The organism is Streptomyces sp. NPDC030809, assembly GCF_055572195.1.
On record NZ_JBVIDV010000010.1, the window covers coordinates 166,317 to 223,987 of the forward strand.

Annotated in this window: 45 protein-coding genes and 1 pseudogene; 24 read left to right on the plus strand and 22 right to left on the minus strand. The window is 73.6% G+C overall.

Translation table 11 applies throughout. The features are described 5' to 3' along the window. Positions 1-822 precede the first annotated feature (822 nt). The 4 genes from ACZ407_RS15940 (at position 823) to ACZ407_RS15955 (ending at position 3,842) form a co-directional block, all read left to right on the plus strand. On the plus strand, positions 823-1,116 hold the full coding sequence (locus tag ACZ407_RS15940) for a hypothetical protein (protein WP_468128669.1): 294 nt from the start codon (positions 823-825) through the stop codon (positions 1,114-1,116). Positions 1,117-1,468: 352 nt separating this feature from the next. Then, positions 1,469-2,200 carry a nucleotide-binding protein gene (locus ACZ407_RS15945; protein ID WP_468128670.1) on the plus strand — a complete coding sequence of 244 codons (732 nt, stop codon included), beginning with the start codon at positions 1,469-1,471 and terminating at the stop codon, positions 2,198-2,200. Beyond that, positions 2,197-3,444 (plus strand): ParB/RepB/Spo0J family partition protein, encoded by a 1,248-nt coding sequence (locus tag ACZ407_RS15950; protein ID WP_468128671.1) that lies wholly within the window; start codon positions 2,197-2,199, stop codon positions 3,442-3,444. The genes ACZ407_RS15945 and ACZ407_RS15950 overlap by 4 nt, the downstream gene beginning before the upstream one ends. A 176-nt stretch (positions 3,445-3,620) precedes the next feature. Beyond that, the gene (locus ACZ407_RS15955; RefSeq protein WP_468128672.1) at positions 3,621-3,842 is read left to right on the plus strand and encodes a hypothetical protein; all 222 of its coding nucleotides are present in this window, start codon (positions 3,621-3,623) and stop codon (positions 3,840-3,842) included. 516 nt (positions 3,843-4,358) lie between these two features. Here ACZ407_RS15955 and ACZ407_RS15960 read toward each other — a convergent pair. After that, entirely contained in the window at positions 4,359-4,943 is a 585-nt protein-coding gene (locus ACZ407_RS15960) for a GNAT family N-acetyltransferase (protein ID WP_468128673.1), read from the minus strand. 148 nt (positions 4,944-5,091) lie between these two features. On the opposite strand from ACZ407_RS15960, the gene ACZ407_RS15965 reads away from it, so the two are divergent. The 4 genes from ACZ407_RS15965 to ACZ407_RS15980 all read left to right on the plus strand — a co-directional run bounded on the left by ACZ407_RS15965 (position 5,092) and on the right by ACZ407_RS15980 (position 8,038). Beyond that, entirely contained in the window at positions 5,092-5,466 is a 375-nt protein-coding gene (locus ACZ407_RS15965; protein ID WP_468128674.1) for a DUF4180 domain-containing protein, read from the plus strand. Positions 5,467-5,641: 175 nt separating this feature from the next. Next, positions 5,642-6,382 carry an AAA family ATPase gene (locus tag ACZ407_RS15970; protein WP_468128747.1) on the plus strand — a complete coding sequence of 247 codons (741 nt, stop codon included), beginning with the start codon at positions 5,642-5,644 and terminating at the stop codon, positions 6,380-6,382. A 122-nt stretch (positions 6,383-6,504) separates the two neighbouring features. Further along, positions 6,505-7,080, plus strand: coding sequence for a TetR/AcrR family transcriptional regulator (locus ACZ407_RS15975; RefSeq protein ID WP_468128675.1), 576 nt, complete (start codon positions 6,505-6,507; stop codon positions 7,078-7,080). Positions 7,081-7,249: 169 nt separating this feature from the next. Further along, positions 7,250-8,038, plus strand: coding sequence for an SDR family oxidoreductase (locus ACZ407_RS15980; protein WP_468128676.1), 789 nt, complete (start codon positions 7,250-7,252; stop codon positions 8,036-8,038). A 42-nt stretch (positions 8,039-8,080) separates the two neighbouring features. Here the strand turns inward: ACZ407_RS15980 and ACZ407_RS15985 are convergent, their stop codons facing one another. Together ACZ407_RS15985 and ACZ407_RS15990 are read right to left on the minus strand one after the other, a co-directional pair. Further along, a complete protein-coding gene (locus ACZ407_RS15985; protein WP_468128677.1) occupies positions 8,081-8,458 on the minus strand; it encodes a hypothetical protein in 378 nt (125 codons plus the stop codon). A 97-nt stretch (positions 8,459-8,555) separates the two neighbouring features. After that, positions 8,556-11,072, minus strand: coding sequence for a tetratricopeptide repeat protein (locus ACZ407_RS15990; RefSeq protein WP_468128678.1), 2,517 nt, complete (start codon positions 11,070-11,072; stop codon positions 8,556-8,558). Positions 11,073-11,368: 296 nt separating this feature from the next. Here ACZ407_RS15990 and ACZ407_RS15995 point away from each other — a divergent pair, with 296 nt between their 5' ends. Together ACZ407_RS15995 and ACZ407_RS16000 are read left to right on the plus strand one after the other, a co-directional pair. Beyond that, positions 11,369-11,581, plus strand: coding sequence for a ferredoxin (locus tag ACZ407_RS15995; RefSeq protein ID WP_468128679.1), 213 nt, complete (start codon positions 11,369-11,371; stop codon positions 11,579-11,581). Between the two features lie 214 nt (positions 11,582-11,795). Next, on the plus strand, positions 11,796-12,179 hold the full coding sequence (locus ACZ407_RS16000; RefSeq protein WP_468128680.1) for a VOC family protein: 384 nt from the start codon (positions 11,796-11,798) through the stop codon (positions 12,177-12,179). Between the two features lie 76 nt (positions 12,180-12,255). Here ACZ407_RS16000 and ACZ407_RS16005 read toward each other — a convergent pair whose 3' ends face one another. Further along, positions 12,256-12,798, minus strand: coding sequence for a GNAT family N-acetyltransferase (locus ACZ407_RS16005; RefSeq protein ID WP_468128681.1), 543 nt, complete (start codon positions 12,796-12,798; stop codon positions 12,256-12,258). 514 nt (positions 12,799-13,312) lie between these two features. On the opposite strand from ACZ407_RS16005, the gene ACZ407_RS16010 reads away from it, so the two are divergent. Next, a complete protein-coding gene (locus ACZ407_RS16010; RefSeq protein WP_468128748.1) occupies positions 13,313-13,984 on the plus strand; it encodes a polysaccharide deacetylase family protein in 672 nt (223 codons plus the stop codon). Positions 13,985-14,148: 164 nt separating this feature from the next. After that, positions 14,149-15,726, plus strand: a complete 1,578-nt coding sequence (locus ACZ407_RS16015) for a hypothetical protein (protein WP_468128682.1) — start codon at positions 14,149-14,151, stop codon at positions 15,724-15,726. Between the two features lie 261 nt (positions 15,727-15,987). Here the strand turns inward: ACZ407_RS16015 and ACZ407_RS16020 are convergent, their stop codons facing one another. From ACZ407_RS16020 to ACZ407_RS16040, 5 genes are all read right to left on the minus strand, one after another. Further along, a complete protein-coding gene (locus ACZ407_RS16020; protein WP_468128683.1) occupies positions 15,988-16,287 on the minus strand; it encodes a hypothetical protein in 300 nt (99 codons plus the stop codon). Positions 16,288-16,394: 107 nt separating this feature from the next. After that, positions 16,395-19,358: a tetratricopeptide repeat protein gene (locus ACZ407_RS16025; protein WP_468128684.1), complete on the minus strand. Its 2,964-nt coding sequence runs from the start codon at positions 19,356-19,358 to the stop codon at positions 16,395-16,397. A gap of 324 nt (positions 19,359-19,682) precedes the next feature. Continuing rightward, complete coding sequence (locus ACZ407_RS16030; protein ID WP_468128685.1) at positions 19,683-20,279, minus strand: GNAT family N-acetyltransferase; 597 nt, start codon at positions 20,277-20,279, stop codon at positions 19,683-19,685. A gap of 35 nt (positions 20,280-20,314) precedes the next feature. Then, entirely contained in the window at positions 20,315-21,763 is a 1,449-nt protein-coding gene (locus ACZ407_RS16035; RefSeq protein WP_468128686.1) for a condensation domain-containing protein, read from the minus strand. Next, positions 21,763-23,214, minus strand: coding sequence for a condensation domain-containing protein (locus tag ACZ407_RS16040; RefSeq protein ID WP_468128687.1), 1,452 nt, complete (start codon positions 23,212-23,214; stop codon positions 21,763-21,765). Before ACZ407_RS16040 ends, ACZ407_RS16035 begins: the two co-directional genes overlap by 1 nt. Before the next feature lie 369 nt (positions 23,215-23,583). Between ACZ407_RS16040 and ACZ407_RS16045 the strand changes: the two genes are divergently transcribed. Then, the gene (locus ACZ407_RS16045; RefSeq protein WP_468128688.1) at positions 23,584-29,775 is read left to right on the plus strand and encodes a DNRLRE domain-containing protein; all 6,192 of its coding nucleotides are present in this window, start codon (positions 23,584-23,586) and stop codon (positions 29,773-29,775) included. A 100-nt stretch (positions 29,776-29,875) separates the two neighbouring features. Further along, positions 29,876-30,493 carry a hypothetical protein gene (locus ACZ407_RS16050; RefSeq protein WP_468128689.1) on the plus strand — a complete coding sequence of 206 codons (618 nt, stop codon included), beginning with the start codon at positions 29,876-29,878 and terminating at the stop codon, positions 30,491-30,493. Here the strand turns inward: ACZ407_RS16050 and ACZ407_RS16055 are convergent. The 3 genes from ACZ407_RS16055 to ACZ407_RS16065 form a co-directional block, all read right to left on the minus strand. Continuing rightward, positions 30,486-30,860, minus strand: coding sequence for a hypothetical protein (locus ACZ407_RS16055; protein ID WP_468128690.1), 375 nt, complete (start codon positions 30,858-30,860; stop codon positions 30,486-30,488). The genes ACZ407_RS16050 and ACZ407_RS16055 overlap by 8 nt on opposite strands. Before the next feature lie 194 nt (positions 30,861-31,054). Further along, complete coding sequence (locus ACZ407_RS16060; protein WP_468128691.1) at positions 31,055-31,507, minus strand: DUF4383 domain-containing protein; 453 nt, start codon at positions 31,505-31,507, stop codon at positions 31,055-31,057. A 195-nt stretch (positions 31,508-31,702) separates the two neighbouring features. After that, the gene (locus ACZ407_RS16065) at positions 31,703-32,977 is read right to left on the minus strand and encodes a PucR family transcriptional regulator (protein WP_468128692.1); all 1,275 of its coding nucleotides are present in this window, start codon (positions 32,975-32,977) and stop codon (positions 31,703-31,705) included. Between the two features lie 277 nt (positions 32,978-33,254). On the opposite strand from ACZ407_RS16065, the gene ACZ407_RS16070 reads away from it, so the two are divergent. Beyond that, positions 33,255-34,619 (plus strand): lipase family protein, encoded by a 1,365-nt coding sequence (locus ACZ407_RS16070; RefSeq protein ID WP_468128693.1) that lies wholly within the window; start codon positions 33,255-33,257, stop codon positions 34,617-34,619. A 223-nt stretch (positions 34,620-34,842) separates the two neighbouring features. On the opposite strand, the gene ACZ407_RS16075 is transcribed toward ACZ407_RS16070, so the two are convergent. Genes ACZ407_RS16075 through ACZ407_RS16085 form a run of 3 tightly spaced genes read right to left on the minus strand, consistent with a single transcriptional unit; the run spans position 34,843 to position 37,827 of the window. Beyond that, on the minus strand, positions 34,843-35,688 hold the full coding sequence (locus ACZ407_RS16075) for an ABC transporter ATP-binding protein (RefSeq protein WP_468128694.1): 846 nt from the start codon (positions 35,686-35,688) through the stop codon (positions 34,843-34,845). A gap of 1 nt (position 35,689) precedes the next feature. Further along, positions 35,690-36,754 carry a FecCD family ABC transporter permease gene (locus tag ACZ407_RS16080; protein WP_468128695.1) on the minus strand — a complete coding sequence of 355 codons (1,065 nt, stop codon included), beginning with the start codon at positions 36,752-36,754 and terminating at the stop codon, positions 35,690-35,692. Then, on the minus strand, positions 36,751-37,827 hold the full coding sequence (locus ACZ407_RS16085; RefSeq protein WP_468128696.1) for a FecCD family ABC transporter permease: 1,077 nt from the start codon (positions 37,825-37,827) through the stop codon (positions 36,751-36,753). Before ACZ407_RS16085 ends, ACZ407_RS16080 begins: the two co-directional genes overlap by 4 nt. Before the next feature lie 189 nt (positions 37,828-38,016). On the opposite strand from ACZ407_RS16085, the gene ACZ407_RS16090 reads away from it, so the two are divergent. Next, positions 38,017-39,033, plus strand: a complete 1,017-nt coding sequence (locus ACZ407_RS16090; RefSeq protein WP_468128697.1) for an ABC transporter substrate-binding protein — start codon at positions 38,017-38,019, stop codon at positions 39,031-39,033. A 190-nt stretch (positions 39,034-39,223) separates the two neighbouring features. Here the strand turns inward: ACZ407_RS16090 and ACZ407_RS16095 are convergent, their stop codons facing one another. Next, a complete protein-coding gene (locus ACZ407_RS16095) occupies positions 39,224-40,219 on the minus strand; it encodes a (2Fe-2S)-binding protein (RefSeq protein ID WP_468128698.1) in 996 nt (331 codons plus the stop codon). A gap of 256 nt (positions 40,220-40,475) precedes the next feature. Between ACZ407_RS16095 and ACZ407_RS16100 the strand changes: the two genes are divergently transcribed. From ACZ407_RS16100 to ACZ407_RS16115, 4 genes and pseudogenes are all read left to right on the plus strand, one after another. After that, a complete protein-coding gene (locus ACZ407_RS16100; protein WP_468128699.1) occupies positions 40,476-41,711 on the plus strand; it encodes an ATP-grasp domain-containing protein in 1,236 nt (411 codons plus the stop codon). After that, positions 41,708-43,531, plus strand: a complete 1,824-nt coding sequence (locus ACZ407_RS16105; RefSeq protein WP_468128700.1) for an IucA/IucC family protein — start codon at positions 41,708-41,710, stop codon at positions 43,529-43,531. Before ACZ407_RS16100 ends, ACZ407_RS16105 begins: the two co-directional genes overlap by 4 nt. Before the next feature lie 13 nt (positions 43,532-43,544). Further along, positions 43,545-46,976 (plus strand): annotated as a pseudogene (locus ACZ407_RS16110) (MFS transporter); the annotation flags it as partial. A gap of 170 nt (positions 46,977-47,146) precedes the next feature. Further along, positions 47,147-48,430 (plus strand): type III PLP-dependent enzyme, encoded by a 1,284-nt coding sequence (locus ACZ407_RS16115; protein WP_468128701.1) that lies wholly within the window; start codon positions 47,147-47,149, stop codon positions 48,428-48,430. Between the two features lie 27 nt (positions 48,431-48,457). On the opposite strand, the gene ACZ407_RS16120 is transcribed toward ACZ407_RS16115, so the two are convergent. Further along, positions 48,458-48,910, minus strand: coding sequence for an SRPBCC family protein (locus ACZ407_RS16120; protein ID WP_468128702.1), 453 nt, complete (start codon positions 48,908-48,910; stop codon positions 48,458-48,460). Positions 48,911-49,178: 268 nt separating this feature from the next. Between ACZ407_RS16120 and ACZ407_RS16125 the strand changes: the two genes are divergently transcribed. The 3 genes from ACZ407_RS16125 (at position 49,179) to ACZ407_RS16135 (ending at position 51,565) form a co-directional block, all read left to right on the plus strand. Next, the gene (locus tag ACZ407_RS16125; protein ID WP_468128703.1) at positions 49,179-50,057 is read left to right on the plus strand and encodes a trypsin-like serine protease; all 879 of its coding nucleotides are present in this window, start codon (positions 49,179-49,181) and stop codon (positions 50,055-50,057) included. A gap of 265 nt (positions 50,058-50,322) precedes the next feature. Then, positions 50,323-50,580, plus strand: coding sequence for a hypothetical protein (locus ACZ407_RS16130; protein ID WP_468128704.1), 258 nt, complete (start codon positions 50,323-50,325; stop codon positions 50,578-50,580). A gap of 19 nt (positions 50,581-50,599) precedes the next feature. Beyond that, positions 50,600-51,565 carry an ATP-grasp domain-containing protein gene (locus ACZ407_RS16135; protein ID WP_468128705.1) on the plus strand — a complete coding sequence of 322 codons (966 nt, stop codon included), beginning with the start codon at positions 50,600-50,602 and terminating at the stop codon, positions 51,563-51,565. A gap of 139 nt (positions 51,566-51,704) precedes the next feature. On the opposite strand, the gene ACZ407_RS16140 is transcribed toward ACZ407_RS16135, so the two are convergent. From ACZ407_RS16140 to ACZ407_RS16155, 4 genes are all read right to left on the minus strand, one after another. Further along, positions 51,705-52,103, minus strand: coding sequence for a UBP-type zinc finger domain-containing protein (locus ACZ407_RS16140; protein WP_468128706.1), 399 nt, complete (start codon positions 52,101-52,103; stop codon positions 51,705-51,707). Further along, a complete protein-coding gene (locus ACZ407_RS16145; RefSeq protein WP_468128749.1) occupies positions 52,100-53,614 on the minus strand; it encodes an ATP-binding protein in 1,515 nt (504 codons plus the stop codon). The genes ACZ407_RS16140 and ACZ407_RS16145 overlap by 4 nt, the downstream gene beginning before the upstream one ends. Before the next feature lie 147 nt (positions 53,615-53,761). Beyond that, the gene (locus ACZ407_RS16150; protein WP_468128707.1) at positions 53,762-55,510 is read right to left on the minus strand and encodes an NAD(P)/FAD-dependent oxidoreductase; all 1,749 of its coding nucleotides are present in this window, start codon (positions 55,508-55,510) and stop codon (positions 53,762-53,764) included. Between the two features lie 198 nt (positions 55,511-55,708). Then, the gene (locus ACZ407_RS16155; protein ID WP_468128708.1) at positions 55,709-56,161 is read right to left on the minus strand and encodes a hypothetical protein; all 453 of its coding nucleotides are present in this window, start codon (positions 56,159-56,161) and stop codon (positions 55,709-55,711) included. An 84-nt stretch (positions 56,162-56,245) separates the two neighbouring features. Here ACZ407_RS16155 and ACZ407_RS16160 point away from each other — a divergent pair, with 84 nt between their 5' ends. After that, the gene (locus tag ACZ407_RS16160) at positions 56,246-57,088 is read left to right on the plus strand and encodes a hypothetical protein (RefSeq protein ID WP_468128709.1); all 843 of its coding nucleotides are present in this window, start codon (positions 56,246-56,248) and stop codon (positions 57,086-57,088) included. A gap of 219 nt (positions 57,089-57,307) precedes the next feature. On the opposite strand, the gene ACZ407_RS16165 is transcribed toward ACZ407_RS16160, so the two are convergent. Then, a complete protein-coding gene (locus tag ACZ407_RS16165; RefSeq protein ID WP_468128710.1) occupies positions 57,308-57,586 on the minus strand; it encodes a hypothetical protein in 279 nt (92 codons plus the stop codon). Positions 57,587-57,671: the final 85 nt, after the last annotated feature.

A 57,671-nucleotide genomic window follows, 5' to 3' on the forward strand; every position in this document is an offset into this window, starting at 1 on the left:
ACGGAACCACGGTGGGGCTTTTTCGGTGGGGGAGTGGCTGGCGTTCACTGGAGGCTCGGAGGGGGCTGCGCCGGGTTCGGAGCACGGAGGCGGGCTCGCTTTCAAAACCGGGTTTTGAAAGACCGTCTGTGACGCGGGGTCCGTGCTCGGGAGTTCCGGCGGGATCTTGTCAGCCGGTGGCCGGTGGCCGGTGGCCGGTGGCCGGGTGGCCGGGCGCCGGGTGGCGCGGTGCTCCGGTGGCTCGGCGACCCGGCGGCGGGGCGACCCGGTGGCGCGGTGGCCCGGTGGCTCGGAGTCCCGGTGGCTCGGAGTCCCGGCGACCTCAGCGATCCGGTGGCCTGGGGCCCGGCGATCCGGCGATCCGACGGCCTCAGCGATCCGGCGATCCGGCGGCTCGGCGGCTCGGCGGCTCGGCGGCTCGGAGTCCCGGTGGCCCGTGGCCCGGTGGCTCGTGGCCCGGTGGCTCGTGGCTCGGCGGCTCGAAGTCCCGGTGGCTCGAAGTCCCGGTGGCCCGGAGTCCCGGCGACCTCAGCGATCCGGTGGCCTGGGGGCCCGGCGATCTGGAGTTCCGGCGGCCTCAGCGATCCGGTGGCTCGAAGTCCCGGCGGGCCGGCGATCTGGCCGTCCCGGTGGCTCGGTTTCAAAACCCGGTTTTGAAATCGGGGGCCGGAGGGGCCTGGGCCGGGTGGCGACGCTCGATCGGCCGCGGCGTGGATGCCGGAGGCGGGCGGGCGTGGTCTGCTGGCTTTGGGCGGCCGGCACTGTGCTGTCCGCGCACGCCGAGTTCCGGTTCCGGTTCCGTCAGGTGAGGAGTCACCGTCCATGGCTGTCTTCGTCCACGCTGTGATCCCGGGTGGTACGACCGCCCAGTACGACGCTCTCAACGCCAAGCTCCAGCAGACGCCCGAGATCTTCGAGGGGTGTCTTTCGCACGTGTGCGTACCGACCGACGACGGCCTGGAGATCTTCGACCTCTGGGAGAACGAGGGGCAGATGCAGGCCTTCGGGCAGAAGCTCGTCCCGGTGGCGCTCGAGGTCGGCTGGCCGGTCGATGTGAACCAGATGCCCACGGCCCAGCCGGTCCACCGCTACTGGGTGCCGGTCTCCGGCAACTGACCCACCGGCCCCGCCCCCGCGCAACCCTCCGCCCCGTACCCCCGCGCAAACCGCCCCCGCAACCCACCGCCCCCGGCACCGGTCGGCGCACGGCATCCGTCCGCGCCGCGAACGGTGCCGGGGTTGTCCCTCCGGATCTCCCCGAAAACGGCGGCGGTTTCAAAACCCGGTTTTGAAAGTGGAGGGCCAGGCTCCCGAGTTGGCACCCGATGTGTCCCATTTCTCACGAACTGATCGCGAATTGCGGTGGTGTGAGATTCCGGCAGAAGGCGTTGACGTGCAATGCTGTCCGGGTCCGCAGTACCGGTCCCTCGTGACCGGGAAGCACACGGAACCCAATGGAGCACCATCCATGGCACGCATCACTGCCGTCATCAATCGCAAGGGTGGAGTCGGCAAGTCGACTCTCACCGTCAACGTCGCCGCCGTCGCGGCCGAGGTCCTCGGAGAGGCTCCCGCAGGGGAGCCCGATTACGTGGTCGCCGTTTCGAGCGACCCGCAGGGCTCGGCGACCTGGTGGTCGGAGCGGGTGGGGGACGACCTTCCCTTCTCCTTCATCCAGACCAAGTCGCGCAAGGACCTCACCTACTTCCCCGAGCTGAAGAAGACCCGCAAGGTCAAGCACGCCTTCATCGACACCCCCGGCTGGATGGACCTGCCGGAGGACGAGGTGCAGCAGGCCGGTGACCCGTTCGGCGACAGTGCGGCGGCCGACGCCATGCGCGCCGTGCTGGCCAACGCCGACGACCTGATCATCCCCGTCGAGCCCGAGCCGCTCGGCTTCATCCCGACCCAGACCACCATCGAGGAGGTCGTCAAGCCGCTGGGCCTCCCGTACTGGGTCGTCATCAACAACTGGGACCCGCGCGACGGTCTGGCCGACCTGGAGGACACGCGCGCCTTCATCGAGGGCAGCGGCTGGAACCTCGCCAACACCGTGATCCGGCACTACAAGGTCCACGCCCGTGCGGCCGTCGAGGGCACGGTCGTCACCCGGTACAAGAAGAACCGGGTGGCCATGGAAGCCCGTGAGGACTTCTACAAGCTGGCCCTGGAGATCGGAGCGGGGGCCAAGCGTCGATGAGCAAGCGCACCAACTTCGCCAGCCTGATCGGCGAGAAGGCGGCCGCCGCGGCGGCCGCCGGGGGAGAGCCCGAGAAGAAGCTGCCGCCGCATTCGGCGCTCATGCACACGCTCGTCGGCAATCCCGAGAACCCCCGCGGCAAGGCCGAATACAGCCCGGACGACCCGGAGTTCGAGGAGCTGATGAACACCCTGCGGGAGGTGGGTCAGCTCCAGCCGGTGGCGGTGGTCTCGCGCGAGGTGTTCCTGCGGCTCAAGCCGCAGCACGCCAAGGCCGTCGGCACGGCGGACTGGGTGGTCGTCAACGGCAACCGCCGCCACGCGGCCGCCCGCCAGCTCGGCTGGACCCGTATCGACATCAAGGTCCAGGACCACCTCGGTGACGGCAAGGGCCTCCTCGACGAGGCCGTCATCATCGAGAACATCCACCGCAAGGACATCGAGCCGTGCAAGGAAGCGGCCTTCCTGCAGGTGCTGGTGGAGAAGTACGGGTCCCAGGACAAGGTGGCCCAGCGCATCGGCAAGTCGCAGATGTACGTCTCGCACCGGCTCTCGCTGCTGCGGCTGGCGCCGGAACTCCAGCGCCGGGTGGACGCGGGTACGTTCAAGCTGAAGGCGGCGCGCGAGCTGGCGGCCCGTACGGCCGATCACGAGGAGCAGATGGCGCAGTTCGCGGAGCAGTTGCGGCAGGCGCAGCTCCCGAAGGCGTCCCCGGCCCAGGCCCAGGCCCCGGCCCCGGCCGCCCCGGCCGCCGTCGCCGCGCCGGTCGCTCCGGCGCCTGCTCCCGCCCCTGCGCCTGCCGCCGCTGCCACTCCTGCCCCCGCTCCCGCGCCGGAGGCTCCGGCCCCCGTCGTGGCCCCGGCCCCTCCGGTGCCGCCGGCCGCCGTGGCGTACGAGCCGGTGGCGGCCGTGGCGGCTCCGGTGGAGGCGGTCCCGGAGGATGCGGCCGTGCCTGCTTCCGTCGTCAGGCCGCGTTCCTCGGCCCCTGATGAGGGGCCGGTTCCGTCCGCTGCCGGTCCGGAGCCGGTCGGCGTTCCCGAGCCGGTGGCGGCCGAGACGGCGGCGGTGGCGGCGAGCGCAAGGGAGTCGGCCGGCCGTGGGGGAGCGGTGGCTGCCGCGCTGCCGCTGCTCAGCGCGCTGCTCGACACCGTGGATACGCCGGAGGATCTGGTCCTGGGTCTCCGGGAACTGACGGACGAAGCGTACCGTCAGCGGGTGGCCGAGCTGCTGCTGGAACAGATGTAGTCTGCACGGACTTCAAAACCCGGTTTTGAAAACGGCCCGCTCCCTTCCCTCCGGGGGAGGGGAGCGGGCCGCCGCGTTCCCCGGCTTCCGCCCCACGGGAACGTTCTCGTACGCCGGTTCGTCCTACGGCTTGAGCACGATCGCCATCGCTGTGTGTCACTCGGAAATGAGGAGCCATGGAGCCGAGGGAAGAGTCGAAGCTGGAAGCCACCCTGTCGGACGGGCGGCGCATGACCTTGTCGCTGCCGGCGCTGGACGCCCCGTGGGCCGCGGATGGTGTCGACGGTCTGCGGTCCGTCCCCGCCACGCACACCGGCCGCGGCAGCGAGCCGGCCCCCCTGCCCGACGTCGAACAGGCCCAGGCCCTGCGCGTCGCCCTCCTGGGCATAGTGGCCTGACCCCCGCCCCCGGCGCTGCGTTCCGCGCCCGCAGCGGCGGCGCTCGGGGGTCTCGACACCCTTGCCCCCGGCCGTATCGCGCGAGGGGGGATCGGTCGGCAAGGTGCGCTTCCTGCACCTCCACGGCGCTCGTGATCCAGCCCGTGGTGGACCCCGAGGCCGAAATGACCGCCCTCGGCCGCCTCCTGCTCCGACCCGGCACCAAAGGCGGCCGCTGGAGCCGAAATCCGGCCCGGGAGGGCGAGCTGAGGGGGTCGAAAACGCCTGAGCGGCCGCATGACGGCCTCTCAGGGTGCCGATGACCCAATCCCATTGACCCGTCCGCGTTCGGCGCTTCCAGGGCCCATTCTGGCGGTCGCTTTTCGACCGATTCTTACGAAAAATCCGAATCATGGCTTCATCGGACGGGTCGCGGGGTGCAGCCCGGGAAGCCGTCCTTCGACTCCGGTTCGGTGGCCGAGACGCCGGCGGAGGTGTCGGCGCGGGCCCGGGTCTGGGATGGGACGGCGCCGGGGCCTACACCTCGGGGAGGGACGGGTCCGGGGTCCAGGGGGACGGGGCGGTGAGGGCCCAGCGTTCGTGGTCGCGCCAGGCGCCGTCGATGTAGAGGTAGGCGGGGGAGAGGCCCTCGTAGCGGAAGCCCAGGCGTTGGACCACGGCCAGGGAGGCCTTGTTCCCCGGCTGGATGTTGGCCTCCAGCCGGTGGAGGCGCAAGTCCTCGAAGGCGTACCGCACGGCGAGGCGGAGCCCTTCGGTCATGTAGCCCCGCCCGGCGGACGGGGCGAAGGCCGCGTAGCCGAGGGAGGCGCCCTGGTAGCGGCCGCGGATGATCGAGTTGATGTTGACCATGCCGGCGACCGCACCCGTCTCCTGCACGCAGATCAGATGCCCCTGGTTGACGGGCTCGTCGAACCGGCGCATCCAGACCTGGAACTCCTCCGCGGTCGCGGGCAGTTGCATCCACGGCCCGTGCAACTCGGCGCTGGCCCTCACCAGTGAGCAGAACTCGTCCTGGTCGGCGAGGGTGAGCGGCCGCAGTGCGACACGTGAGGAGTGCGGGGCGGCAGCGGAGGAATAGGGCGAGGACGAGGAGGAGGACATGGGCCCATGCTAGGCACGCTCCGAGCGGATGATCGCGTGGATTTCCCGCCCCTCCCGGCCACGGGCCGGGCCCCTCGACGGAGGACCGGCCGCACCTCGGCCGAAATCGGGTCGCGGCCCTCGGTGCCGCGCTCTAGCCTCGGCTTCCATGAGCGACTTCCAGGTGATCCACGACGTGTCCGTCCTCGTCTGCGAGCCCGAGGGCGAGGTGATCGGCGGTGAGGCGGACGTGATGGACCTGGTGGGAAACGCCGCCTGGCAGGGTGCGCAGTGGGTCGTCGTTCCCGTCGAGCGGTTCAGTGCGGAGTTCTTCCGGCTGCGCAGCCGGGTCGCCGGCGAGGTCATCCAGAAGTTCGTCACCTACCGGGTGGGCCTCGCAGTCCTCGGCGACATCTCCGCGCACACGGAGAGCAGTTCCGCCCTCCAGGACTTCGTCCGCGAGTGCAACCGGGGACGCCAGACCTGGTTCCTGCCCGGCCTCGACGAGTTCCGCGACCGGCTGCGGGAGCACGTCGCGGGCTGACCAGGGACCCGGGATGAAGCCCCGCGGCTCGCCCCCTCCGGGTGGGCCGGGCTCGGTGGGGTGGCCGCCCGGTGCATGCCGCGGGCCTGGCGGCAGGGCGCGGCCGGATCGAATGGCCGAGCGGCCGGGCAGTGCCGAGCCCGGTCGTAGGCTGGGGCAGGAGGTGGTGGTGGTCGTGATCGTCGAGAGGATGAGGGTCCACCGGGAGATGCTCGGCCCGGAGGAGCTCTCGCGCTGGCCCTGGACGGTGCCTTGCGTGGCCGAGCTGTTCGGGGCCGGGATCGCGCTGGAGGCGCCGGTGACCTTCCTCGTCGGGGAGAACGGCTCGGGCAAGTCCACCCTGACCGAGGCGCTGGCGGAGGCCTTCGGGGTGGACTCGTACGGCGGCCGGGCCGGTTCCCGGTACGCGCCCCACCGGGAACGCAGTGTGCTGGGGGAGTACCTGCGCCTGGGCTACACCCCGCGCGGCCAGCGGATGGCGGCCGGGCCACGGGAGCGGCGGCGCGGGTTCTTCCTGCGGGCCGAGTCGGCGATGCAGATGATGGAGGAGAAGCAGGCGGCGCCGGGGTACTGGCAGGAGCGCACCGACCTGATGAGCCACGGGGAGGGCTTCCTCACCGTGTTCGAGTCGATGTTCGCCGAACCCGGTCTGTACGTGCTGGACGAGCCGGAGGCCGCCCTGTCCTTCACCTCGACCCTGCGGCTGGTGGGCCTCCTGGACGAACTCGCCCGTACCGGCGCGCAGGTGGTGTGCGCCACCCACTCGCCGATCCTGGCGGCCCTGCCCGGCGCGGCCGTCCTGGAGGTGGGTGACCACGGAGTCCGCCCGACCCGCTGGGAGGACCTGGCGCTGGTCGACCACTGGCGCCGCTACCTGGCCCGGCCGGACGCGTACCTGCGGCACATCCTGGGCTGAGCCAGGTCCTGGGCCGAGTCCTGTGCTGGGCTGAGTCCTGTGCTGAGACCCGCCCTCGTCCTCAACTGCTTTGCTGCCCCAAGTAATTGACCTCTAGGTCAAATACTCACTACAGTGGCCGCATGGGCAGGCCGAAGGGTTTCGAGCCGGACGTGGTCGTCGCGCAGGCGATGGAGACGTTCTGGACCAAGGGGTACGCGGGCACGTCGCCGGCCGATCTTGCGGCGGCCACGGGAGTGGCCAAGGGCAGCCTGTACCACTGCTTCGGTTCCAAGCGGGAGCTGTTCGCCAAGGCGCTGGACCTGTACGGGCGGCTGTGCGAGGAGTTTGCCGAGGAAGCCCTGTTCCGGCCCGGCACCGCCAAGGACTGCATCCGCGCGTACTTCGTGACCCTCGTGGACATGGGCCTCGACGGGCCGGACCGGCGCGGGTGTCTGGCCCAGAAGACGGTCGAGGAGCTCGGGGTGCAGGACGAGGAGGCGGCCCGAGCGGTCCATCGCATGGAGGAGCGCCTGATCGGGCAGTTCGCCGCCCGCATCGAGCAGGGGCAGCGGGACGGGGATGTGGACCCGGAGGTGGACGCGGGGGCGCAGGCGCTGCTGCTCCAGACCACGCTCGCGGGGCTCCGGGTGATGGTGAAGACCTTCGAGCGCCCGGTGCTGTACCGGATCGTCGACACGGCCCTGGCGGGCATCTGAGGCCCGGCGTCCCGGCGCTGACGGCCTTTCGGTTTTCACGTGCCCTGATTCTGGACCTCTGGGTCAAGAATTTCTCGTTCGGTATCCGCAGTTCAGGAATCCGCAGTTCAGGAATCCGCAGTTCAGGAATCAGTCGTTCAAGAGCCTGTCGTTCAGGAATGGGGAGAACATGGATCTCGGAATCAGTGGGAAGACCGCCCTGGTCACCGGCGCGAGCCGCGGCATCGGCCTGGCGATCGCCCGGACCCTGGCCGCGGAGGGCGTCCGCGTGGTCGGTGCCGCCCGTACCGTCACCCCCGAGCTGGAGAAGGTCGCCGCCGCAGCCGTGTCCGTGGACCTGAGCACCCGCGAAGGGGCCCGGTCGGTCGTCGGCGAGGCCCTCGACGCGGTCGGCGGGATCGACTTCCTCGTCAACAACGTCGGTGCGGGGGACCCGGAGCTCCTGTCCCTCGCCGGGTTCCTCGACGCGGACGACGAGCAGTGGCAGGGGATATTCGACCTCAACTTCTTCAGTGCGGTGTGGACCACCAAGGCGGCGCTGCCGAGCATCCTGGAGCGCAAGGGGGCGATCGTGAACATGTCCTCGATCAGCGCCCGCGTGCCGGGCGGCTCGCCGGTCGGCTACGCGGAGGCCAAGGCCGCCCTGACCCAGTTCTCCAAGCGGCTCAGCGAGGAGCTGGGGTCGAAGGGGGTGCGCGTGAACACCGTCTCCCCGGGCGTGATCACCAGTCCGCTCTGGACCGACCCGGCGGGCTACGGCGGCACGGTGGCCGCCGCGTTCGGGGTCGGGCACGGTGAGCTGCTCGACGCCCTGCCCGGCCGGCTGGGCATCGCCTCCGGCCGCCTCGGCACCCCGGAGGAGGTCGCGGACCTGGTCGCGTTCCTGCTGTCGGAGCGCGCCGCCGGCATCCACGGCGCCGACCACGTCATCGACGGGGGCACCATCAAGACCACCTGACCGGGGTGGTGCGGCGCACGCACCCGGCCCCTGCTCTCGGTCTCAGGCGTAGTACAGCCAGCAGGAGAGCAGGGGTACGGCCATGGCGGCCGCGGCCGTGGCGGCCAGCGGGCGCGGCCGGGTCGCCGGGTCCACGAAGGCGGCGGCCGTCACCATCAGGGCCGTGGGGAGGAAGAAGACCATGGCGATGACGGCGCCCACGAGGGACCAGGTCAGCAGGCCGGTTCCCACGATCAGGCAGGCCCAGGCGAATTCCTGCGGGTGGCTGCGGAAGCAGAGCGGAAAGGCCGCTGCCAGGGTGGTGATCACGAACAGGCCGCCGATCATGCTCGCCAGGCCGATGAGCAGGGCGGGCAGGGCGCACACGAGTGCTGTCACGATCAGCGCGGACTGCCCCGTGTGGATGCGACCGTCTTCCATTTTTCTGCCCCCGCTGCCGTCTGGTTCTTGAACGCGTTCAATCTGAACGTGTTCAAGATAGTCGCGGTGTCGATCTCTGCCAACTCCCGGGCCGGACTCAGCCGATGGCCGCCAGCACGCGTCCGGCGTCCGGATCGCCCGCCACGGCCGCACGGTGGAGTACGCGGCGCAGTTCGGGCAGGTCGGCCGGGTCGGTGAGGACGGTGGCGAGGGCGATGGCCGCCGAGGTGTCGCCCTCGTCGGCGGCGAGCCGCCAGTGCGCGGCGGCCTCCTCGGGGCGGCCGGTCAGGCTCAGGACGTGGCCCAGGTGCAAGCGGGCCCGGCCGTGCCCGTGCCGGGCCGCCTCGCGGAAGCAGGGCTCGGACTCGGCGTAGCGGTCCTGGTGTTTGAGGAGCAGGGCCAGGTTCAGGTGCGCGCTGGTGATGCCGGCCCGTGCCGCGCGCCGGTACAGCGGCTCGGCGAGGTCCGGACGGCCTGCGTCCCGGTGCAGGTTGGCGAGGTTGAACAGGGCCCGGGTGTCACCCGCCTCGATCGCCCGCCGGTACCAGCGGGCCGCCTCGTCCGTCCGGCCGCCGGCCTTCAGGACGACGGCCAGCGAGAGGACCGCCTCGGCCTCGCCGGCCTCGGCCCCCGGCCTGAGCAGGCGTTCCGCCTCCGGCCAGCGGGCCGCGCCGGTGAGGAGCAGCCCCCGGCGGAGGCGTGCCTCGCCATCGCCGGCGGCCTCGGCGCGGGCATAGGCCGCCATGGCCTCCTCGGTGCGGCCGAGGTGCGAGAGCAGGGCGCCGAGGTTGAAGGAGGCGTCCGCGGCTCCCGCCAGGGCGGCGCTGCGCAGGCAGACTTCCGCCTGCGCGTACTCGCCCCGCTCCCTCAGAAGCACGCCCAGGCCGTTCCAGGCCGCGGCCAGCCCGAGTGCGCCGGCCTGCCGGTACGCCTCGGCCGCCGCGCCGGGCCGGCCGGTCTCGTGCAGGAGGAGGCCGAGGTTGAGGAGGACGGTGGCGTCGGCCGGGTCGGCCTCGGTGCGGTAGACCCGCTCGGCTTCCTCGTACCGGCCGAGGCGGAAGAGGAGGACTCCGAGGTTGTTGGCGGCCGGTCGGACCCCTGCCTCGGTGAGCAGCCGCCACAGGTTCACCGCGGTGGCCGGGTCCTGGCGGCCGGCGCGCAGGGCCACTTCGAAGGCCTGGTCGAGGTCCTCGGCGCACAGCAGCGCGTCGTACCAGGTGGGCGGGGGGATGGGCACGGACTCCCGGACGGCGGTCTCGACCAGGTGCGGATGCACCTGCCACGCGCCGCCGCCCGCGGGGAGCAGCATGCTGCTGATGCCGCAGCGGGGCCGCTCGGCCCAGGCGAGGGCGTCGGCGGCCGGTTCCGGGCGCAGTTGCGCGCCGCCAGACGCGGCCAGATAGGGGAGGTGGGCGTCCAGCAGGACGGCCGTGGGGAGGGGGCGGGCGATGCCGGCCCGCCGGAGGTCGATACCGGCCCGGATGAGGGCGGCGCCGCGTGGGCTGCCGCCCACCCGGTCGGCCTGCTGCAACTCCCGCCACAACCGGGGCCCGGCGACGAGGTGTTCGGCGACGCCGAACGCGTGGTCCCCGCTGGCCGCCCGGACCACGCGCGCATCGGACGAGGTACGGGCGCGGGCGCGTTCGGCGGGTGTCCAGCGGCGGTCGAGGAGGAAGGCGGCCATCCGGCGCAGCGCCTCCGCCTCCTCCGCGTCCTCCGCCTCCTGTCCCTCCTGCCGGGCCGCCTGCTCCGCCGTGCTGAGCGTGCCCAGGACGCAGCTGCCCGCGGCGGTGACCTCGCGCAGTGCGGGCGCGGCGGGCTGTCCGTCCGCGAGGTAGCGCTCCAGGCCGTCGAGCCACAGGACGCAGGGCCCCTGGTCGGACGCGGCTGCGATGGCGGCGGCCAGGGCGGGGACCTCGCCGGGGCGGGCGGGCCGTACGAAGCGGTGGCCGGGCAGGGCGTGCCGCAGGGCCTCGTAGAGGGTGCGCGTGGTGCCCGCGGCCGAGTCCCCGGCCAGGTACAGGGCATCGCCGTCCGCACCGGCCCGGCGTACGGCGGCGCGCAGGCGGGGGTCGATGTCGCGCGGCACGTACGCGGGCACCGGGCCGCCCTCGCCCTCGGCGCGGTGGACTCCCGCGTCGAGTGGGCCGACCTCCCGTACGAGCGGCCACTGCTGCGGGTCCGGAAGACGCTCGGCGGCCGGGAAGCGGCGGGTGACGGCGGGGTGCAGAAGGGTCTGCCGCTCCAGCCACGCCAGGTCGTGGCAGGCGAGAGGGAAGGGGTGGGCCTCGCGCAGGCCGTTGAACCAGGTGAGTTCGGCCGGGTTCATTTCGACCGGCACGACGAGCGTCCACCGCTCCGGACGGTCCTCGGCGGCACGGTCCAGCGAACGGCGCACCTGCTTGCGCTGGCTGGGGCCGATGCGCCGGTCGAAGGCCTTGATCTGGAAGACGTGCCGGCCGCCGGAGGGTGACGGGAGGTAGGCGTCCACCCCGCCGTCGCCGCCCGAACCGTCCACGCACACCAGTTCGTCATGGACCAGCCCCAGCAGGGACTTCACCGCCCGCTCGAACTCCGACGGCTCCAGCAACTGCCAGCGCGACACCCCACCCATGACCGGATTGTCCCGCCGACCGGCGGCCCCGCACCGGTGATCCGCGGAATCGGGGTGGCTGCGTATCCGGGTGTGCGGGTATGCGGGTGTCCGGGTGTCCGGGTATGCGGCAGGCCCGTGGGGCGGGGGCGGCCGCGGGCCCGGTCCGGCGAGGGGCGGGGAGCGCCGCCGTGTCGGGTGCGCCGTGTGAGGGGAAACGGCTTGCCGTCACCCCGTCGGCGCGCCCGGCGGGCGCCGGCACGCGTACACCCCCACCCTTGGTACCGGGAACTGCCCGCGCCCGAAGGGACCACACCTTGCTCAGGCTCGCCGTCGATCTCAACCGCTGTCAGGGATCCGGCCAGTGCGCCTTCCTCGCCCCCGACGTCCAGGCCGCGCACGGAACGGAAGGCGCGCTCCCCGACCCCCGCGCCCTGGCGGCACAGCGCGCCCGCGTGGCGCAGGCGGCAGCCGCCTGCCCCGCCCAGGCCATCCTGACCGACGAACCGAACCCGCCGGCCCCCTCCTGACTCCGCCCCCTCCTGATCCCCGTTCCTCCTGGCCACGCCCCGGCCGTCTCGCACCCGAAGACCGTACGGTCCCCTGCCGTGCACCCGGCGACGTTTGGTGGGGGGCTGCACCCGCCGTGGGGGAGCGGGCCGCACCCCGCACCCCGCACGCCGCACCGCCAGCCACACGACCCCCGGGAGCCGGCACGGATGTGGTGTGAGGCAGGCTGAGCGCATGAAATCCAGAACCGGTGGCATGTGGTGGGGCACGACGATCGAGGCGCCGGACCCCGGCGCCCTGGCCAGGTTCTACGCCGACCTCCTCGGCTGGCACGTGGGGCACGAGGAGCCGGGTACCGCGATCGTCGGCGCCTCCCCGCAAGGGCCCTTCTTCGTGTTCCAGCAGGCAGAGGGCTACCGGCCGCCGGTCTGGCCCCCGGTCGCCGGGGAACAGCGCCCGATGATGCACTTCGACTTCCAGGTCGGAGACCTGGACTCGGCCGTCGCCGAGGCGGTCGCCCTGGGCGCCACCGTCGCGGAATTCCAGCCGCGGGAGAACGTGCGCGTGCTGTTCGACCCGGCGGGCCACCCTTTCTGCCTCTGCGTCGACGAGGGCTGATCGGCGGGGCGGGCGGCCGCCCGGATGCCCGCGGGCGTCGGCCGCCCGACCCGGCGGCCGGGGGCATGGTGCGGGCTCAGGCGGAAGGCGCGGCCGGCGGCCGGATGCCGAGCCACTGTTCGGCGTCCCAGGCGTGGAAGCGCTCGGCCTCGGTGAAGCCCAGTTTCGCCGCGAGGCGCATCGAGCGGACGTTGGCGGTCTGGGTGGTGAGGACCACCGGCTCGCCGGGGAGGGCGCCGTCGAACCAGCCGAGTGCCGCTGCGCACGCCTCGGCGGCGTAGCCGTATCCCCATGCCTGCGGAAGGAAGAGGTACCCGAGATCGGCCTTCCCCGCGGCGGCCGGGCAGAGCTGCCCCGTGTCCCTGCCGAGCGTGACCTGCCCGATCATCTCCCCGTCGAGGGCCACCACGAACCGGCCCGGGCGCCGGCCGGGGGCCCCGGGCATCGCGCGCTCGACCGCCTCACGCGGCTGGGCACCCCCGATGAAGGCGCCCACCTCCGGGGAGCTGAACAGCTCGATGACCGCGGCCCGGTCCCGCGCTTCGGGCTCGCGGAGCACCAGCCTGTCGGTCCTGATCGGTACGGGCGGCGGCCAGGCGACGGGTCCGAGATCAGTCATGTCGGCCAGCCAACCAGCTGCCTCGGCAGGGATCAAGACGCGCGGATTTCCCCGCGTGGGCCGGCAGAGCTCCGCGCAGGGGCTTCGGCCGGGCCCTGCTCGTACGCCGCGTTCCGCCCCCTGGCCGGGACCGTGCCGCCCGCCGCGTCCGTGTCGGCCGGGCCGCGGCGACGTCCGACTCACCGTGTTCCGTGGCGTGCCGCCGTTCTCCCGACCGGGTGGCACGGAACCGGCCCCGCCGTGTCGGACTCCGTGCGGGCGCGGGTTCGGACATGGTGGCAGGGTGTCGGCATTCCACGGGCTCGCGCGGTCGTTGGCCGGTCTCGCCGCAGCACTCGCCCTCGGCGGCTGCGGTCCGGCGGAGCCGGCCGCGGCTCCGGTCGGGCAGCCCCCTCCTGCCACGTCCGGCGTGGCGGCGCGGGCGGGTCGGAGTCCGCAACCGCGGTCCGTGGCCGACGGCAGGAGTCCGGAACCGCCGTCCGTGGTCGGCGGCAGGACTCCGGGGCCGCCCGTGGTGGCCGGGCGGAGTGCGGCGACTCCGCCTTCCCCGGTGCCGGGGCGGCCGGTGCCCGTCGACTGCCGGAAGGCCCGGTGCGTGGCCCTCACCTTCGACGCCGGGCCGGGGCCCGAAACGGCGCGCCTGCTGGACGTCCTCAAGGCGAAGCACGTCAGCGCGACGTTCTTCCTGCTCGGCACGAACACGCGCGTCCGCCCCGAACTCGTCCGCAGGGAGGCCTCCGAGGGGCATGAACTGGCCAATCACACGTGGACGCACAAACGCCTGACGCTCGTCCCGGAAGCCGAGATCCGCCGGGAGCTCCTCACCCTCCAGGAACAGGTCGAGCAGCTCACCGGCCGTGCCCCCACCCTCATGCGCCCGCCGCAGGGGCTGACCGACGCGCGGGTCGCCGAGGTCTGCCGCTCCCTCGGGCTGGCGCAGATCCTGTGGTCCGTGACCGCGAAGGACTACCGCGACCACGACCCCGGCCTCATCACGAGCCGCGTCCTCCAGGGCGCCCGCCGCAACGGCATCATCCTGCTCCACGACGTCTACCCGGGCACCGTCCCCGCCGTCCCGGCCATCATCGACGGCCTCCGCCACCGGGGCCTCACCCCGGTCACGGTCTCCCAGCTCTTCGCCCCCCACCACCCCGAACCGGGCCACGCCTACTGGAACGCGCCCTGACCGCGCGGGTGCGTGCCCCGCCCCTCCCCCCTGACCGCCGTTCCCCACCGGACGTGCGCCGTTCCCCCATCGGACGTTCGCCCGAGTGCCGCACGGAATGCGGGGCGGCCCCGGGGCGGGCAGGGTGGTGGCCCCGAGCCCTGCGCAGTGGAGGTACGAGGCCGATGTCCGAGGAGGTCGTCGCGGTGTCGGTGGCTGCGGCCGCCCGGGGCGGGCGGGTCGCGGACCGCGGGCGGGCGGGAGACCTGGTCCGGCTGGGGGCCGTCGCCCTCGGGTACGGGATCGCCCAGGTGCTGCTCGTCGTACCCGGCACCGGTCTGGGGTGGGACGAGACGGTGTACGTCAGCCAGGTCGCGGCCGAGGCGCCGGCCGCGTACTTCAGCGCCCCGCGGGCCCGCGGCATCACCTACCTGGTGGCCCCCGTCGCGGCGTTCACCTCCTCCGTACCGGCCCTGCGGCTGTACCTGGCGGCCTTGTCGGCGCTGGGACTGCTGCTCTCGCTGTGGGTGTGGCGGGGGCTGCTGCCCACCCGTGTGCTCGCCCTGGCGGGCGGGCTGTTCGCGGGACTGTGGACCACGCTGTTCTACGGCCCGCAGGCCATGCCCAACCTCTGGGTGGCCTTCGGGGCGCTCTTCACCGTCGGCTGCTTCCTGCGGGCCGCCCGCAACCCCGAGGACCGGCTCGCACCGGTCGGGATAGCCGCCGGGGTGGCCTTCGCGGCACTCATGCGGCCCGGCGACGCCGTGTGGCTGGTGCTGCCCCTGCTCGGCGCGGCACTCGCCGTGCCCGCCTGGCGGCGGGCCGCCCTCGCGGCGGCGCTGGTCGTCGGCCTCTTCGTGGGCGGGGCGGAATGGGCCGTCGAGGCGCACCTCCGGTACGGCGGCCTCCTGCCCAGGCTCCGGCGTGCGAGCGAGATCCAGGGCGGGCTGGGCTGGCACCCGGCCCTCACCGACCAGCTGCGCTCCCTCGACGGCCGGACGCTGTGCCGCCCTTGCGAGGTGCCGTGGTCCCGGCCGGTGACCGGCCTGTGGTGGTTGGCCCTGCCTCCGCTGGCCGCGGGCGGGCTGCTCGCCGCGTGCCGCAGCGGACGGGGCCGCACGGCGGCCGTGGCCACCGCGGCCGCGCTGTTCCTCGCCGCGCCCTACCTCCTGATGATCGGCTACGCGGCCCCGCGCTTCCTGCTGCCCGCGTACGCGCTGCTCGCGATCCCGGTCGCGCTCGGCCTGGACCGCCTGTTCGCCGCCTGCCGCACCCGGCCGCTCGCGCTGGCCGCCCTCTGCGCGGCCCTGGCGGGCCACTTGGCGGTGCAGTTCGCGGTCACCGGGGCCGCGGCGGGCCGCAGCCGCGCCGACCGGACGGCGTTCACCGCCGTCGCCGCCGAACTGCACCGCCTGGGCGTCCGGCCGCCGTGCATCCTCAGCGGCACGGAGGCGGTCCGCGCCGCGTACGCCACCGGCTGCGCGTCCCGCCAGGTGTACGGGGGCCACGACGGCAGCATCAGTGCCCGCGAGCTCGGCGCCCTGGCGCGCACTCGGCCGACGGCGGTGCTCGTGTCGGGCAACGCGGGGCCGCCCGCGTGGGCCCGGAGCTGGCACCTCCAGCCCCTGCCGGCGCTCCCGGGCCACCGGGACTACCGCGCGTACGTCGCCCCGCCGGCTTCCCCGGGCCCCGGCCCGGCCCTCGCCCCGGGTTCCGGCCCGGCCCTCGCCCCGGGTTCCGCGGTGCCATTCGTCCGGCCGTAGCGGGACCCGGGGCGGCGGGCGGACGCCGGTCCCCGGATGCCGGTCCGGAACGAGTGGCCGCGGCCACGGGGTCCGGGGCGGAGGGCGGGGGCGGCCGGATGCCGGGTGCCGGGTGCCGGATTTCGGAACGTCGGGGCGGGGAGGGCGTGCGGTTTGCGCCACGCCCCGGTACGGAAGGCGTGGCGCGAACGGCCCGGCCGCGTACGGTGGGCCTCCCACGACCCGGGAGAGCACGTGCAACCACCGAGACCCGCGCACTCGTTACGCGCCGAGCAGGCCTTCCGCGCCCGGCTCGCCGACGCCGGGGCCCAGCTCCTGGAACGGGCCTGGCTCGGCAACTCCATCCCGCACGCCGTACGTTGCGCCGCCGGACATCTCGTCACCCCGCGGCCCGCCAACGTCCAGCAGGGCCAGGGCATCTGCCGCGTCTGCGCCCGCCGCTGTCCGGAAGCGGCAGAGGCGGCCTTCCGCGAGCGCCTCGCCGCCGTCGGCGCCACCCTCCTGGAACCCCACTGGCTCGGCGTCCACGTCCCCCACCGCATCCGCTGCGCCGCCGGCCACGAATCCCTCCGCCGCCCCTCGGCCGTCCGCCGCTCAGGCTGGCCCTGCCGCGCCTGCCCGCGGCCCCGGGTGGAGGGCGAGTACCAGCCGAAGGCCCGGCTGGCGGGTTAGGCGTCCGCGGCCCGTGTGCGCAGCAGCTCGATGAGCTTGGTGAAGTCCGCCGTCTGAGGCTGGCCGGGCCCGAGGACGCGTTCGCAGTCGGCCAGTGCCTGTTGCGCGCAGGAGACCGCAGTGGAGTGGTGCCCGAGGTTGCTGTAGGTGATGGCGAGGTTGGCGCGTGCGAGGTGGGTGTCGGGGTGGTCGGTGCCGAGGGTGCGTTCGCGGTCGGTGAGGACCTGTTCCTTGAGGGCGAGTGCTTCTGCGTGTCGGCCGAGGTGGCCGTAAGTGCTGGCGAGGTTGGCGCGTGCGAGGTGGGTGGAGGGGTGGTCGGGTCCGAGGGTGCGTTCGCGGTCGGTGAGGACCTGCTCTTCGAGTGCGAGCGCGTCGGTGTGTCGGCCGAGGTTGAGGTAGGTGACGGCGAGGTTGGCGCGGGCGAGGTGGGTGTCGGGGTGGTCGGTGCCGAGGGTGCGTTCGCGGTCGGTGAGGACCTGTTCCTTGAGGGCGAGTGCTTCTGCGTGTCGGCCGAGGTCGCGGTAAGTGCTGGCGAGGTTGGCGCGGGCGCGGTGGGTGGAGAGGTGGTCGGGTCCGAGGGTGCGTTCGCGGTCGGTGAGGACCTGTTCCTTGAGGGCGAGTGCTTCTGCGTGTCGGCCGAGGTGGCCGTAAGTGCTGGCGAGGTTGGCGCGTGCGAGGTGGGTGAAGGGGTGGTCGGGTCCGAGGGTGCGTTCGCGGTCGGTGAGGACCTGCTCTTGATTGAAGAGTGCTTCTTTGTGTCGGCCGAGGTTGAGGTAGGTGACGGCGAGGTTGGCGCGGGCGCGGTGGGTATCGGGGTGGTCGGGTCCGAGGGTGCGTTCGCGGTCGGTGAGGACCTGTTCTTCCAGGGTGAGTGCTTCTGCGTGTCGGCCGAGTTCGCCGTAAGTGCTGGCGAGGTTGGCGCGTGCGAGGTGGGTGGAGGGGTGGTCGGGTCCGAGGGTGCGTTCGCGGTCGCTGAGGACCTGTTCTTCCAGGGCGAGTGCTTCTGCGTGTCGGCCGAGGTCGCTGTAGGTGGCGGCGAGGTTGGCGCGGGCGCGGTGGGTATCGGGGTGGTCGGGTCCGAGGGTGCGTTCGTGGTCGGTGAGGACCTGTTCCTTGAGGGCGAGTGCTTCTTTGTGTCGGCCGAGGTCGCGGTAAGTGCTGGCGAGGTTGGCGCGGGCGCGGTGGGTATCGGGGTGGTCGGGTCCGAGGGTGCGTTCGCGGTCGGTGAGGACCTGTTCCTTGAGGGCGAGCGCGTCTTTGTGTCGGCCGAGGTCGCGGTAAGTGCTGGCGAGGTTGGCGCGGGCGAGGTGCGTTTTGAGGTGGTCAGGCTCCAGGAGGGTTGTGGCCAAGCGGAGTACCTTGCTCCAGTGATCGTGAGCGGCGTGGTACAAGCCGGCGCGGCTGAGGCTGCTCCCGGTCAGGAATACGACCGCGTGTCCCTCGTCGGCCCACAGATGTGGCCCGGCACAGTCGTGGAGCGCGTCCGCGTTGGTGCGGAGGACCGCGCAGAGTTCGCGGTGGTGCTCCTCCGGTTCGGGCCAGGCTGCCAGTAGCGCGTCCGCGGTGGTGGTGGCCAGGACGGGCTGGTCCGCGGCGGACGTGGTTTCGCGGGCCGCGCGGGCCGTCAGGGCGTGGATGCGGATCTGGCGGTGCGGGGTGCGGGAGTCGTACGTGATCAGGTGGTAGCGGTGGAGTACGCGGAGGGCTGAGCGGGCCTGGGCCCAGGTCACCTCCGATTCGGGTCCGGACCCGTCCGGAGGGGGGCTCTGCCGGGTGAGGTGGCCGAGGAGCGTCTGCGTCTGCCACAGGGATTGGGGGTGGCCGGCCGGGTCCAGCAGGGCGGTGACGCGGAGGACCGGTTCGGCCAGGCCGAGCGGTTCGGTGGCGTTCGCCGCGTCCAGGGAGAGGAGGAGGGCGGCGGCCACGCCGCGGCCGTAGCGCTCCGTGTCGGCGCGGCCCGGCAGGAGTTGGTCCAGGCGGCGGCCGCTGTCCTCCAGGAGGTCCAGGTACTCCCCGGCCGTGAGGTCCTCGTTGATCAGGTACGCGGCGGCGTGGCCGAGGGCCAGCGGCAGCCGGTCCAAAGCCTCCGCCAGCGCCGCCGCCTTGTCTTCCAGGAGGTGGGCGGAGGCCTCCCCCGCGAGCCGGGCGTCCAGGTACGAGCAGGCTTCCTCGGGGGTGTAGAGGCCCACGTCGATGCAGGTGCGGTTCCCGCCGGTCATGCGGGCGTCGTGCAGGCGGCTGGTGGCGAGCACCCACCCCTGGGGGCCCGACGGCCACCACGGCCCGATCGCGTCGGGGTCGGCCACGTCGTCGAGGACCACCAGCCACGAGCGGTCGGTGACCGCCGCCCAGGCCAGGAAGGCCCGTGCGTCGGCCTCCGGGTCGGAGCCGTCGGCTCCGGGCGCGCGGACGAGGCGTGCGGCCTGCGCGTAAAGGGCGATGACCTGCTGGATCTCGGTGGCCGGGACCCACATGACGAGGTCCCGTCCGGCGGCCGCGGCCTCGGTGGCGCAGGCGGCCGCCAGCTGCGACTTCCCGACGCCCCCGCCGCCGGAGAGGACCTGCGTACCGTCCGCACGGACCTCACGGGCGCGGGCGGCGTCGATCGCGGCCCGCAGCTGCGGTCGGGGCTGGAAGGCGGTGGCCGTCAGCGGTACCGCGCCCACCCGCAACGGCCAGGCCACGGGCGCGGGGCCGGCCTCGTGGTGGTGGCTGTGGTGGTGCGTGCTGCTGTGCTTGTCGCCCGCGACCAGGTCCCCGCCGACGGTGGTCTCGTTGTGGTCCCCGCTGATGCCCATCGCGAGGCGGTCGCCCGCCGAGATCCCGCGCGGGCCCGGGACCGTACGGCCGCGGTCACCCCCGCCGCCGTCACTTCCGCCGCGGTCACTTCCGCCGCGGTCACTCCCGTCGGGGGCGTTCCGGCCCGCGTCGCCCTTGCCGCGGTTCCACCGGCCGCTCACGGCCGCCGCCCGCGGTCCGGGGCGACCGGGACGGCGTACCGGTCCGAGGTGCGGCCCACCTGCCCGCCCGGCACCGGCCGAAGCACATCCCGCGCCGCGTCGCGCACCGCCGCCGCCACTCTGCCCCCCCACTCCGCCGTCCCGCCGGGCCCGAGGCCCGCCCCCTCACCTGCGGGGCCGCCCGGACGCGCCCGTCCCCGTGAGGAACCGTCCGCCCCCGCGCCGCCCCGCCCGTCCAACGTATTACGCCCCTCGTCACGCCGCCCGCAAAACGGCGTTCCCGCCCGCACCGCACCGCTCAGCAACCGGCCCGTCCGTTCCCGGTCAGGCCCCCGGCCACCCGTCCCCCCGCACCCGTGCATGCAGATGCTCGTCGTGCCACCCGTCCGCATGGAGGAGCGCCTGCCGCATGGTGCCCTCCAGCGCGAAGCCGGCCTTCGTCGCGGTGCGGCAGGAGGCCGGGTTCCGGACGGAGTGGGTGATGCGCAGGCGGTGCAGGCCGAGCTCTTCCAGGGCCCAGCGGCTGACCCGCACCGTGGCCTCCACCCCGAGTCCGCGGCCCCGGCCGGCGGGCAGCAGCCAGTACAGCAACTCGCCCTGCCCGCCCGCCAGATCCAGGTCCGCGAGGCCGATCAGCCCGAGGGCCTCGCCGCCCTCGGGGGCGATGGCCCAGATCGCCGCGTGCTCGCTCTCCCAGCGGCTGCGCCACTGCTCGATCTTCGCGCGGGCGCCCGCAACGGTCAGCGGCTCGGGCCGGTTCCAGTGCAGGATGTCCGGGTCCGCGCAGGACTGCGCCAGCGCACCCGCGTCACGCACCTCCCACGGCCGCAGCTGCGCGCCGCGCGCGAGCCGGAAGACCGGCTGCCCGCTCCCGCTCATCCGTCCGGGAGCGACCACCGGCGGGATCTGATTCGTCACCATGCACCCATGATCACCCGTCCGTCATGACGTCCTCGTCAGAACGTCCCCCGGCAGGCCATCGCCCGCAGCGTCCGCCTCAACGTGCCTACCAGGGCCGCCTTCGTGCGGCGCGCCTGCGGGGTGTCCACGTGCACCGAGTTCAGGTGCAGGCCCTCGTGAGTGCGGTGCAGCCACAGGAACATGCCGTTCGTGTAGGGGACCGACGTGTACGCGGCCGCCCGGCGGGCCGCGTGGCGGGCAGCGCCGGGGGCGTCCCGCAGGTCCATGTACGAGAGGAAGCTGACCGCGTACGGCCAGGGTTGGGCGTACAGCTCGGGGGTGAGCAGCCCGAGTACGCGGACGAACGGGATCCGGCCGCCCCTGATCATCCGCGTGCACGCGTCCCGGGCCGCCCGTACCGTCGGCGCGAAGTCCGCGCCCTCCGCCACCGCCACCGGGATCTCGACCGGGAGCAGGTTCACGAACCACCCCGTGCTGTGGGCGTGGCGCCCGCGGCCGCGCGTACCGACGGGCACCAGTGCCCGGTAGACCTCGGGTCCGCCCTGCTTCCCGAGACTGACGCCGACCGCGGTGAGGGCGCCCGTGGCGAGGCTCGCGCCGGCCGACCGGCAGCGGGCCTCCAGGCCCGTCGCCGCGGGGCGGCCCAGGAGGGTGTCCGTCGAGTTGACGGAGCGGCAGGCGGCGCCGGGCTCGATGCCGAGGTCCAGCGGGAAGGCCGGGAACGGGCCGCCGTTGCGGGCGATGAACCCCCGCCAGTGGTCGAGCCGGCGGTCCTCGGGGACCGCGGCGGCGGTCCGCCGGCGTTCCTCGCGGGCGTGCCCGAGGAAGCCGCCCACCGGGGGGAGGTCCGGCTCCCGGCCGCAGGAGAAGGCCTCGTAGGCGGTGGCGATGTCGTCGAGGACGACCAGCATCGAGGTCCCGTCGGTCACCAGGTGGTCGCACGCGAAGTGGACCGTGGTGGACTCCTCCCGGATCACCGCGCCCATCACGAACCAGGGCCCGCGGTGGGTGTCCGTGGTGCTCAGGATCTCCGCGGCACGGGCCCGGGCCGCGGCGGGCGAGTCCAGGACCCCCCGGTCGAGGATCTCCAGCTTCACGTCCTCCGGGTCGGGGACCTCGACCGCGACCCCGCCGTCGGGGGAGGAGCGGAACTCGCAGCGCAGCGCCTCGTGGCGCCGTACGCAGTGCAGCAGGGCGGCTTCGAGCGCCGGGCGGTCGAGCCGGCCGCGGATCTCGAAGGTCATGGCGAAGGAATCGGTCCCGGGACCGGCATCCGTGCCGGAGGAGGCCGCGGCAGCCGCGGCCGCCGCCGACGCCGCGAAGTGGTACTCCTGGTTGTACGAGGGCTGCGCGCGGTCCGGTGCGGCCCCCGCACGGGGTCCCGCTTCGGGCCCGGTGCCGGCGTGGCCGGTCACCGACCGGACCCGCCACTCGACGGCGTGCCCGGGGGCGAGGACCAGCGCGGAGCCGGGGAGTTGGCGCATCAGAACCGGCCGGTGCGGGCGAGGTCGTCCATGGTCCGCACGAGTCTGCGGACCAGCGCCGCGTGCGTGCGCCGGGCCTGCGGGGTGTCGGCGTACACGGAGTTCAGGTGCAGCCCGGTGTGGTTGCGGTGGAACCAGAGGAAGATGCCGTTGCTGTGCGAGGTGGTGACGTACTTGCGCGCCTGCCACGCCACGTGGCTGTGCGCCCCCGGGGTCCTGCGGAAGTCCAGGTAGGAGAAGAAGCTGACGGCGAAAGGCCAGACCTGCGGGCCGGTCTGATTGCGCGTCAGCAGATCGAAGACGCGTACGAAGGGGGCGTCGGTGTACGGGCGCATCGCGTCCAGGGCGCCCTGCGCGCCCGCCACCACCTCGGCGAATTCCATGCCGTCGGCCACGGGGAACTCGACGGGAAGGGTGGTGACGAACCAGCCCATGCCGTGTTCCGCGGGCCCCCGCCCGCGCGTGTTGACCGGCAGCAGGGCCCGGTGCACCTCCGGCCCGCCCTCCCGGCGGAGGCTGACGCCGAGGGCGGCCAGCACCCCGGCCGAGGTACGGGCGCCCGCCGCGCGGCAGCGGGCCTCCATCGCGTCGAGGCGGCCGGCGGGCAGCAGCGTGTGCAGCTCGTTGACGGCGAGGTACGGCACGCCCGGCTCGATGCCGAGGTCCAGGGGAAAGCGGGGGAAGAGCTGCCCGTCGTTGCGGGCGGCGAAGCCCTTCCAGTGGTCCAGCAGCGGATCCTCGGGGCCCAGCGCCGCACCGCGCCGCCGCTCGGCCGCGGCATGGGCCACGAAGCTCTTTGCCTCGGGCAGCACCGGCTCCCGCCCCTGGGCGTACGCCTCGTAGGCCGCGGCGATGTCGCGGATGGCCACGGGAGTCGAGACCCCGTCGGTCAGGAGGTGGTCGCAGGCGAAGTAGACGGTGGCGGACTCCTCGCGGACCATCGCTCCCATCACGATCCACGGGCCCCGCAGGGTGTCGGTGCCCTGGAGGAACCGCTGCACGTAGGCGCGGGCCCCGGCCGCGGTGTCGAACCGCCCGGCCTCGGTGCGCTCCAGCTTCACGTCCTCGGGCGGTACGACCTCCAGCACGGGTTCGCCCGCGCCGCCCTCCGGGCCGCCCCCTGCGCCGCCCCCCGGGCCCCCGCCGAGGCCCCTGAACTCGCAGCGCAGCACTTCGTGCCGCCGTACGAGGTGCAGCAGCGCGGCCTCCAGTGCCGCGAGGTCGATGCGCCCCCGGATCTCGAACGAGCCGCCGATGTAGGAGGCGTAGCCGATGCCGGCGGCGCGCAGGGCGTGGGCGACCGAGAGGTGGTCCTTCTGGTTGTAGGAGGCCAGGGGGCGCGGGGAGGGGTCTGCGGGATCGGACTGCCCGGCGGTTCCGACAGCGGACACCGCCCATTCCACGGCGCGTCCGGGTGCCATCTCCATGTCCTCGACGGGCAGCTGTAGCACGGGGGCCTTCCTGATCGGTCGTCATCACACGGCTCGCGGACCAGTAACGAGCCGGAGAACGGACGGTGACGGTCCGTCGGCTGCGGTGGACGGCCCCCGTCCGGGTTACGGCCGGGTAGGTGAAGATCGCATAACGGCTGTGCCCGGTGATGTCCGGATGACGTCCGGTTCGCTCCTTTTTCGATCTTCATCGGAAGATTAAGTTCCACCTCAACCCGTGCATGTCATGCGCGTGATTTTTCTATTTCTTGAACTTTTCATGGGGTAATTTTGCGATCCCGTTTTGCGGGTACGCCTCCTTGGCGTGCCCGTTCTCTCAGGGGCGGACCAACCGGTGTGAGAAGCACCGCGGCCGGTCTTGCGCTCGTGATGACACTGTCGACGCTCTACGGAGCGGAGGCAGCCCTCGCCGCCCCCGCGAAGCCCGCTGCGAAGGCGGACAAGCAGCGGCCGTACGCGACTTCGGCGGCGGACATCGCCTCGGCGCGGGTCGCCGCGCGGCTCTCGGGCAAGCGGGTCGAGGCGCTCTCGGAGCGCACCGAGACCTCGACGACGTGGGTGAACGAGGACGGTTCGCTCACCACCGAGATATCCGCCGGACCGATCCGCTTCAAGGACGGCCTCAGCGAGGACTGGCAGGACGTCGACGTCCGCCTGGCCCGGCGCTCCGACGGCGCGGTGGCGCCCAAGGCGCACCCGCGTGGCCTCAAGCTCGCGGGCGGCTCCGGCGCCTCGCGCGCGAAGTCGCTGAAGACTGCTCAGAAGGCCGCCGCCACCGACCTGGTGACCCTCGGCGAGGGCGACCAGGCGATCACCCTCCAGTGGCGCGGCGCGCTGCCGGCCCCGAAGCTCGACGGCACCCGTGCCACCTACGTGGACGCGGTTCCGGGTGCGGATGTGGTCGTGGAGGCGACGCGTACCGGTTTCGAGCAGTTCGTCGAGGTGAAGGCGAAGCCCGCAGCCGGGTTCTCGTACACGCTGCCGTTGCGGACCAAGGGGCTGAAGGTCGTCCGGCAGAAGGACGGCAGCCTGCTCTTCACGGACAAGAAGACCAAGAAGTCCGCGGTGATGCCGGCTCCGGTGATGTGGGACTCGACCGTGGACAGGGCCTCGGGTGAGCACACCCGGCGGGCGAAGGTCGGCATGGAGGTCGTCAAGGCCAAGGGTGGTGTCGATCTCGTCATCACCCCGGATGCGGGGTTCCTGGCGGATCCGGCGACGAAGTATCCGGTGACGGTGGACCCGTCCACCTCCACTCTCGGGAATCTGTTCGACACGTATGTGCAGCAGGGTGAGACGGTCGACTGGTCGAACGACACCGAGCTGGACTTGGGCAACCCGGGGACGAAGAACGCCGACGGTACGTTCCGTACCGCGCGTTCCTTCATCACCTGGAACACCGCTCCGGTCGCCGACGCGCTGATCTCGAACGCCACCCTGTCGCTGTGGAACTTCCACTCGGGGAACACGGACTGCTCGGCGCAGCCGTGGGAGTTGTGGACGGCGAACAACGCCTCCACCTCTTCGCGCTGGACGAATCAGCCGGCGATGGTCACGAAGATGGCGACCTCGACGGAGACCAAGGGCAATGCGTCCTGCACCGCTGACGGCTGGGTCAACGCGAATGCGACGAGCCTGGTGCAGCACTGGGCGAACAACAAGTGGGCGTACTCGGGGATGGGCCTGCGGGCCACCGACGAGAACAACACCAAGCAGTGGAAGCGGGTCAACTCCGCGAACGCGGCCTCGAACCCGCCGAAGCTGACGGTCACCTACAACTACCGGCCCAAGACCGGTACGAAGCAGGAGGCCGGGGCCCCGTTCTTCTCCTACGGCGGCTCCTACGTGGTCAACACGACCACGCCCACCCTGCGCGACACGTTCGTGGACGCCAACGGCGACAAGGTCAACGGCACCTTCCAGATCTACGACTCGGTCACCGACACGCAGGTCGGGAACGTGATCGTCTCGCCGTGGGTGAACTCCGGGCAGCCGGCCTCGGTGACCGTCCCGGCCGGGGTGCTGACGAACGGCAAGACGTACAAGTTCCGCACCTCTCCGTATGACGGGACGCACTACAACCTGGGCTGGTCGGCCTGGAAGACGTTCACCGTCGACACCAGCGCCCCTTCCGCCCCCACCGGCCTGACCTCCACCGACTACCCGTCGAACGCGTGGGTCAAGGGCGAGGGCCAGGCCGGCGTCTTCAACGTCACGCCCAACGGCACCGACCACAACTGGCTGGAGTGGTCCCTCGACGGGGTCACCTGGACCAAGGTCGCCACCGGTGGTGCGGCCGGGGCCAAGGCCCTCACGGTCACCCCGCCCAAGGACGGCACGCACACCCTGCAGGTGCGTTCCGTGGACAAGGCCGACAACCGCTCCGAGGCGGCCGAATACACCTTCCATGCGGGTCCGGGTGGTTTCGTGCAGCCCGCGGAGGGCGAGCGCACCGCCCGTCGGCTGCCGCTTGTGGCGGAGGCCGACGGGGCCAAGTACGACAAGGTGTCCTTCTCCTGGCGGCGCTCGGAGGCCGATGCGTGGACGGTGATCCCGGCCGGTGACGTCACCTCCGGCGGCACCCCGCTGACCGCCTGGCCCGCCCCGCTGGTGAACGGCAAGAACGCCGCGCTCGTCTGGAACGCGACCGACACGGTCAACCCGGACGGCACCGTGCAGATCAAGGCCGACTTCACCGGCCCCAACACCGCCACCGGCGCCACCGACCCGCTGACCGTCGTCGTGGACCGCAACGCCCTTGGCGGGGCGAGCCGGCAGGTCGGCCCCGGCAGCGTCAACCTGCTGACGGGCGACTACGGCCTGTCCGCGTCCGACGCGTCCGCCTTCGGCCTCTCCGCCACCCGTGCGGCCTCCTCCCGGCAGCCCGGCGCGGGTGCCTCGGAGGGCCAGGCGGCGATCTACGGCAAGGAGTGGGTCTCCGGCACCACCGCCGAGCTGACCGACGCCAACTTCTCGCACGTCCGCAAGGTGTCCGACACCGCGGTGGACGTGGTGCTCACGGACGGCACCGCCGTCCACTACGCCGCCAACGCCGCGAAGACCGGCTGGATCGCCGAGGCCGGCTCCGAGGAGCTCGTCCTCACCGGCTCCGTCACCGGCAGCTTCACGCTGACGGACAACGGCGGCAACGTCACCGAGTTCACCAAGCCGGACGCCGCCGCCACCACCTGGCAGGTGTCCAGCACCCTCGCGGCCGGCATCGGCAACTCCACCACCAGCGTGGTGTCCGAGACCGTGACGGTGAACGGCAAGAAGCTCGCCCGCCCCAAGCGGGTCGTCGCCCCCACCACGGCCGTCGCCTCCGCCACCTGCGCGGCCGACCCGTCCGTCAAGGGCTGCCGGGTGATGGAGTACGTCTACGCCTCCGCCACCACCGCCACCGGCACCGCGACCTCCGCCGAGTTCGGCGACTTCGCCGGACAGGCCAAGGAGATCCGCCTCTGGGCGACCGACCCGGGTGCGGCCGCGGCCACGGCCGTGTCCGTCGCCACGTACCGGTACGACCTGAGCGGCCGGCTGCGGCAGACCTGGGACCCGCGGCTGGGACAGACCGCGCAGACCCAGTACGCGTACGACAGCGCCGGCCGGGTCACCCGCCAGGAGGTCCCGGGCCAGCTGCCGTGGACGTTCACGTACGGCAAGGCCGGGAACAGCTCGGCAGCCGGTGACGGCATGCTGCTGAAGGCCTCGCGCTCCGGTCTCAAGCAGGGCACCCTCGACGTGGAGGAGGGCACCAACAGCACCTCCGTCGTCTACGACGTCCCGCTGACCGGCACCAAGGCCCCGTACGCCATGGGTGCGAACGACGTGAAGGCGTGGGGTCAGACCGACGCCCCGACCGACGCCACCGCCGTCTTCCCCGGCGACTCCGTCCCCGCGTCCCACTCCGGCGACAACCTGACCTCCGCCGACTACACCCGCGCGGACGTCCTCTACCTCGGGGCCTCGGCCCGCGAGGTCAACTCCGCCACCCCCGGCGGGCACATCACGACCAGCGAGAGCGACCGGTTCGGCAACCCCGTCCGCGAGCTGCCGGCCGGCAACCGCGAGATCGCACTCGGCATCACCGCCGCGGACCGCGCCGTGCAGGCCGACCTCGGCATCGCCCAGCTCGGCAGCGCCGACCGGGCCGAGCTGCTGTCGAACCGTACCGTCTACAGCGAGGACGGCAGCCGCGAGCTGGAGCAGTTCGGCCCGCTGCGGCGGATCGAGCTGACCGCCGACCTGAAGTCCGGTGCCACCGTGCTGGTGGCCTCCGGCAGCGCGGTGACGGCCCGCCCCTGGACCGTCACCGAGTACGACGGCGGCCGTCCCACCGACGGCACCGCCAAGGTCAAGGACCAGGTCACCAAGGTCACCACCGGCGCGCAGGTGCGCGAGCACCCGACCGTCCTCGGTGAGCCCCAGGAGACGCAGACGGTGTTCGACTGGGCCAAGGGCATCCCCCTGAAGACCGTCGTGGACCCCTCCGGCCTCGCCCTCGCGACCTCCGTGGAGACCGATTCCTCGGGCCGCGTCGTCAAGCAGGTGCTGCCCGGAGCCAACGGCATCGACGCGGCGACCCGCCTGACCACCTACTGGTCCGCCACGGGCACCGGCGCCTGCCAGGGCCGCCCCGAATGGGCCGGCATGGTCTGCACCACCGGTCCGGCCGGCGCCATCACCGGCGGGGGCTCCCAGCCCTCCCAGATGCCCGTCAAGACCACCGAGTACGACCGCTGGGGCAACCCGGCCAAGGTCACCGAGACCGCCAACGGCAGCACCCGCACCACCACGATCGGCCACGACGCGGCCGGCCGGGTCAGCGACGTGAAGACCACCGGCGGGGTCGGCCAGGCGGTGCCGGACACGACGACCGAGTACGACCCGGCCACGGGCGCGGTCGTCAAGACCAGCTCGCCCACGGCGGGCACCATCACCCGCGAGTACGACAAGCTCGGCCGCCCGGTCACCTACACGGACGCCGACGGCGGCCGTACGACCACCGAGTACGACCTGCTCGGCCGCCCGGTGAAGACCAGCGACTCGGTGCCGTCCACCGTGACGTACACCTACGACCACGCCGTCGAGCCCCGCGGCTTCGCGGTGCGCACCACCGACTCGGTGGCGGGCGTCTTCGAGGCGGGCTACGACTCCGACGGCCAGGTCGTCAGCGAGAAGCTGCCCGGCGGCTACACCGTGCGGCAGACCTCCGACACGGCCGGCTCGGTGACCGGCCGCGTGTACACGCGCGACAGCGACGGCGCGGTGGTCTACACCGACGGCGTCACCCGGTCCGTGCACGGCCAGGCGGCCTCGCACACCGGCTGGTCCGCCCAGTCGTACCGGTACGACAAGGCCGGGCGCCTGGCCACGGTCGAGGACACCGCGGACACCGTCTGCACGCGCCGCAGCTACGCCTTCGACGCGCGCTCCAACCGGACCTCCCTGACCACGGCGACCGGCACACCGGGTGCCGACTGCCCGGCCACCGGAGGCACCACGACCAGCTCGACGTACGACAGCGCCGACCGCCTCGTCGACGCCGGCTACGTCTACGACGCCTTCGGCCGCACCACGTCCCTGCCGGGACACGGGACCATCGGCTACTACGTCAACGACCTGGTCCAGCAGCAGACCGCGGGCGGCGAGCGCCAGACCTGGGCCCTCGACCCGGCGATGCGCTTCCGCTCGTGGAAGAAGGAGAGCGGCTCCGGCTCGACCTGGACCCAGACCGCGTCGAAGGTCAACCACTACGACACGGACGAGGACAGCCCGCGCTGGATCACCGAGGACACCGCCACCGGTGCGCTGACCCGCAACGTCCAGTCCGCGAGCGGCGGTCTGAGCGCCACGACGAGCAAGACCGGTGACACCGTCCTGCAGCTGACCACCGTCCACGGCGACGTGGCGCTGCAGCTCCCGCTGGACGTCGGCAAGCCGCCGGTGGCCCTCGACAGCGACGAGTTCGGCAACCCGCGCGTCGGCCAGGCGCCCACCCGCTACGGCTGGCTGGGCGAAAAGCAGCGCTCCGCGGAGACGCTGTCCGGCCTCACGCTGATGGGCGTGCGGCTGTACAACGCGGTGACCGGCCGCTTCCTGTCCCCGGACCCGGTGTACGGCGGCAACGCGAACCCGTACGTCTACCCCGGTGACCCGGTCAACTCGTTCGACCTGGACGGCCGGGCCTCGGCGCGCAGCTGCAACTGGTGGTGCGAGGGCATCTTCCAGGCGCTGGACCTCGCGATGGGCAGCGTGGTCTGCCGGATGAGCGGTCTGTGGGCCGTGGCCTGCGAAGGCCTGGTCGGCGGTGCGCTGGCCCTGGCCAAGTACGCCTACCAGTGCGCCGGCCGCTGCTGGAGCTACAGCACGGCCGGGTGGAAGTTCGCCTGGGGCTTCGCGTCGAGTGCGGGCATCGCAGGCGGCTGGGCCTACGCCCGCCGCAGGTGGGGCCCCCAGATGCGGGCGCTGGTGTACCGCCTGCGCCGGCCGATCCTGCGGTATCTCGGGCGGACGGCCTGGGACTACGTGCTGTGGGGTCTGAACGCAGCCGGACTCTGACCTTCCGATTCCCTGACTAGGGTGGGGGTGTTCTCGTCCACCGGACGGGGGCGCCCCCACCCCTGCCGTTTCCGCCCCGCCTCGTCCGAGGAGAACACACATGCCCGCCGTCCGGCTCTACATCCTCACCCGAGCCCTCGGATACGCCGCAGGCACCGGGCTCGTCCTGTCGGCACTCCTGATCCTCGCCACCAAGGCGACCGGCGGCGAGCCGCAGCGGCCGTTCCCGGACGCGCTGTTCGCCGCCGGCGCGGCCGCCGGCATCCTCACCGCCGTCCTGCTGCTGATCTTCCTGGTCTCCGGTCTGCTGCACGTGCGCGCCCTGCGCGCGGCGGGCATACCGGTGGACCGTGCCACGGTCGTCCCCGGCCACACGGCCGAGCTCCGCCCCGGCGTGGACCCGCAGACGGCCTTCCGCGCCGCCCGCCGCGCACTGAAGGCGGTGCCCGGCACCCAGATCCGGCAGGAGGACCGCACCGCGCTGCGGCTGCGCGCCGTCCGCCGGGACCCGGCCAACCGCAGCTTCGCCCAGGTCCTCACCGTGGAGGTGGCCGCGGAAGGTCCGGGCGCCTTGGTCCGCGTCGCCTCCCATGCGGCTTTCCGCCTGGCCGTCTTCGACATGGGCCGCGCCCGCACCACCCTCGGCGCGTTCGCGGAGGAGCTCGACCGGTGCGCAGCCGAGATCCAGGGTGACGGGCTCCGGGGGCCCGTCAGCTGATGCCGGCGCGGGCCGTCGCGATCAGCAGGGCGAGGAGTGCGGCGGCCGGGCGGGCGTGGCGCCGGCCGTTCAGGGCCGCCCGGGCGGCCGCCCCGCCCATGAGCGGCATGAGCAGCGCCTCGGCCGCGTCCCGGTCCAGGTCCACGTGCCGGTCGGTGAGCAGGACCCCGGCGGCGAAGCCGCACAGGGTGGCGAGCAGCACGGGCAGCTCGAACGAGATCTCCTCCGCCTGCCGGATCCGCCGTGCGTCCCGCGACCGGGTCGCAAGGAAGTACCGTACGGCGGCCGCCCCCACGGCCAGCGTGCCGGCGGCCGTGCCGAGGAAGGCGGCGATGTCCCAGGGGCCGGGCGGGGGAGTGGGGTGCATGCTGCCTCTGCCGACTTCTCGCGGAGCCACGGGCGGGGCGGCCGCGGCCCGGGCCCCGCACCGGAACCCTTGATTCCGGCGCCTGATGGTCACACGCCGCCCGCGGGGCCCGTGCACCGGGGTGCCCCCGGGTGCCCGGCGCCGGTTTCGGTTGCGAGCCGCAGGGCGCCCGGCGCCGGCTTCGGCGCGCGCCTTCAGCGGCGGCCGAAGCGGCGGGCGGCGGGGCGGCCCAGGACCAGGCCGAGCAGGACCATGGCCGCGCCGAGCCCCAGGTGCAGCCAGTTGTCGGCGGTGTTGACGGGGACGAAGTTCGCCTCGGTACCGCGGTCCACCACCAGCCCGTAGATCCACAGCGCCAGGTACACCAGTCCGCCACCGATCAGGTACGTGGTGGGCGCCGGGCGGGCGAGCGCGAGGCCGGCGAGGCCGAACAGCAGGTGGACGATGTTGTGCAGGACGGACACCTGGAAGACGCCGAACAGCATGGCCCCCGACTCGTGGCCGGCGAAGGTCATGCCGTCGTATCCGGTGGTGACCCCGGGGACGAACCCCAGGACGCCCGCGATCAGGAAGGCGAGCCCGACGAGCAGGGCTGCCTGCTGCACGGGTGCCGCCGGGAAGAAGTCGGGGCGTCGTGTTCTGGCCATGGCGGACCTCCTCCCCGCGCGTCTGCCCGCCGGCGCGGGCGCCAACCCTGCCCGCCGGCACCCTCGGCGACCGGCCGCCCCGCCCCGCGCTCGGCCGCCCTGCGCTCGGCCGTCCCGCGCTCGGCCGTCCCGCGCTCGGCCGTCCCGCGTTCGCCCGCCCCGCGTTCGGCCGTCGCGCGCTCGCCCGCCGTACTCTCAGCCCGCGGCGGGCCGGCCCCGGCGGGTCGCGTCGCGGGCGGCGAGGGCCGCGCGGAGGGTCAGGACGTCCGCGCCGCGGGTGGCGTCCAGGCCCGTGAACTCCGTCGCCTTGCGGAGGCGGTAGTCCACCGTGTTCGGGTGCACCTGGAGGCGGGCGGCGGTGCGCCGGCGGTCCAGGCTGCACGTGAGGAAGGCCCGCAGGGTGTCGATCAGCTCCGGGCGGGAGTCCAGCGGGCACAGCAGCGCGGCGAGCCCGTCCCGCGCCGGACCCGGACGGCTGAGCTGGTACTCCAGCAGCACGTCGTCGAGCAGGTACAGGCCGGGCCCGCGGCCGGAGGCCTCCGCCGCCTCGCGGACCTCGGCGGCCAGCCGGGCGGCCGCCGCCACGCCCTCCGGTGCCGCGGCCGCCGCCGCGGCCCACAGCTCGGCCCCGCACATCCGGCCCAGCTGCCCGACCAGGTGCGCGAGCCGCTCCCGGTCCGCCCGGCCGAACTCGGCTGCGGGCGTCTCGTACGGGATCAGGACCAGCCCGCCGTCGCCGGACAGCACGGACAGCGGGACCCCCGTCGAGCGGCGCTCCAGTTCGTTGCGCAGCCGCCGCAGCTTGCGGCGGGCGGCCACCTCGTGGTTCAGGCCCGGCACCAGCTCGTCGGGGTGCGGGCCCACGGTGATGCTCAGCACCAGGTAGCAGGGCGGCAGTCGGATGCCGGCGCGGTCGGCGGCGGCCTGCGGGCTGCCGCCCTCCAGCAGCCGGGACAGCAGGGCCTGCAGCGCCACCTGCTCGTCGCTGAGGGCCAGCTGCCGCTCCTGCACGTACCCGGCCGCGACCTCGCAGCTCACCAGCCGCAGGTACGCGAGCAGTTGGCGCTGGACCAGCAGCACGTCGGCGAGGTCCTCCGGCCCGGCGGCCGAGAAGACCTGGGCGGCGCACTCCTCCGCCCCGAGGTGGTAGGCGCTGACCACCGCCTCCAGCGGCACCCCTTCGTCCGCGCGCCGGGCCGAGGACTCGCGGATCGCCGCCTGCTCGTCCTGGCCCGGAAGCTCCCCGCTGCGCAGCACCTCGGCGAAACTCCGTATACCGCGGGTCACCTGCTTGGCGATGTCCCCGCCGAGGTGCTCCGAGGGCAGGGTCCCGTAGACGGGCAGCCGTTCGACGAGCCGGCCCATCACCGCGCGCTCCAGCGCCCCGGCGGCGGCCTGGAGCCGCGTGTGCACCGGCACGCCGCCGAACTGCGGTGCCGGGCCGCGCTCCACGGCGTTGGATGCCGTCACAATGCACCTCGCAAATTTCTGTGGCCCGGCCCGCAGACGCGGACGCGTGCCGCGTACATGATGTTTCCGGGACGTCACCTACTGGTTGGTAACACGCACACCCAGTGGATTACCAGACGTGGCACACCCCGGCCACGCCGTTCACCGGACTTCCCCGTACGACCTGTTGGACATCCCCGTACCGCCCTGATCCGGGGGCCGCCGCCCCGGCCCGGCGCGCCGACGCACGGAACCTGCCCGTGCGGCGCGCCGGTCCCCACCACGAATCGAGGAAGACATGTCCAAGGCAGCCGTCCGCCTGCTCTGCCTCGCCGTCGCCACGGCGGCGGCCATGACCGCCGCCCCGGTCGCCACGGCCACCGCCGCCGAGTCCGCCGCCCCCACGGCGGCCGTTGCAGCCGCCACCGCCGCGGCGAACGACCCCTTCTACACGTACAGCGGCAGCGCACCCCTGTCCGGCTTCGAGCCCGGCACGGTGCTGAAGACGCGCACGCTCCAGTACCACCTCGTCGGCATCCCCACCCCCCTGAAGGCCGTCCAGCTGCTGTACCGCACCACCGACGCCCAGGGCCGCCCCGCCGCCAACGTGACCACGGTCGTGCGCAGCCTGACCGGGGACGGCAGCAAGGCCGTGTCGTACCAGTCGTTCTACGACTCCCTCAGCCCGGCGGACGGACCGTCCCGGGCGATCGCCGGCGGGGTCACCCTCGGCGGCCTCATCCCCAATGCCGAGGCCCTGCTCCTCGTGCCGCTGCTCGCCCGGGGATACGACCTCGTCATCCCCGACACCGAAGGCCAGCAGGCCAACTTCGCCGCGGGCCCCGAGTACGGGACCAACACCCTCGACTCGATCCGCGCCGCGACCCGCTCCGAGGACACCCGCCTGGACTCCGCCACCAGGTTCGGCCTGATCGGCTACTCCGGCGGCGCCATCGCCACCAACTGGGCGGCGGCCCTCGCCCCCGGCTACGCCCCCGACGTCAACCGCAGCCTCGTCGGCTACGCCGAGGGCGGCCTGCTCGTGGACCCGGCCCACAACCTCAAGTACGTGGACGGGTCGCTGGCCTGGTCCGGGGTCATTCCCATGGCCGTCATCGGGGTCTCCCGCTCCTACGGCATCGACCTCAAGTCCTACCTGAACAGCTACGGGCAGAAGGTGTACGACGAGCTGGAGGACGGCTCCATCATCAACGCCCTCGGCCACTACCCGGGCCTCACCTGGAAGAAGATGGCCAAGCCGGAGTACGCCGACCCCAACTCCATCCCCGCCTTCCTGGAGGCGGTCAACAAGATCAACCTCGGCTCGGCGCCCACTCCGGCCATCCCCGGGTTCATCGGCCAGGGCGACGCGGGCGTCCTGGAGGGCACCTTCAGCAACCGGCCCGGCATCGGCACCGGCGACGGGGTCATGGTCGCCGGAGACGTGCGGGCACTCGCCCGCCAGTACTGCGCCACCGGCTACTCCGCCGTGAAGTACAGCCAGTACGAACTGCTCAGCCACACGGGCGCCATGGTGGCCTGGGCCCCCACCGCCCTCGGCTGGCTCGGCGACCGCTTCGCCGGCCGCCCGGCCCCCTCCGACTGCGGCCGCATCCCGTCCGGCAACTCCCTGGCCCCGGAGCAGCCGGCCCCGCGGTCCTGACCGGCCGGGCCCGGCCCGTACGCCCGCCGAGCAGCCGCACGAGAACGGCCGCAGCCTTCGGTGCCACGGCGGACGGCGGACGGTGCATGGCGGACGGCGACGGCCAGGGCCGAGGCTGCGGAGGTCGCAGGGCGTTCCCGCTCGCCCTCGCCCTCGCCCTCGCGCTCGCCCGCGCCTCCCCCGCCCTTCGGGCCCCCCTTCGCGCGAAGGGGGGCCCGCCGGCTCACACCGCCGTCCGGCGCCGTCCGCCCCGCGGGATGACCAGCGGCGTCCCGGCGACCGGGCAGGTGATCACCTCCGCGGCCAGGCCGAAGACCTCGCCGACGAGCTCCGGGGTGACCACCTCCGTCGGGGCCCCTGCGGCCACGACCAGGCCTTCGCGCATGGCCACGAGGTGGTCGGCGTACCGGCAGGCCAGGTTCAGCTCGTGCAGGACCATCACCACGGTGCGGCCGTCCGAGCGGTTGAGCTCCGCGACCAGCTCCAGGACGTCCACCTGGTGGGCCAGGTCCAGGTAGGTGGTCGGCTCGTCCAGCAGCAGCACGGAGGTGTCCTGCGCCAGGGCCATGGCGATCCACACGCGCTGGCGCTGGCCGCCGGACAGCTCGTCGAGGGACCGGTCGGCCAGCCCGGCCGCACCGGTCGCCTGCAGCGCGGCGTCCACCGCGGCCTCGTCCGCGGAGGACCACTGGCGCCACCACCGCTGGTGGGGGGTGCGTCCCCGGGACACCAGGTCCCGCACGGAGATGCCCTCCGGGGCGCTGGGGGTCTGCGGCAGCAGGGCCAGGCGGAGGGCGAAGTCCCGCGAGGAGAGCGAGGCGATGTCCTCGCCGTCCAGCAGCACGGTCCCGGCCGCCGGCTTCAGCAGCCGGGCCAGCGCGCGCAGGGCGGTGGACTTGCCGCAGGCGTTGGGGCCGACCAGGGCGGTGACCCGGCCCGCCGGGACGGACAGGTCGAGGCCCTCGGCCACGATCCGGTCGCCGTAGCCCAGGCGCAGTCCGGCCGCGTGCAGCGCGGCGGCTCGGGTGTCCCCGGAGGCGGAGGCGGGGGCGGTCAGCGGGGCGGTCATTTCAGCCTCCCTTTCCGGCCCGGTTCGCCCGGGCGAGGAGCAGCAGCAGGTACGGGGCGCCCACGGCGCCGGTGAGCACGCCGACGGGCAGCTCGGTCGGGGCCAGCACCAGGCGCGCGGCCAGGTCGGCCAGGACCAGCAGGACGGCGCCGGTCAGGGCGCTCACCACCAGCGGGATCCCGGCGGTGCCGGCGAGCCGGCGGGCGATCTGCGGGGCGCCGAGCGCGATGAAGGCGATCGGCCCCGCGGCGGAGGTGGCCACGGCGGTGAGGCAGGTGGCGAGGACGAGCAGCGCGATCCGGGCGTGCCGCAGCGGGATCCCGAGGCTGCGCGCGGTGTCGTCGTCGTACTGGAGCAGCTGGTACGGGCGGGCCAGCGCGAGGGTGAGCGGGAGCAGCACGGCGAGGGCGGTCCCGGACCACAGGACGTGTGCGTAGCCGCGGCCGTTGAGGCTGCCGGTGAGCCACACCATCGCGCGGGATGCCTGGTCGATGTCGGCGCGGGCCAGGAGCCAGCGGGTGAGCGCGATGAGCGCGCCGTTGGCGGCGAGGCCGACGAGGACGAAGCGGTAGCCGGTGATGGTGCCGTCGCGGTAGGCGAGGAGGTAGATCACGGCGGAGGTGAGGAGGGCGCCGGCGAGGGCCCCGAAGGGGACGGCGCCGAAGGTGCCGGCTCCGGCGGCGGTGACCCCGCCGGCCAGGATCGCGGTGACGGCGCCGGCTCCGGCCCCGGCGGCGATGCCGATGAGGTCGGGGCTGGCCAGGGAGTTGCGGGTGACGGCCTGGTACACCGCGCCGGCCAGCCCGAACGCGGCGCCGACGAGGAGCGCGGTGAGGGCGCGCGGCAGCCTCAGCTCGTGGATGATCAGGTCGGCGGCTCCGTCACCGAGTCCGAGGACGGCCCCGAGGACCTCGCCGACGGGGATGGCGTACGCGCCGAGGGACACCGAGGCGACGAGCCCGGCGAATCCCGCGAGGACCAGCACGAGGACCGCACCGGCCACGCGGGGGCGCAGGCGCACGCCGACCGGTCCTGCTTCCCACTGCATGCGGGCGCCGGGGCTCATCGGGTGTGCTCCTTCAGTTTGCCGCGCTTGACGAGGAAGGCGAGGAAGGGGGCGCCGAGCAGGGCGGTGACCACTCCGGCCTCCAGTTCGCCGGGGCGGGCGACCATCCGTCCCACCACGTCCGCGGTGAGCATCAGCGCGGCTCCGCCGAGGGCCGAACAGGGCACCAGCCAGCGGGCGTCGGGGCCGGTGAAGGCGCGCACGACGTGGGGGACGACGAGCCCGACGAAGGTGACCGGCCCGGCGGCGGCCACGGCGGTGCCGGCGAGCAGGATGACGGCGACCGCGCCGAGGGCGCGGGTGGTGCGCACCTTGGTGCCCAGGCTGGTGGCGAGGTCGTCGCCGAGGGAGAGGGCGTTGAGGCGGCCGCTGAGGCCGGTGGCGAGGAGCAGCCCGGCCGCGGCGAACGGCAGCAGGTCCCGGGCGAGTCCGGAGTCCCGTCCGGCGAGGGAGCCGACCGCCCAGAAGCGGTACTGGTCGAGGGTGCGCACGTCGAGCAGGACGAGGGTGTTGGTGCCCGCGTCGAGCAGCACGGTGACGGCGGCTCCGGCGAGTGCGAGCTTGGCGGGGGTGGCGCCGCCGTATCCGGTCCCGCCGACGGCGTACGCGAGGAGGCCGGCGAGCGCGGCGCCGGCGAAGGCGAACCAGATGTACTGGTAGGGGCTGGTGAGCCCGAACGCGCCGATGCCGAGGGCCACGGCGAAGGAGCCGCCCGCGCTGATGCCGATGAGGCCGGGGTCGCCGAGCGGGTTGCGGGTGATGTCCTGGGCCACTGCCCCGGCGGCGCCGAGGGCGAGGCCGACGATCAGGCCGATCGCCGTGCGGGGCATGCGCAGTTCGCGGATGACCACGGCGTCGCCCTCGGTGCCGCCGGTCACCGCGGTCAGCACGTCGGACAGGGGCACGGACTTGGTGCCGATGGCGAACGAGGCGCAGACGGCGGCGAACACGGCGGCGAGGAGGCACAGGGCGACCGCCGTTCTGGTGGCGGCGCGGCGGGGGGCGGGACGTATCGGCGGTGCGGGGCGGCGGGTCGCGTCGGCCGCCCCGGCGACGGCGGGCTTGAGGGTCACGCCTCACAAGGTAAGGCATGCCTAACCGAACCGGGCCCCCCATCGGGTGGATTGGCGGCTGCTCAGCGGCTATTCTCACATCGCCAACAAAGGTTAGGCTAACCTAATTCTTTGGCCAAGGGTTTCGTCAACTCCTGTGAACCAAAGGCCAATTGCTCATCCGCACCGTAAGCTCTAGGGGGAGACCCGATGATCACCTTTAAGCGTCGCAGGGCCGGCCGGCTCGCGGCCGCCGTCCTGACGGCGGCCATGACCCTGTCCCTTGCCGCCTGCGGCAGCGACGGCGAGGAGGACAAGGCCTCCGGCAGCAAGGACCGGCCCGCCGCGTCCGACGCCGGCTTCCCCCGCACCATCGCCCACGACAAGGGCTCCACCGAGATCAAGAACAAGCCCAAGCGCGTGGTGGCGCTGGACAACAGCCTGGTCGAGGCGGTCGTCGCGCTGGACACCCCGCTCGTCGGCGGCATCGGCTCCTACCGCGACCAGAAGGGCTTCCCGCCCTACCTCGGTGCGGCCGTGAAGGACACGAAGGACGTCGGCCCGCTCGACAGCCCCAACCTCGAAGCGATCGCGGCCCTCAAGCCCGACCTGATCGTCTCGGCGACCGTCCGCCACGAGGACCTGTACGACCAGCTCAGCAAGATCGCCCCGACCGTCTTCGTCAAGACCACGGGCCCGATCTGGAAGGACAACATCACCTTCCTCGGCAAGGCGCTCGGCCAGGAGGAGAAGGCCAAGGCCAAGCTGACGGCGTACGAGACCCGCGCCAAGAAGATCGGCGACGCCATCAACGCGAAGGGCGGCGGCTCGGACAACGGCAAGCCGACCATCTCCCTCACCCGCTTCGTGGACGGCCCGACCCGCATCTACCTGCCGAAGACGTTCAGCGGCATCATCCTCACGGACATGGGCCTGAGCCGGCCGCAGAACCAGCGGAACACGGCCGAGTTCAACATCGAGATCAGCGAGGAGCAGATCCAGCAGGCCGACGCCGACCACATCTTCGTCACCAGCTTCTCCGGCGGCGCGGAGCGCAAGAAGAAGTTCCTGGCGAACCCGCTGTGGAAGCGGCTGAACGCGGTGCGGAAGGGCAACGTCCACGAGGTGGACGACGCCACCTGGATGACCTCGGTCTCGCTCCAGGGCGCGGACCTGGTGCTCGACGACATGGCCCGGATCTTCAAGGTGGACCCCGCCACGTCCTGATCGTCCTGATCCGCCGACGGGCGCAGCGGGCGACGTGCGTGCGAAGGCGCCGGGCCGGTACCGAATCCCCGGTACCGGCCCGTCTTGCGTGCCGGCGGCCCGCCCGTACGGCCCGCCCGTGCGGCCCGACCATGCGGCTTGCCCGTACGGCTTGCCTGGCGGCCTGTTGTCCGTACGGCCGTGCGGTGCCTCAGGGGGCGTCGCCCAGGCGGCGCAGCCGCTCGGTGTCGCACGTGCGGGGGCAGGTGGCGCACGGGGCGGCGGGGTCGAGCGTGTAGTACAGGCAGCAGCCGGTGCGCGTGCGGGTGGGGTGGAGGAGTCCGCTGCGGCCGGCCAGCCGGCGGAAGCCCGCCCCCGCCGGGAAGGGCGCGATGGCGGTCGGCAGGAGCTCCTCCGCGGCGGACACGGCCCGCTCCTCCTCGCCGAGGATGCGGCCGAGGTACCAGATTCCGGACACCAGGTCGTCGCCCGCCATGCCCCACAGGGCCCGCGGGCCCCGGCGCACGTACGGGCCGATCGCGGTCAGCAGCGGGCGGGCGAAGTCCACCACCGCGCCGCGGAGTTCGGCGCGCAGCGCCTCCTCGTGGCCCACCACGCGCACGCCGCGGGGCCGGGGCGGGGGCGGCAGCAGCGGCGGTCCGCCGGTGTACGCCCGCACCCGGGCGGCCGGGCGGCCGAGCGCGGGGTCCCCCGGCAGGCAGGCGAAGCCGGGCCCGGGAGTGACCTCGTACCCGCCCGTGTCCAGCCGGATCCGGAAGTCGGCCGGGCGGATGCGCGGGACCCGCCGCTCCAGGTACCAGGCGCCGCTCATCAGGAGGATCGCCGACCACAGGCAGTCGTGGAGGGCGCGGGAGGCGGCCACGTCGGGGCGGGGGGAGAGGCCGTGGCGCTCGCGGATCCTTGCGGCCTCGGCCCCGACGAAGGCGGCCGCGGCCTCCGGCCGGTCGGCCAGTTGCGCAGCCGTCACCCGGACGGGGGCGGGCCTGCTGCCGGCCGCCGTCCGCAGGTCGCCGATGCCGTCGTGCTCGTGAGCACGGTCGCGTCGGCGGTCGTGGTCGTGGTTGTGGTCGTCGATATCGCGGTCGCGGTCGCGGTCGGCGATGCGTACGTCCAGGGATGGGCACAGCGCGGTGAGCCGCCGGAAGACGGACGCGACCGGAGTGTCCACAGGGGCCGTCGTCACCATCGGCACTCCCTCACGGGCAGTCAGAAGGAACAGGAATCAGCACAGATTCAGGTAAGGCTAACCTTAGCTTGATCGCCATTGGGTGATCAATGAGGCCCAAATCGTTTGGCTCAATGATGAGTTGAAAACTTAGGTATGCCTAACCTAAGCTGCGGGCGCCGGTGACCGCCGCCGGCGACGAGCCGCCCTGCCCGGGGTCTGCGCCCCACGCACCGGGCTGCTCGGCCACGCCCTCCTCCGGAAGAGACCACCGTCCATGCGGATGTACCTGCTCGCCCTCAACCCCACCGATTCGGTCACCGACGGGTTCCTGCCCGCCGCGGCCCGCCTCGGCCTGCAGGTGACCCTCCTCACCGACCAGCCCGGAGCCCACCGCGGCCGCTACCCGGCCGAAGTCGAGGTCATGGAGTGCGACGTACGCGACTTCCGCGCCGTCATCGGGCTCGTCTCCGCCCACCATCCGCCCCGCGCCGTGTTCACCAACAGCGACCACCTCCAGGTGCAGGCAGCCCTGGCCGCCGACTACTTCGGGCTGCCCGGCAAGGACTGGCGGGCGGCACTGCGCGTGAAGGACAAGGCCGAAATGCGCCGCCACCTCGCCGCGAGCGGCCTCGACACCGTGTGGGCGGCCGAACTCCCCGCGGGGGCCGACCCGGAGCTGCTCACCGGCACGGGCATCCCGGGGCCCGCCGGTGCGCCGACCGGCGCGTTGCCCTACCCCTGCGTGGTCAAACCCCGCGAGGGAGTCGCCAGCGAGGACGTGGTCCTCGTGGCGGGGCCCGAGGAACTGGTGCTGCGCTGCAAGGAGATCCAGGACCGGCGCCCGGGCGCGGCCCTGGTCGTGGAGGAGTACCTGCCCGGCGAGCTCCGCACCATCGAGACGCTCGGGGACGGGACGGTCCGGCACGTCCTCGGCGGATTCCGCACCCGCCTGTCCGCCCCGCCGCACTTCATCGAGGAGCGCCTGGTCTACGTCCCGGCCCACCCCGCCGGGACGGCGGACCAGGTCCTGGCCCAACTCGACGCCCTCGGCGTCGGGTTCGGCATCTGCCACACCGAGTTCGTGGTGCACGAAGGCCGGGCCAGGATCATCGAGGTCAACTACCGGGCCATCGGCGACCAGGGCGACCAACTGCTCGAACAGATCCTCGGTATACCGCTGTTCGAGATGGTCCTGCGCACCCACCTCGGAGAACCGCTCCCCGCCGCGCTGGACACCCGACCCGCCGGCGGCCCCCGGGCGGCCGTCGTCGACACACCCTGTGCCGACCGCGCCGGCACCCTGACGGCCGCACCCGCCGCCACCGACCTGGAGACCGACGGCGTACGGCTGTCGTACCGGCCGCTTCGGGCCGTCGGCGAGCGCCACGAGCTGTACCACACCAACCGCGACTACCTCGGGGTCGTCCGGGCCGTGGGAGCGGACCAGGAGGCCGTCGATCGCGTGCTGGCCGACTTCCTCGCCGCCCAGACCTGGGAGATCACGCCGTGACCGGGCCCGACCGCACCGGTGCCCCACAGCCGTCCGACGCCGAAGAGGTGCTGCTGCTGCGGGTGTTGAGCGCCTTCCTGCGCGAGGACGTCGTGGGCCTGCGGACCCGTTCCGAGACCGTCGAACGCGAGGACGGGCGCTGGCTGCGGCTGCCGCTCGGACCGGGACGGCGGGCGGCGCCCGGCCCCGGCCCCGCCCTGCTGCTCCCCGTGGTGGAAGACGGTTTCCAGGGCGAGTACGCGGCCCGGCTCCCGCTGCTCGTCCGCGAACCGGGCGGGGCCGAGCTCACCGGCTGCGAGGAGGTGCTCGCGGCGCTGACCGCGCAGGCCGACCCCGTCGACCGGCCCGGCTTCCTCGCGTTCGCCGAGGAGTGCCGCCAGACCCTGGCCACCATGGTGCTCCACGACCGGACCGCCGAGGAGACCGCCGTCCGGCTCGCCGCCCGCCACGGCGCGGACCCCGCCCGCTGGACGGGCCTCGCGGCCTCGCTCGCGCACGACACGCTCGCCGCCCGCCTGGACCACCCGGTCTATCCCACCGCCCGCGGCCGCTCCGGCCTGACCGAGGACCAGCTGCGCGCGTACGCCCCCGAGTTCCACCCCCGGTTCGCCCTGCACTGGCTGGCCGTGCCCCGGGAGGCCGTCACCGTGCCCGGCGGCCCCGACCGCCTCCCCGCGAGCTGGCCCACCCCCGCCCGGCTGGGCCTGCCGCACCTGGCGGACAGCCACCTCGCCCTCCCCGTGCACCCGCTGAGCCTCGGCGCCCCGCTGTGCGAGGCGCTGCGCGAGGCCGGCCTGCAGCACACCGCGCACCTCGCCGACCGGCCGTACCGGGAGGTCGTGCCCACCCTGTCGATGCGCACCGTCGCCCTGGCCGACGAGCCCGGGCTGCACCTCAAGCTGCCGCTGACCACGGCCACCCTGGGCATGCGCAACCGCCGGACCATCAAACCCGCCACCCTCGAACACGGCGCCGCCGGACAGCGGCTGCTGGAGGCGGTCGTCGCGCACGAACCGCGCTTCAAGGACTCCGTCCTGCACGCCGACGAGACCGTCTACGCGCACGCCGGGCACGAACTGCTCGCCGTGCTCTGCCGCCGCTACCCGCCCGGCCTCGACCGGGCCGCCGTGGTCCCGATGGCCGCGCTCCTGAGCACCGCACCGGGCGGCCGGCTGCTGATCGACCACCTCGCCGACCGCTTCTACGACGGCGACCCGACGGCCCTGTTCGACGCCGTCACCACCCTCCTCCTCGACTGGCAGACCACCCTCTTCGGCCACGGCATCGCGGTCGAGTCCCACCAGCAGAACGTTTCACTCGTCCTCGACCGCACCCCGGACTCCGGTCGCACCCCGGACTCCGGCCGCACCCGGCTGCGCCTGCTGCTCAAGGACGACGACGGCCCCCGCCTGAACCTCCCCCGCATGCGGCAGACCCTCGGGCCCGAGGCGGACCGGCTGACCGCCCCCTTCCGGGATCCGCGGATGTTCGGCGAGGACTACCGGGCCGTCGCCGACATGTTCACCACCATCACCGTCCACCTGTGCGCGGGCGCGTACGCCTTCGGACTCGCCGGGCACGGCCGGGCCCCCCGCGCGCACCTGCTCGGGATCGTCCGCGACCGGCTGGCCGAGGCCGCCGAGCGGCTGGGCACCGGCCCCGGGCAGCCCGGCGCGGTGTTGCGCACGCGGCTGCTGGAGGCGGCCGAGCTGCCGGTGAAGGCGATGGTCACCGCCGGAACCCTGCTGACCAAGGAGCGCTCCGGCGCCTCGGACATCAACACGCACTACACGACCGGACCCAACTACCTGCGACAGTGAACGGGGGACCGCGATGAGCGCCACAGCAGCCGCGGCGGGCGGACCGGACGGCCGGGGGCGGGCCCCCGGCGGGCCCTCCGGCGACCCGCCCGCCCTCCGGCGACGGCAGGTGCACGCCGTCGCCGCCTGCTACTTCGTGGCCTCCTTCGCCGCGCTCGGGCTGCCTCCGTACCTCACGGAGATCCTGCCCGGGCTCGGCGACCCGACGGCCCGGTGGGCGGGCGTCCTGTACGTCGTCCCCACCGTGTTCGCCGCGGTGGGAGCCCCGCTGTGGGGGCGGCTCGCCGACCGGTTCGGACGCAAACGGCTGCTGCTGCGCGCCCAGCTCGGGCTGGCCGTGTCCTTCCTCGTCGCGGGCTGGGCCGACTCCCTCGCCGCCTTCACCACCGCGCTGGTGCTCCAGGGCATCCTGGGCGGTACCTTCGCCGCCTCCAACGGCTACCTCGGGGCGGCCCTCGAAGGGCCGGAACTGTCCAAGGCCCTCACGCTGATGCAGGGCGCGGCGCGGGCGGCGCTGGTCTGCGCCCCCGTGGCGGTCGGCGCACTGTCCTCGTGGATGTCGCCGCACCACCAGTACGCGCTGCTCGCCGTCCTGCCGCTGACCGCCGCCGTGCTCATCGCAGCCCTGCCGGAGTCCCGGGGGGCGGCTGCGGAGGGCCGACGGGCGACCGGCGCCCCGCCGGAGCCCGCCGAGGAGGGCCGGGCCGTCCCGAGCCGCGCCGAGACCTCCCGGCTCCGTGCCCTGTACGCCCTGGAGTTCGTCTTCGTCTTCTCCACCGTCATCTCCTTCCCCTACCTGGTCCGCCTCGTCGAGGACCGGATACCGGGCACGTCCCCGCTCGTCTCGGGCATCGTCTTCGCGGTGCCCCACCTGCTGTACCTGGTGGCCGCGATGGCGGTGCACACCGCCTTCCACCGCCGTCCGCGGGCCGGCCTCGCGCTGGGCTTCGGCTGCATCGCGCTCGGCCTCGCCGGGCACGGCGCGGCCGACGGCCTGGCCGCGCTGCTCGCCGTACGGCTGCTGCTCGGGGCCGGTCTGACGCTCGGGCTCGTGTGCCTGTCGGTGCTCGCCGCCGAATGCGCGAAGGGGCGGGCGCCCGGCAGCATGTTCGGCTCGCTGGAGTTCTTCTCCAAGGCCGGCGCCGTCGTCGCAGGTGTCGCCGCCGCCGTCGGAACCAGCCGCTACGGCCCGGTCGCGCCCGTGCTCACCGGCGGGGCGGTCGCCCTGGGCGCCCTGTGCGCACTGGCCCTCACGGCCCGTACCGGAGGCCGCCGCCGCAGGGCAGGTGCCGACCGGCCGCCACCGACACGGACGGCGCCGACCCCGCCGACCCCGCCAACGCAGACCCCGCCGATCCCGGCGGCGGCGCCGACCGCGGCGGCAGTGCCGGGGGCGGCTGCCGCGCCGGTCCCCCCGACGAAATGCCCGTTCCATCCGCACCCGCTGGAGCCCTCGATGTCCCCCCTTCACCACTCGCCACACCAGCCACTGGGCCACCCGCAGGGCACCGCGCTGCCGGCCGCCGACGAAGTCGTCGCCCACACCCTGCTCAACTGCCTGCTGCGCGAGGTGTCCGGCCCCGAGCACCAGAGCGCCGTCACCGCCGGCCACCTCCTGCTGCGCCTGCCGCGCCGCGGGGTGCTGCTGCGCATCGCGCTGCGCCGGACCTCGCTGCTGGGCGCCCACCGCTTCACCGGCCCCGTGACGGAGCAGCGCGGCGACGGCTGGGCCCGGATCGACTGGCGCCGCCTCGCCGAGTACACCCAGGACGAGCTGTGCCTGCGGACCGGCGTGCGGAACGAGGAGTTCCTCGACCAGGTCGCCTCCGGCCACGCCGCCGTCACCGCCGCTCTCGCCGCCCGCACGGACGGCCGGGCGCCCGGTGGACGGGACCGGTCCGGTGAGGGGCACCTGTCCGGTGGACGGGACCGGTCCGGTGGACGGGACCGGTCCGGTGAGGGGGACCTGTCCGGCGGACGGGACTTGCCCGGCGGACGGGGCCTGTCCGGTGAACGGGGCCCGTCCGGTGAACGGGGCCCGTCCGGCGTGCACGACCTGCCGGGCGCGCACGAACTGCCGGGCGCGCACGAGCTGCCCGGTGCCGCGGGCCGCCCCGGCGCGGAGGGCGCGCCCCGGGAGGACGGGCTCGGCGCCTACCTCGCCTCCGAGCAGTCCCTCGTCTTCGGCCACCGCTTCCACCCCACGCCCAAGGCCCGCAGCGGCGACGCCGCGTCCTGGCTGGCGTACGCCCCCGAGGCCGGGGCCGTCTTCCCGCTCCGCCACCTCGCCGTCCGCACGGACCTGATCGCCGAGGGGAGCTGGGCCGAGGGCCCCGACGACCCCCTGGCCCCGCTGGACCGGCTGCACCCCGGCCTGCCGGAGGGCTACCGGCTGCTGCCCGCCCACCCGTGGCAGTACGAGATGCTTCGCGAGCACCCGCGCCTGCAGGCCGCGCTCGCCTGCGGGGACGTCCTCGACCTCGGGCCGGGCGCGCGGCCCTTCGCCGCGACCGCATCGGTACGCACCCTGTACGACGGGGATGCCTTCCTGAAGTTCAGCCTCAACGTCCGCATCACCAACTGCCTGCGCAAGAACAGCAGTTACGAACTGACCGGCGCGGTGGCCCTGACCCGCCTGCTGGAGCCCGCGCTGACCGACCTGGCCGACCGCTTCCCCGGCAGCGCCGTGCTGCGCGAGCCCGCCTACCGCAGCCTCGCCCTGCCCGGCCCCGACGGCACGGCCGACCGCTCCCTGCTCGAAGGGTTCGGCGTGATCGTCCGCGAGGGCCTGTCGCGGCGGCTCCTGCCCGGCACCACCCCGCTCCTCGCCGCCGCGGTCGCCGACGAGTACCCCACCGGGCCGGGCCACCTCTCCCGGCTCCTGGCGGGGGCCGGACCGCAGACCGCGCTCGACTGGTGGGGCGCGTACCTGAGGCTGCTCGTCCCGCCGGTGCTCGCCGCCTACTTCGACCACGGCCTGGTCCTGGAACCGCACCTGCAGAACGTCGTGGTCTGCGTCGACGAGGACGGCATGCCCGCCCAGGTCCTCTTCCGCGACCTGGAGGGCACCAAGCTGCTGCCCGAGCGCAACGCCCACCTGCTCGCCTCGCTGCCCGCCGACGTGGCGGGACCCATGACGTACGACGCGCAGCGCGGCTGGGACCGGGTCGTGTACTGCCTGCTGGTCAACCACGCCGCCGAGGTGCTCGCGGCCCTGGCCGACCTGCACCCGCAGACGGAGGCCGCCCTGTGGGCGCAGGTCCGCGCCACCCTCCGGGCGTACGCCGACGAGCACGGCTGCCCGCCGCGGCTCGCCGCCCTGCTGGCCGGCGTACCGCTGCCGGCCAAGGCGAACCTGCTGACCCGCTGGGAGCGCAAGGCCGACCGGGACGCCGGCTACGTACGGCTGGCCTCCCCGTTCGCGGAGGCGGTCCTCTCGGAGGCGGCCCTGTCGGTGGCCGGTCTGTCGGTGGCCGGTCTGTCCGAGGCAGACCTGTCCGAGGCCGGTCTGTCCGAGGCAGACCTGTCCGAGGCCGGTCTGTCCGCGAGCGCACCGCCGCCCGGGGCCGCCCTCTCGGAGGCCGCCCGCGAAGAGACCTCCTGGAGCGACGCCCGATGAACCGGCCCCTGCTCACCCCCGCGGCCCGGCAGCGGATCCTGTCCCTGGACACGGCCGACCTGCCCGCGTACGTCTACGACCTGGCCGCCCTGCGCGCGCACGCGGCCGCGGTGCGGGCGGCCCTGCCCCCGCAAGTCGAGCTGTACTACGCCGCCAAGGCCAATCCCGAGGCGGAGATCCTGGCCGCCCTCGCACCGTACGTCGACGGCTACGAGGTGTCCTCCGGCGGTGAGCTCGCGCACGTGGCCAAGGCCGTGCCCGGCCGGCCGCTCGCCTTCGGCGGCCCCGGCAAGACCCCGGCCGAGGTGGCGGCCGCCCTGGACCGCGGTGTCGAACGCTTCCACGTGGAGAGCCTGCACGACCTCCGCATGCTGGCGGCCCTGGCCGCACGCGCCTCCGAACACTCCGCGGGGCCGTCCTCCGGGCACTCCGCGGGGCGGCCCGCGGCCCGCGGGCAGGCGCCCCGGGCGGGCGTCCTGCTCCGCTTCAACCTCCCGCTGGACGGGACCGCCCTGGCAGGCAGTTCGCTGGCCATGGGCGGCCGCCCCACCCCCTTCGGCCTGGACCCGGCGGACGCCGACACGGCCGTCCGAATGCTCACCGACGGCTCCTGTCCCCAGCTCGAACTGCTGGGCGTGCACGCCCACTTGGCCAGCGGTCTGGAGGCCCCCGACCTGCTCGCGGCGGCCGGGTCGATCACCACCTGGGCCGCCGGCCTGGCCGCACGCCACCGCTTCCGGCTCGCCGAGGTGAACGTCGGAGGCGGCATGCACGTCTCGTACGCCGAGCCCGCGCGGCGCTTCGACTGGCACGCCTACGGCCGCGGCCTGGCCGCCCTCACAGCCGCCCACCCCGGCCTGACCCTGCGCATCGAACCGGGCCGCGCCCTGACCGCGTACTGCGGCTGGTACGCCACCGACGTCCTGGACGTGAAGGACAGCCACGGCGAGGCATTCGCGGTGGTCCGCGGCGGGACCCACCACCTGCGGACCCCGGCCACGAAGGGGCACGACCAGCCCTGCACGGTCCTCCCCGTCGAGCACTGGCCCCATCCCTGGCCGCGCCCGGAGACCCGGCGGGCGGAGAGCACCCTCTCGGGCCAGCTCTGCACCCCCAAGGACCTCCTGGCCCGCCGTGTGCCGGCGCCGGGGCTGCGGGCGGGCGACCGGGTCGCCTTCGCCCTGGCGGGGGCGTACGCGTGGAACATCTCCCACCACGACTTCCTCATGCACCCCCACCCGTCCCACCACTTCGTGGACGAACCGCCCGACGGCGCGTGACGGCGACGCGGACGAGCGCCACCCCGCTCAGGCCGCCTTGCGGGCCGCCGCCTCGACGGCGGCCAGCATGTCGGCGAAGCTCGCGGTCAGCATCCTGTCGATCACGGGGCCGGTGAGGCGTCCGAGGGGCCCGCCGCGGGGGACGTAGCGGTAGTCGAAGGTCATCGCCGTGCCGTCGCCCTCCGGCCGGAGGACGAGCCGGGAGTTCGCCGCCTTGAACGGGACGAGCGCGGAGGGTTCGTTCGCCGTCGCGAGCACCCGGCCCTCCTCCCAGGCGGTGACGGTCTCGGCCATCGTGCCCACCGGCTTCAGCACCACCGTCCGGCGGGCCCCCACCCCTGCGGTCCGGTCGCCCAGGGGACGCGACGCCCTGATCCCGTCCCACACGCCGCCCAGTCCCGGGAAATCTGCAAGCACGGCCCAGACCGCGGCCTCGGACGCAGCCGCTCGCCGCCGTACGGTGAGGTGACGTTCTGTCATGATCATCGCTCCTTGGAGCGGGGTTCCACACCAGACGAGAACTGCTGTTCCGAGCGTATCCCGGCCGGGCACCGGGCGCCGGGCGCCGCAAATCGGTGCCGTGGGACCGTCGCGCACGACAGAACCCGACCAGCTTCCCTCCGGCCACGGGAAAACGAGCGGAACGGCAGCCAAAAGATCCGGAACTCTTGCCGGGGCCGCCCTTCGGCGCTTCACTGTCGCTCGCCCCCACAGGAGAACCCCCGCCCCACGACACGAAGGGTTTCCCTTGACTGCCGTCACCGCACGTCTGAGCGCCGTCACCGCCGCGGCCTGCGCCCTCGTCCTCGGCGCCGCCCTGCCCTCCTCGGCGATCAACTCGTACAACGCCGCACCGGCACCTGAGCGCACCGAGGTCGGCGCCCTCGTCGCCACCTGGGACAACGACGGAAATCCCGCCACGCCCGACCGGGTCGACTGGGTGTGCTCCGGCACCATGATCGATGCCGACACCTTCCTGACCGCCGCGCACTGCACCACCGACTGGCCGGCGAACGTGCGGTTCTACGTCTCCCTGGACCAGGACGTGCAGGCCGGCCTCGACGCTGCGGCCGGCCGGTTCCCCGGTGACCCGACGGCCGTGGCGAAGGCCGTCGCCGTGGAGGGCGTCGCCCACACGCACCCGGAGTACCCGGGTCCGGCCGCCGACAACCATGACATCTCCGTCATCGAGCTGCCGGCCGCCGGGATGAAGGCGCGCTGGTCGTTCACCCCCGCCACCCTGCCCAAGGCCGGCGCGCTCGACGCGCTGGGCCCGCAGGGGCTGAACGCCACTCCGTTCTCCGTCGCGGGGTACGGCACCCAGGAGGCCGTACGCGGTCCCGGCGGCCTGACGCACCCCGGCGGCGGGGTCCGCATGAAGGCGCCCGTCTCCTTCGACGCCCTCAACCCGGCCTGGGTCCGCCTCGCCATGACCGCCCCGCAGGGCAACGGCGGTGCGTGCTACGGGGATTCGGGCGGTCCGAACTTCGCCGCGCTGGGCGGCCGGCTGACCCTGGTCGCCACCACCATCACGGGCGACGGCCCGTGCTACGCGACCAACGTCTCGTACCGCCTGGACACGCCGGGCGCCCGCGCCTTCCTCTCCCCGTTCGCGAAGCTGCCGTAACCGGCCCGTCCCTCCTGCGGCCCGCGCTCCCGCACCAGCGCCCCAGGAGGGACACCCACCGCAGGTCCGGCCGGCCGCCCGCCGGGGGAGCGGCCCCCTGGAACCGCCCCCTGGAACCGCCCCCTGGAACCGCCCCCTGGCACCGCCCCCGGGCGGGCGGTTCCCCGGCCCGGGGCGGGGCGGCCGGGCGCGCGCGGCAGGCACGGCCGTGCTTCGATGGAAGGGGGTGCACCTGCACATCGGCTACGGATCCGAGGTGAGGATCGTGCCTGAATTCAAGCTCGGCGATCCACTGGACGACAACGTCGAAGGCCTCGTGAAGATGCCGCCTCCCGTCGTCCTCGCCGTCCAGGCGAACTCCTTCGTCCCGTTGGAGACCCCCGAGCAGCTGAGGGCCTGGGAGGCCGCGGTCCGGCTGACCACCGGCCTGGAGATCGCCGCCGACGGCCTCGCGGGGGTGGCCTGCGAGACGGGATCGAACTTCGGCAAGGCCTGCAACAGCGACGACTGCGGCATGCACTGAACCGGAACGGAGAAGTACGGTGATCCTGGCCGTCTCCCACCGTGACGACCTGCACGCCCTCGCCGTCCAGCACGCCGTCCGCCGCCGGGGCTCCCGCGACTTCCACATCGTGGAGTCCGACAACGTCAGCGGCACCAAAGGGCTTTCCTGGCACTCCCACGGCGACGGGGAAGCCGGCGCCCCCGCCGCGTTGCTGCGCACCTCCGAGGGCCTCGAAGTCCCGGTCGACCAGGCGGAGTTGCTGTGGTGGCGGCGGCCGAGGATGGACCAGGAGAGCACTGCGCACGCCGGGGGCGCCCACGAGCGCAGCCTCGTCAACAACGACTGCCGCGGCGCACTCGGCGGCATCCTCGCCGCCGCCTTCCGGGGCCAGTGGATCTCCTCGCCGCAGGCGACCGATCGCGCCGCCGACAAGGTGTACCAGTTGAGCGTGGCCCGGGAGGCGGGGCTGCGCGTGCCGCGGACGCTGGTGTCGCAGTCGCGCGAGGAGGTCGTCGCGTTCACGCGGCGCGTCGGGCGGATCATCGTCAAACCCGTCGTCGGCGCGCGCGGTCCGGCGCTGTACACGCGCTGGCTCGACGCCCCGGAGTCCATCCCGGCCTCGTCCTTCGAGGTGTGCCCGGCCTTCTACCAGGAGTACGTCCCGGGCCGCCGCCACATCAGGCTCAACTGCTTCGGGGACCGGATGTATGCCGCGCTGATCGAGACCGAGGCACTGGACTGGCGCCCGGACCTCAGCGTGCCCATGTCCGTCTGGCCCGTCCCGGAGGACCTCCGGCTGCGGGTCGCCGCGGTGCTGGGCCGGCTGGGGCTGCGCATGGGCGTGGTGGACCTCAAGCTGACGCCGGAGGGCGAGCCGGTGTGGCTGGAGGTGAACCCGCAGGGGCAGTTCCTGTTCCTGGAGCCCCTGACGGGCGAGCCCCTGACCGAGCACTTCGCCGACTTCCTCCTCGCGGCGGCAGCCGCCCCCGCACCGGCGCACTGACGCGGCCACGGCCCGGCCGGGCGGCATTCCGGGGCGCGGACTCAGCGTACGGCCGGCCGAACGCGCCCTCCTGCCCGCGCCGGCCTGCCCGCGCCGGCCTGCCCCCGTCGGCCTGCCCCCGTCGGCCTGCCCCCGCCGGTCAGCGGTGCAGCAGGCGGGTCCAGTCGGCGGGGACGCGGTCGGCCGGGCCCGGGGACGGCTGCTCCGGGGGGCGGGCCGTCGGCGGGGCCAGGGCGGGGCCGGACTCGTACAGGGCGCCGGTGTCGAAGTTCCAGAACCACTCCTCACCCGGTTCGAAGCTCTGCACCAGCGGGTGCCCGGTGGACTTCCAGTGCGCCGTCGCGTGCTGCCCCGGCGAGTAGTCGCAGCAGCCGATGTGGCCGCACTGCGCGCAGCGCCGCAGGTGGAACCACCAGCCGTCCACCGCGTCGCATTCCACGCAGCCGGTTCCCGTGGGCGGGACGCCCGGGTCGATCCCTTCCGTCCCGCCTTCCGTCCGGCCCTCCGCTCCGCCTTCCGTCCCGCTGCTCCCGGTCATGGTGTCTCCTCCGCTGGTTCGGTCTCCGGCGCCGTGAACGGCAGCAGCACCTGGAAGCGCGTATCGCCCGGCACGGACTCCACGTGCAGGCTGCCGTGGTGCTTGTTGACGACGATGCGCCACGAGATGTCGAGCCCGAGCCCCGTGCCTTCCCCCACCGGTTTCGTCGTGAAGAACGGGTCGAAGATGCGCCCTCGGATCTCCTCCGGCACTCCGGGCCCGGTGTCCCGGAACTCCACCAGGAGCCGGTCCCCTTCCCGCGCCGTCCGCACCGTCAGGGTCCCCTCGCCCCCGCCGCCCTCGCCCCCGCCGCCCTCGCCCCCGGCCCCCTCGTTCCCGCCGCCCTCGCCCTCGCCCCCGCCGCCTCCGCCCGCGATCGCAGCCACCGCGTTGTCGATCAGGTTGGTCCACACCTGGTTCAGTTCCGCCGGGTACGCCGGCACCGGCGGCAGGGTCCGGTCGTAGTCCTTCACCACCCGCACCCGCGGCCCGATCTTGCCCGACAGCATCAGCAGCGTACTGTCGAGGAGTTCGTGCACGTCCACGTCGCGGTGCGGCGCCCGGTCCAGCTGCGCGTACTGCTTGGCCGCGTCCACCAGGTTCGAGATCCGGTTCGTCGAGTCCTCGATCTCGTCCATCAGCAGCTCGGTCTCGACCGTGTAGTTCAGCCAGCCGACGGCCCCCGGCAGGACGTCCTCGGCCACGCCCGCCGCCACCTGGTCCAGCCAGTCCGTGTCCAGCCCCGCCTGCACGAACGTGGGCGCGATCCGCCAGCCCTCCGGGATGCCGTGGTCGTCGAGCCAGTCGGTGATCTCGTCCTCCCGGTCGGACGCCTCCAGCGGGCTCAGCACCGGCGCCTTGGCGACGCGTTCCGCCGTCCGCTCCTGGATCTCGATGAGTTCGGCGAGGGTCTCGCGCGTGTACGGCCCCTTGGCGATGACCGCCAGCTTGTGCCTCATCTTGCCGACCCGCTCGCGCAGCGCGGCCGTGGCCCGTACGGCGGCCGCCGCCGGATTGTTGAGCTCGTGCGTGAGCCCAGCCGACAGTGAGCCGAGTGCGAGCAGCCGCTCCCGCTGCCCGATGGCCCGCTGCGTGTTCTTGGACCCGAAGAACAGCCCCTCCAGCAGGTGCGCGGCCATCGGGAACCACTCCCGCATGATGTCCGCGAACGACTGCGCGGGCAGGACGAAGAACCGCGTCGGCTCCGTCACCCGCATGGAGTTCACGTACGTCTGCGGCACCCGCTCCCCGAGATACGCCTGCATGGCCCCCGCATACACCCCGCGCTGCGAGGTGCGGCTCACCTCCACGTCGTCGCTCCCGACCCGGCGGTAGAGCACGACCGTGCCCTCGATCATCACGTAGAAGCAGGTGGCAGGCTCCCCCTCGGTGTACACGGGCCCGGGACCGAACCGTTCCACCCGCCCCTCCGAGCACAGCCGCCCCAGCTGCTCGGGGGAGAGGTCCTCGAACAGGAACAGCGACGCGATCTCTCGCGGATCGCACGACATGACCTCAGCGCCGCTCATGGTTCCTCGCCTCAGCGTTCACGACTCACTCACCCGCCTGCCTGCCTGCCTGCCGGCCTGCACGACTGACCGCCTGCACGACTGACCGCCTGACCGCCGCCCGGCTCCCGCCTGCCAGCTGCGGCCCGTTCACGACTGCTCCAGCCACCGGTGCACCAGCATCACCGCCATCGCCCCCTCGCCCACCGCCGAGGCCACCCGCTTCGCGGACTGCGCCCGCGCGTCGCCCGCCACGAACACCCCCGGCACGCTCGTCTCCAGGTGGTACGGCGGCCGGTCGAGCTCCCACTCCGCCGGCGGCCGCCCGTCCGGCGTGAGGTCCGGCCCGGCCAGGATGAAGCCGTGCTCGTCGCGCAGAACCGTCCCGGCCAGCCAGTCCGTCCGCGGGGCCGCCCCGATGAACACGAACAGCCACTGCGCGTCGACGACCTCGGCCGCGCCCGTCACCGCGTCCCGCAGCGTCAGCCGTTCCAGGTGCTCCGCCCCGTGCGCCGCCTCGACCACGGTCCGCGGCCGTACGGAGATGTTCGGCGCCTCCTCGATCTGCTGGACCAGGTAGTACGACATCGACGCCGTCAGCGAGTCCCCGCGCACCAGCAGGGTCACCGACTTCGCGCCCCGCGCGAGGAACACCGCCGCCTGACCTGCCGAGTTCGCACCCCCGACGATGTACACGTCCTCGCCCTCGCAGGACGCCGCCTCGGTGAGCGAGGAGCCGTAGTACACCCCGCGCCCGGTCAGGTCCTCGCAGCCCGGCACCCCCAGCTGCCGGTACGCGACCCCGGTCGCCAGGATCACGCTGTGCGCGGCCACCGCCGAGCCGTCGGAGAAGCGCACCACCCGCGCCGGACCGCTCACCTCCAGCCCCGTGACCTCCCGGGCCGTGAGGATCTCCGCACCGAAACGGCTCGCCTGCCGCCGCGCCCGCTCGGTGAGCTGCGCCCCGGACACCCCGTCGGGGAACCCGAGGTAGTTCTCGATCCGCGAGCTCTGCCCGGCCTGCCCGCCCGTCGCCGACCGCTCGACGAGCACCGTACGCAGCCCCTCGGACGCCCCGTACACCGCCGCGCCCAGCCCGGCCGGGCCGCCGCCGATCACGACGAGGTCGTAGAACTCGGCGGCCGGGGTCGTCGCCAGCCCCACGCGGGCGGCCAGCTCGGGGGTCTCCGGCTCCACGAGCGCGGTCCCGTCGGGGGCGACGACCAGGGGCAGCCGTCGCCCGTCGGCCCCGGCGGCCGCCAGCAGCCGGCGCCCCTCGGGCTCGTCGGAGGAGTACCAGCGGTACGGCACCTGGTTGCGGGCGAGGAACTCCCGCACCCGAGAGGAGCGCGCCGACCAGCGGTGCCCGACCACCTTGGTCGCGGGCACGGGCCGGTAGTCGCTGGAGCGCCAAGCGGTGAGGAGGTCGTCCAGGACCGGGTAGAGCTTCTCCTCGGGCGGGTCCCACGGCTTGAGCAGGTAGTGGTCGAGGTCGACGATGTTGATCGCGTCGATGGCCGCGTGGGTGTCGGCGTACGCGGTCAGCAGCACGCGCCGCGCCCCCGGGTACACGCCGAGCGCCTGCTCCAGGAACTCGATGCCGTTCATCTGCGGCATCCGGTAGTCGGCAAGGATCACCGCCACCAGGTCCCCGCGCAGCTTCAGCTCGCGCAGCGCCTCCAGCGCGGACTCCCCGGATTCGGCCCGCACGATCCGGTACCCGCCGCCGTAGTGCCGCCGCAGGTCACGGGCGATGGCACGGGACACGCCGGGATCGTCGTCCACGGTGAGGATGACGGTCCGCGCGGCGGCGGCATCGGGGGGCTTGGCGGGGTCCGTCGCGGGGGGCGCAGGCGCGGCCCTAGCCCCGGCCCCGGCCCCGGTACTGGCCTCTGCCATGTTCCTCCGCCCGTCCCCGGCGTACGTGCTCCGGACCGGCCGGCACGGGGACCAGGTGCGGGGCCCGGTCGCGGGGACCAGGTGCGGGGCCCCGGGCCCGTGTGCCGGCTCCCGCCCATCGTATGTTCGATCCCGGGGGGCTGCCCTGGCGGGCGGCGGCGACCGGGGTGCGGCGGCCCGCACACGGTGCGTGACGGATCAGGGACCGACGGCCAACCCCACCCCGGCGAGCACGCCCGCCGCCAACGACACGGCCACCAGCCACCACGTCGCCCTCAGGAACCCCTCCCGGGTCCGGCGCTCCTTGCGGACCGCCGCCATCGGCCCCATGTGCACCCGCTTGGCCCGCTGCGGAACGTGGACCAGCGGATACGTATCGCCCACCACGTGCGCGGGACCGGCCGTCGTGCCCTCCCGGTGCGAGAGCTTCTCCCCGCCCGGGCCCCGGAACTCGTACCAGGCGGTCGCGTACCCCTTCGTCCCGAACGGCACCAGGCTCACCAGCCGTGCCCGGACCTCGACGCCCTCCTCCTGGATCTCCGTCATCCTCTTGAGCTCTTCCCGCTCGCCCTGCATCCACAGCAGCCCGAAGAGGAAGCCCGCCCCCGACGCGACGGCGAAGCACACGAGCACCACATCGACCATGTCCACAGGCGGACGGTACGTCACCACCACACCCGCCCGGAAGCCCAATCCCCTTCTCGCCAGGGCGGATCCGCCTCTACGATCGCGCCCATGTCGATCACTTCGCCCATACCCGTCCTCCGCGGCAACCGGGGCACCGAACTCCGCTCCGCGGGCGATGACCTCCTCCTGACCCGCCCCGACGAGCAACTGCGCATCCCGCTCGCAGCGATCGCCCGGATCCACGCCGAACGACGCGACGTCACGGTCGCACTGACAGCCCCACCCGGCACCGCTACCCCCACCACCTACCGGCTGGAGGACGTGAGCGCAGCCGCCGCCACCGTCTTCGCCGACACCGTGAACGCGGCCCTCCCCGAACGCCCCGCCGACGAGGCCCCGATCGACGGCTCCACCCTCGTCACCGTACGCAGCCTCCGCACGCCCGATGCCCCGGAGGACGAGGACGCCGGGGACGAGCCCGCCAAGTCCCCCCTCCTCCGACGCTCGGCCCTCGCCGCGCTGCTCGCCCTGGCGGCCTTCAGCATCACCGTCGGCCTCGCCGGCCAGGACCCGAGCCGCGCGATCGCCACCTTCCTCCTCGGCTCCCTGGCCATGCTCTTCAACTTCGGCGTGGCCGGCGGCGTGCTCGCCACATGGGAAGGCTGGTACCTCCCCCGCCACGGCATCACGGTCGAGGCCCCCCAGATCCACCTCAACGGCAAGGCCACGTACGCCTACACCGACACCACCGGCAAAACCCGCCCCATCCACAACGACTTCAAGGGCAACACCATCCGCGTCGCCTACAACCCGGCCAAACCCCACCGCGCGGTCGCCTGCAACGGCTGGCGCCCCACAGCCGGCAACACCGCCGCCACCCTCTTCATCCTCACCCTGGCCACCTGCACCAACTACGGCACCGCCCTCCTGGCGATCCCGGCGTTCGCGTAGGACCCCGCATTGTGGTAGCAGGATGGCGGACGGTTAGCGCGGCGTGGTGGTCGTGGGAGGACGGGCGGGCACTGATCGGGCAGGGCCGCCCCCGCCGTTTCTGCGTGGGGGCGGCCCTGCTTGGGCGAAGGCCGTCGCGCAATGAGGCGAACCGCTCAATTCTGCGACGGAGGTGGCGTATTTCTCACCACCGGAGGATAGAGGGGGACCGGTCGATGCTCAGTTGACGGAAATCAGCCTTCGCACGGCCATCAGGAGGTCCCGAAGCTCAGCTTCGTCTTCCGGGCCTACATCCTCTGGATTGTTCCAGGGAGAGGTCCTGAGGTCGTGATGTCGTTCGATTTCTGCCGCCAGGATAGAGCCCTGTTCGTAGAGCGCGCCACGGCCTGATGTCTCCTCGCTGATGGAGAGCAAAAGGATCTGGCCCAGTTCGCCGAGGCTGAGCGCATTCTCTTCATATCCCCGCAGGGCTCTATCGATCGACTCGGTCCAATGCAACTTTCCACCCATCCTTAAATGTACTACCTCTTATTTGGAATGCCGTTAATCGTACCATCCCGCACGAAGCGCTGATGGCTGACAA

Excerpts from the sequence above, each read along its gene's own strand:
- ACZ407_RS16070 (WP_468128693.1), top strand. The coding sequence starts at position 33,255 with ATGTCCAAGGCAGCCGTCCGCCTGCTCTGCCTCGCCGTCGCCACGGCG.
- ACZ407_RS15990 (WP_468128678.1), bottom strand. The coding sequence starts at position 11,072 with ATGGGTGGGGTGTCGCGCTGGCAGTTGCTGGAGCCGTCGGAGTTCGAG.
- ACZ407_RS16090 (WP_468128697.1), top strand. The coding sequence starts at position 38,017 with ATGATCACCTTTAAGCGTCGCAGGGCCGGCCGGCTCGCGGCCGCCGTC.
- ACZ407_RS16080 (WP_468128695.1), bottom strand. The coding sequence starts at position 36,754 with ATGAGCCCCGGCGCCCGCATGCAGTGGGAAGCAGGACCGGTCGGCGTG.
- ACZ407_RS16050 (WP_468128689.1), top strand. The coding sequence starts at position 29,876 with ATGCCCGCCGTCCGGCTCTACATCCTCACCCGAGCCCTCGGATACGCC.
- ACZ407_RS15950 (WP_468128671.1), top strand. The coding sequence starts at position 2,197 with ATGAGCAAGCGCACCAACTTCGCCAGCCTGATCGGCGAGAAGGCGGCC.
- ACZ407_RS16000 (WP_468128680.1), top strand. The coding sequence starts at position 11,796 with ATGAAATCCAGAACCGGTGGCATGTGGTGGGGCACGACGATCGAGGCG.
- ACZ407_RS15960 (WP_468128673.1), bottom strand. The coding sequence starts at position 4,943 with ATGTCCTCCTCCTCGTCCTCGCCCTATTCCTCCGCTGCCGCCCCGCAC.
- ACZ407_RS16015 (WP_468128682.1), top strand. The coding sequence starts at position 14,149 with ATGTCCGAGGAGGTCGTCGCGGTGTCGGTGGCTGCGGCCGCCCGGGGC.
- ACZ407_RS16115 (WP_468128701.1), top strand. The coding sequence starts at position 47,147 with ATGAACCGGCCCCTGCTCACCCCCGCGGCCCGGCAGCGGATCCTGTCC.
- ACZ407_RS16150 (WP_468128707.1), bottom strand. The coding sequence starts at position 55,510 with ATGGCAGAGGCCAGTACCGGGGCCGGGGCCGGGGCTAGGGCCGCGCCT.
- ACZ407_RS16055 (WP_468128690.1), bottom strand. The coding sequence starts at position 30,860 with ATGCACCCCACTCCCCCGCCCGGCCCCTGGGACATCGCCGCCTTCCTC.
- ACZ407_RS16045 (WP_468128688.1), top strand. The coding sequence starts at position 23,584 with ATGACACTGTCGACGCTCTACGGAGCGGAGGCAGCCCTCGCCGCCCCC.
- ACZ407_RS16100 (WP_468128699.1), top strand. The coding sequence starts at position 40,476 with ATGCGGATGTACCTGCTCGCCCTCAACCCCACCGATTCGGTCACCGAC.
- ACZ407_RS16005 (WP_468128681.1), bottom strand. The coding sequence starts at position 12,798 with ATGACTGATCTCGGACCCGTCGCCTGGCCGCCGCCCGTACCGATCAGG.
- ACZ407_RS15945 (WP_468128670.1), top strand. The coding sequence starts at position 1,469 with ATGGCACGCATCACTGCCGTCATCAATCGCAAGGGTGGAGTCGGCAAG.
- ACZ407_RS15940 (WP_468128669.1), top strand. The coding sequence starts at position 823 with ATGGCTGTCTTCGTCCACGCTGTGATCCCGGGTGGTACGACCGCCCAG.
- ACZ407_RS16140 (WP_468128706.1), bottom strand. The coding sequence starts at position 52,103 with ATGACCGGGAGCAGCGGGACGGAAGGCGGAGCGGAGGGCCGGACGGAA.
- ACZ407_RS16160 (WP_468128709.1), top strand. The coding sequence starts at position 56,246 with ATGTCGATCACTTCGCCCATACCCGTCCTCCGCGGCAACCGGGGCACC.
- ACZ407_RS16075 (WP_468128694.1), bottom strand. The coding sequence starts at position 35,688 with ATGACCGCCCCGCTGACCGCCCCCGCCTCCGCCTCCGGGGACACCCGA.
- ACZ407_RS15980 (WP_468128676.1), top strand. The coding sequence starts at position 7,250 with ATGGATCTCGGAATCAGTGGGAAGACCGCCCTGGTCACCGGCGCGAGC.
- ACZ407_RS16060 (WP_468128691.1), bottom strand. The coding sequence starts at position 31,507 with ATGGCCAGAACACGACGCCCCGACTTCTTCCCGGCGGCACCCGTGCAG.
- ACZ407_RS15985 (WP_468128677.1), bottom strand. The coding sequence starts at position 8,458 with ATGGAAGACGGTCGCATCCACACGGGGCAGTCCGCGCTGATCGTGACA.
- ACZ407_RS16120 (WP_468128702.1), bottom strand. The coding sequence starts at position 48,910 with ATGACAGAACGTCACCTCACCGTACGGCGGCGAGCGGCTGCGTCCGAG.
- ACZ407_RS15955 (WP_468128672.1), top strand. The coding sequence starts at position 3,621 with ATGGAGCCGAGGGAAGAGTCGAAGCTGGAAGCCACCCTGTCGGACGGG.
- ACZ407_RS16030 (WP_468128685.1), bottom strand. The coding sequence starts at position 20,279 with ATGGTGACGAATCAGATCCCGCCGGTGGTCGCTCCCGGACGGATGAGC.
- ACZ407_RS16095 (WP_468128698.1), bottom strand. The coding sequence starts at position 40,219 with ATGGTGACGACGGCCCCTGTGGACACTCCGGTCGCGTCCGTCTTCCGG.
- ACZ407_RS15965 (WP_468128674.1), top strand. The coding sequence starts at position 5,092 with ATGAGCGACTTCCAGGTGATCCACGACGTGTCCGTCCTCGTCTGCGAG.
- ACZ407_RS16035 (WP_468128686.1), bottom strand. The coding sequence starts at position 21,763 with ATGCGCCAACTCCCCGGCTCCGCGCTGGTCCTCGCCCCCGGGCACGCC.
- ACZ407_RS16145 (WP_468128749.1), bottom strand. The coding sequence starts at position 53,614 with ATGTCGTGCGATCCGCGAGAGATCGCGTCGCTGTTCCTGTTCGAGGAC.
- ACZ407_RS15975 (WP_468128675.1), top strand. The coding sequence starts at position 6,505 with ATGGGCAGGCCGAAGGGTTTCGAGCCGGACGTGGTCGTCGCGCAGGCG.